The sequence below is a fragment of the Nocardiopsis sp. NPDC058631 genome (assembly GCF_042716955.1).
Lineage (GTDB): Bacteria > Actinomycetota > Actinomycetes > Streptosporangiales > Streptosporangiaceae > Nocardiopsis.
In genome coordinates this window covers 56,245-105,776 of record NZ_JBHXQY010000006.1, presented here as the reverse complement: position 1 = coordinate 105,776, position 49,532 = coordinate 56,245, and the positions used below count along the sequence as shown (strand labels likewise).

Below are 49,532 nucleotides of genomic sequence, written 5' to 3'. Positions count from 1 at the left end.
GGCCGCGACATCGACCACCGCACCCACAGAACAGTCGTCCACATCACGATCGAAGCCTTGCCAAGCCCACCAGACGGCTAACCGAACGGCATTGGCCCTAGGCGGTCCTGACCGACAGGTTGACCTCGATGTTGCCGCGCGTGGCACGGGAGTAGGGGCACATCTGGTGAGCGGCCTCGACCAGCTCCTCGGCCTTGGCCTGCTCCAGGCCGGGGATGGTGACGGTGAGGTCCACGGCGATGTCCAGGCCCTCCTCGGACTTGCCGAGTGTGACCTGGGCGTCGACCGACGAACCCTCGACGTCGGCCTTGGCCTGCCGTGCGACGCCCTTGAGCGCGCCGTGGAAGCAGGCGCCGTAACCGATGGCGAAGAGCTGCTCGGGGTTGGTGCCGAGTCCGTCGTCGCCGCCCACGCCCTTGGGCACGGACAGGTCGACCGCGAGGCGGCCGTCGTCGGTCTTGCCACTGCCCTTGCGGCCCTCGCCGGTGACGGTGGCCTTGGTCGTGTACATGGCCTTGTATGCCATTGATGCCTCTCTCTCGGCTCCGCTCGCGCGGAGCCCGTGGTGGGGTTCTACCGGTGCGGGGGTCGGGTTCCGGTCGCGTCGGCGGTGTCGCACGGGGCACGCCTGCGCGCGGCGGTCTCCACCGAGAGCGTGAGCCGCCCGAGTGCGTCCCGCAGGTCCCGTGCCGCGGTGGCGGTCAGGTCCGTGGCGCAGACCAGCTGGCCGGGGATGTCCGTCGCCCGCTCCCGCAGGTCCAGGCCCGCGGCGGTGGCGGTGACGCGGACGACGCGCTCGTCGCTGGTGCTGCGCTCCCGGATCACGAGGCCCGAGGCCTCCAGTCGGCGCAGCAGAGGGGAGAGCGTGCCCGAGTCCAGGTGCAGGGCGCGGCTGAGCTCCTTGACCGTGAGCGTTCCGCGTTCCCACAGGACGAGCATCACCAGGTACTGGGGGTAGGTGAGTCCCAGCTCCCCCAGCAGCTCCCGGTACAGCCCGGTCAGGGCCCGGGAGGCGGTGTAGAGGGAGAAGCACAGCTGGTTGTCCAACGTGAGGGGGTCGCCCTCGTCGGGATCTGCCACGGTGTTTCCCTCCTGCCTCGCGGAAGACCCGCCTTCGCGAGCTCCGGTGGCACTACCGTAACAGGATTCAGTTGTGCGCAACATGGTTGCATGCAATTTTTTGGGCGGAAGAGTGCCCGCGCCCCTGCCCGGGCGCGGGCACCACCGTGTCACAGGAAGCGGACCCCCTGGGCCAGAGGCAGCTCACCGCCGTGGTTCACGGTGTTGGTCGCCCTGCGCATGTACGCCTTCCAGGAGTCCGACCCCGACTCGCGCCCGCCGCCCGTGTCCTTCTCGCCGCCGAAGGCGCCGCCGATCTCCGCGCCCGAGGTGCCGATGTTGACGTTGACGATCCCGCAGTCCGAGCCCCCCGCTGCCAGGAACCGCTCGGCCTCGGCCTGGTCCTGGGTGAAGATCGCCGAGGACAGCCCCTGGGGCACCCCGTTGTGCAGCTCCACCGCCTCCTCCAGCGTGCGGTAGGTCAGCACGTACAGGATCGGTGCGAAGGTCTCCTCCCGCACCACCTCGGTCTGTCCCGGCATACGGACCACCGCGGGCTCCACGTAGTAGGCGTCCGCGGCCGCCTCCTCCCACCTGCGGGCACCGCCCACCAGTACGTCACCGCCGTCGGCCCGCGCCCGCTCCAGCGCGGCCAGCATCGCCGCGTGTGCGCGCTCGCCGACCAGCGGGCCCACCAGGGTCGACTCCCCGAACGGGTCCCCGATCCGGTCGCGCAGCTGCTTGTAGGCGTCCACGATCCGCCGGGCGACCTCGTCGGCCACGTCCTCATGCACGATGAGCCGGCGCAGGCTCGTGCAGCGCTGCCCCGCCGTCCCTGCTGCGGCGAACACGCTCCCGCGCACCACCAGGTCCAGGTCCGCGGACGGGGCGACCACGGCCGCGTTGTTGCCTCCCAGCTCCAGGAGGTAGCGGCCCATCCGGGCGGCCACACGCGGAGCGACGGCACGACCCATCTGCGTCGAACCGGTCGCCGACAGCAGTGCCACCCTGCGGTCCTCCACCAGGGCCCCGCCGACCTCGCGGCCCCCCAGGACCAGCCGGTGGACGTCGGCGGGAGCTCCGACGTCCTGCGCCGCCCGCATGAGGAGCCCGTGGCAGGCGAGCGCGGTGAGGGAGGTCAGCTCCGAGGGCTTCCACACCACCGTGTCCCCGCACACCAGCGCCACACACGTGTTCCACGACCACACGGCCACCGGGAAGTTGAACGCCGTGATCACGCCGACCACGCCCAGGGGGTGCCAGGTCTCCATGAGCCGGTGACCGGGCCGCTCGGAGGGCATGGTGCGGCCGTACAGCTGCCGGGACAGGCCCACCGCCAGGTCGCAGATGTCGATCATCTCCTGGACCTCGCCCAAGGCCTCGGAGTGGATCTTGCCCGCCTCGATGGTCACCAGCGCCGCCAGGTCCTCCTTGTGCTCGCGCAGGAGCTCACCGAACCGGTGGACGAGCCGCCCCCGCACGGGCGCGGGGGTGTCCCGCCATGCGGAGGTGAAGGTGTCGTGGGCGGCGGTGACGGCACGCTCGGCGGAGGCGGCGGTATCGAACTCGACGGGGAAGAGGATCTGCCCGGTGATCGGCGTCCTCGCCACCCCGGCGGCCCCGATCGGCTCGCGCAGCCGACCGACGCCGCACCGTCCCAGAGCGGTCCTCGCGCGCTCGGCGAGGTGCTCGGTGTCGGGGAGGGCGGAAGTGTCCATGTGTTTCTCTCTCCGTTGAGAGGGGCCTGCGGTCACTACACACCCTGCCAAGTCCGAGCCGCCCGGTCCAGCCCCCGCGTCTCGTTCCGGGACGCGCCGCACTCCCTTGCCACAGCGGGGTTTGGGCGACGTTAGACTCGGCTGGCTCCACCACCACGATCCCCACGGACGACAGTCCGACCTATCGACAGACAGCGACTCCGTGTACCACGACACCACGCCCGAAGAGGACCGCGCCGGACTCCCCGTTCCCCGCCGCATCCTCGCCCGTTCCGGTTTCGGCGCCGCCGAACCCCTGTTCAGCGCGGACCTGCGCGCGGCCACCAGCCTCACGCAGGTCCGCGAGACGGTCTCCGCACACGCCTCACGGCTGTGGACCGAAGCCACCCGCACCGACGTCGACGGCCCCGACGACCGCCCCCCGTACTGGGCCCGCCTGGTCCTCGCCGCCCGTCTGCGCACCTGGAAGCCGCAGTTCGCGCTGTCCGGCGCCGAGCGCGCGGACCTGCTGCACCTGTTGGAGACCGGTTCGCGCGGGATCACCGACCTCGACTTCCCCCCGGGTGACCGGTGGATCCGGATCGTGGCGACCGGCTTCGACCCCTTCCGGCTGGACGAGGACCCCGGATGCTCCAACCCGTCCGGGGCCGCGGCCCTGGACCTCAACGGGTGGACCTTCCCCGTGGGCGAGCGCACCGCCGTGGTGCGCACAGCCGTGTTCCCTGTGCGGTGGGCGGACTTCGACGCCGGACTGGTGGAGGAGGCCCTGGCCCCCCAGCACGGGCGCGCCGACGCGGTGGTCACCCTCAGCCGGGGTCGACCGGGACGGTTCGACCTGGAGGAGTGGAACGGGGTCTGGCGCGGAGGCGGTCCGGACAACGTCCACGAGGTCCGTACCGGCCGGGCGCCGGTCCCCGGTACCGACGCCCCGGAGTGGACGCGCTCGTCGCTCCCCGGCGCACGGATCATCGAGGCGACCGCGGGGAGCCCCTACCCGGTGGTCGTGAACACCGGGGTGACAGAGGTCCCCGCCGGAGACGACGAGCAGAGGGAGCGGCGGGACGGCCCCAGCGCGGGGTCCTCGGCACGGCGCGGCGGCGGTGGGAACTACCTGTCCAACGAGATCGCCTACCGCAACGCCCTGCTCCGGGACCGCTCCGGCTGGGATGTTCCGGCAGGGCACGTCCACCTGCCCAAGGTGGCCGGCCCCGAGGAGAACGCCGCGGTCCTGGCCCAGGTCCGCGCGATCGTGCGGGCTGTGGCCGAGGCCGCGGGGACGCCTCCCCCGGTGGCCTGAGGGACTCGGGTGGCCGGTCGGCGGGACCACGGGATCCCGTTTCCCCGCGCCGGGCCCCGAAAGTGCATCGAAAAGGCCAAGGAACTACCCAGAGTATCCAAGTAATCGCTCTGAGTTCCCATCTTGGTCGGACGCTCCGATATGGTCCCCTCGTGGCTGTCACCTCACTGCGACGAAATCTCTCTGTCAGCGCCGCCCTGGGCCTACTTCTGGTGCCGGGCTGCCAAGCCGCGGACCAGCAACTCCCGTACGCGGAGGCGGTCCGCACCCCGGTCGACGAGATGCCCGGTCTGGAGGCGGAGACCCTGTCGGTGACCACTGACCACAGCGTGGTGAGTTACCGGTATCCGCTGATGGGCGGCGCGCCCGCTCTCATGACCGAACTCCGCACCTCCATGGCCGAGCGCCAGACCGCCTTCCTGGAGGACCTTCCCGAGAGGGGGACCCCGGAGCTGCACCAGGACGTGGCAGTCCTGGCCGCCTCCCCCGACGTCCTCGGGGTACGGCTCACCGCTGCCACCTCGGCGGGGACACGCGACACCTTCGACGCGCGAAGCCTGTGGTACGACGTGGCCGGGAAGAGCGTTCTTCCCTGGACCTCGCTCTTCCGTGACGAGGCCTCCATCGAACAGGCGCACCTGGAGGTCGCCGGGATCCTGGAGGACGAGTACCACCTCCCGGTCCAGGAGATGCCGGGCCTGGTCGGCGAGGTCGCCGCCCGGGCGCGGGCGGCGGAGGACGGGGGGGACGGAACCGACACCGACACCGCCGCCGCCGCCGACGGCGCCGCGTCCTCCGGAGCCGGGGAGACCCGGGCTGAACCGCACGGCGGTCGGGACGGCGCCGGCGGGCCGCTGGACCTGACCGACCCGGACCAGGCGCTGGAGGCGGCCGAGCGTTGGGCGGGCTCCCCGCTCGAGGACCTGGCGTTCAGCACCGCGGGAGGCCTGGCCGTCCGTATGGAGGCGGCCGACGTGCCGAGCGCGGGCCGCGTCGACGAGGTGATGCTACCGGTCGAGCCGGAGAACTCCGAGAACCTGCTGTCCGAGCTGGGCTTCCACGCCCGCGAGGCCGCTCTGGGCGCCCACGCCGCCGACGAGGAGTTCCCGTTGGGCGGCGGGTTGAGCGACGACGCCGGCGCCCTGGACTGCGAACGGCTCAAGTGTGTGGCCCTGACCTTCGACGACGGTCCGGGCGAGCACACCGACGAGCTCCTGGACATGCTGGCCGAGTACGACGCCAGCGCCACCTTCTACGTCCTGGGCTCCCTGGTCGACGAGTTCCCCGAACCCGTGGCGCGCATGGCCGCGGAGGGGCACGAACTCGGCAACCACACCTGGAAGCACGACGACCTCGCGGGCCTGTCGGCCGAGGCGGTCAAGAGCGACATCGAGCGGACCAACCAGGCCGTGCACGACGTGATCGGCTCGGACCCGCCGACCATCCGGCCGCCCTACGGTTCGCTCAACGGGAGGGTGCGCGAGACGGTCGAGCAGCCGCTCATCCTGTGGGACGTGGACACCCTGGACTGGCAGAGCCGCGACACCGACGCGATCAGCGAGCACGCCCTGACCAACGCCGTGCCCGGCAGCGTCGTTCTGTTCCACGACATCCACCGGACGTCGGTGCAGGCCATCCCCGACGTACTGGCGGGGCTGCACCGGGAGGGCTACCACTTCGTGACGGTCACCGACATCTTCGGCGACGAGGAGCTCGCCCCGGGCAGGGTGTACACCGACGCCCAGCCCATCGGCCCCAACGGCGAGGGCGGGGACGGCGACGAGGACCGGGAGGAGTGACCTCGCAGTTCACGGCACCGGTGCCGGCGTGGCGCCCCGGCCCCGACGGGGAGGGAAGCCCACGGTTCCATTCCCGCGAGGGGAGGACGAGCGCTTTCTCACTCTGAGCGGATTCGGTTTTCTTTCGGCTAAACCTCTGGATACCTTTCAATGTGTGAACGTAACGCGATTGATACAAACCGTTTCCGCTGGCGCTGTTTCCGGCCTGCTGCTCGTCTCCGTGCTTCCGTCCACGGCGGCCGCGGCCGCCGCGCCCGCCACGGGAGCGGCCCCGACGACCGTGGAGAGGGACGACACCGCGGCCAAGCTCCGGGGTGAGGCCAGGGCGCAGGGCTGCGAAGAGGTCAAGTGCATCGCCCTGACCTTCGACGACGGTCCGGGCGAGTACACCGACGAGCTCCTGGACACCCTGGAGGAGAAGGACGCCCTCGCCACCTTCTACGTCCTCGGTTCCAAGGTGGAGGGCAACCCCGAGGCACTGGAGCGGATGCGCGACGGGGGCCACGAGATCGGCAACCACTCCTGGAAGCACGACGACCTCGCCGGACTGTCCGCCGGTGAGATCGAGAAGGACATGGACCGCACCGACGACGCCGTCCGTGAGGTGACCGGCGAGGACCCGCAGAGCATGCGTCCCCCCTACGGGTCGCTCGACGACACCGTGCGCGACACGGTCGACCAGCCCATGGTCCTGTGGGACGTGGACACCCTGGACTGGCAGAGCCGCGACTCCGACGCAGTCACCGAGAAGACCCTCGACAACGCCGCCCCCGGCAGCGTGGTCCTGTTCCACGACATCCACGAGAGCACCGTGGACGCCATCCCCGACGTCCTGGAGGGGCTCGCGGAGGACGGCTACCACTTCGTCACGGTCAACGACCTGTTCGGCGAGGACGAGATGGAACCGGGCAACGCCTACAGCGACGCCCGGTCCCGCTGAGCCTGCGGGCTCGGTTCACAGGAGCCTGCGGAGCAGCTTCTCCTTGGCCTCCGTGATGGGCGCGTAGGCGACCTTCATGGTGTCCATGAACAGCGACTTGTCGAGCACCGACTTGGTGTGCGAGAACGTGTCGAGGGACGCCGTCGAGTGGTAGGCGCCCATACCGCTGTCCCCCACACCGCCGAAGGGCAGGCCGGGGACGGCCAGGTGCGCGATGGGCAGGCCGAAGGCCAGGCCGCCCGAGGAGGTCTCGGTGGTCAGGCGGCGCTTGGTCTGGTCCGACGCCGTGAACCCGTACAGCGCCAGCGGTTTGTCCCGTTCGTTGACGAAGGCGATCGCGGCGTCCAGGTCCGGTACCCGGATGACCGGCAGGATCGGCCCGAAGATCTCCTCCGCCATCACCGGGTCCTCCGGGGAGACGTCACCCAGCACCGTGGGCGCGATGTAGAGCCGGCCCCGGTCGCGGCCTCCCCCGGCCGTCACCGTCCCGCTCTCCACCAGGGCTGACAACCGGTCGAAGTGGCGCTCGTTGACGATGCGCCCGTAGTCGGCGCTCTGAGCGGGGTCGTCGCCGAACATCTCCGTGATGGCGGCCGCCAGCTCCCTCTGCAGCGGTTCGGCGGTGTCCCCGATGGCGAGCACGTAGTCGGGGGCCACGCAGGTCTGGCCCGCGTTGGTGAACTTGCCCCACACCAGGCGCCGGGCCGTCACCGCCAGGTCCACGCCGGGCTCGACCACGGCCGGGCTCTTACCGCCCAGTTCCAGGGTGACGGGGGTCAGGTACTTGACGGCCGCCGCCAGGACGATGCGGGCCACCGCGCCGTTGCCCGTGTAGAAGATGTGCTCGAAGCGCTCCTCCAGCAGAGCGGTGCTCTCGGGGATACCGCCCTCCACCACCGCGATCGCCTCGCTGTCCAGATAGCGGGGCACCAGGTCCGCCAGGGCCGCCGAGGTGGCCGGGGAGAGTTCACTGGGCTTGACCAGCGCCGCGTTGCCCGCCGCGATCGCACCGACCAGCGGCGCCAGTGACAGGTTCACCGGGTAGTTCCACGGCGACACGATCAGCACGGTACCGAGCGGCTCGCGGACCTTCCGCGCCTTCGCCGGGGCCAGCGCCACCGGTACCGGCACGCGCTGCGGGCGCAGCCACGAGGCCAGGTGCCTGAGCGTGTGGTCGATCTCGTTGACCACGAAGCTGATCTCGGTGGTGTACGCCTCCACCGGGCTCTTGCCGAGGTCGGTGTGGAGGGCCTTCTCCAGGGTGGGGCGCTCCTCGGTGAGCATGCGCCGCAGCGCGCGCAGCTGGGCGCGCCGCCACGCGATCGGCTTGGTGCGCCCCGAGGCGAAGGCCGAGCGCAGCCCGGCCACGATCGGCGGGATGTCGGTGGTCAGGGTGAACGGTTCGCTGGGGGGATCGGTTCTCGTCATGAACCGATGGTAAACGAAAGTGTTTCGTTTCCAACAGTGTCCTCGCGTAGGATTCCGGTATGAGCACCGACCATCTGCCCGACGCCTCCCGCTCCCCCCACCGGGGACGACCGCGGGACGCCACCCGGGACCGCGCGCTGATGGACGCCACCCTCGCCGAACTCCAGGCCAACGGCTACGGCGGACTCACCACGGCCGCCGTCGCCAAACGCGCCGGCGTCTCCACCGCCACCCTCTACCGGCGCTGGCGGTCCAAGGAGGACCTGGTCGTCGGCGCCGCCCGCGCCTGGGCCGAGGAACTGGGCCCCGACCGCGACACGGGCAGCCTGCGCTCGGACCTGGGCGCCCTCCTCCACGACAAGGCCGCCGCCCTGGACGGGCCCTCAGGCCGTCTCCTGCGCGCGGTCCTGGGCGAGGCCGCCCACAACCAGGCCCTGGCCGACGTGCTCATGGACCAGTTCGTCATGCCCCTCCAGCACCGCGTCGGCGCGGTACTGGACCGGGCAGCCGAACGCGGGGAGATTCCCCCGGTGGAGGACGCCCTCGTGGTGGGGGAGATGGTCATCGGGCCGATGGTCAGCCACACCTTCCTCATCCCCCACACTCCCGGCTCCCGCCCCGGTGCGGACATGGCGGAGCGGCTGCTCCCCTACCTGTTGAGGGCCCTGGGGGCGACCGCCGCACCCGTGGAGGCCGCCACCCGACACCGGTGAGGGGAGCCCCGGTACCGCAGGCCCCTGCCGACCGCCCGCGTTCTCGGCCCGGCCCGCGCGCTCAGAAGGGGTAGCGTGCCGGGTCGGCCTGCATCGTCACCCACTGCGTCTCGGTGAACGCCTCCAGGTTGGCGCGGGTGCCGCCGAAGCGGGAGCCCGTACCCGAGTCCCCCACCCCGCCGAACGGGGCGACGGCCTCGTCGTCCACGGTCTGGTCGTTGATGTGCACGATGCCGCTGGGCACCCGGTCGGCGATCTCCATACCGCGCATCGGGTTGCTGGTCAGCACACCCAGGGACAGGCCGTACGCGGTCGAGTTGGCGAGCTCCACCAGTTCGTCGACCGAGGAGAAGCGCACGACCGGGGCGACCGGTCCGAACACCTCCTGCGCGTAGGCGGGGGTGTGCGCCTCCACCCGGTCCAGGACGGTGGGCCGGTAGAACAGCCCCTCGTAGGTGCCGCCCGCGCGCAGTTCGGCGCCCGAGTCCACGCTGCCCGTGACGAGCGCGTGGATCTTGTCGCGCTGCCCGGCGTCGATGACCGGGCCGAGCGCGGAACCGTCGGCCTCGGCGTTGCCGACGGTCAGCGCGTCGGCCCTGGCCGCCAACCGGTCCACGTAGGCGTCGGCGACGGACTCGTGCACCAGGTGGCGGCCGGTGGTCATACAGATCTGCCCCTGGTGGAGGAACGAACCCCAGGCCCCGATCGAGGCGGCCGCGTCCACGTCCACGTCGTCCAGGACCACCAGCGGCGAGTTCCCTCCCAGCTCCAGGTGGGCGCGCTTGAGGTGGCGCCCGGCCGCCTCGCCGACCCTGCGGCCGGCGGCGGTGGAGCCGGTGAAGGAGATGACGCGCACGTGCGGGTCGGCGACCAGGGCCTCCCCCGCGGCGACCCCGCCGGGCAGCACCTGGAACACGCCCTCGGGGACGCCCGCCCTGCGAAAGACCTCGGCCATGACGGCGCCTCCGCAGATCGCGGTGCGGGGGTCGGGCTTGAGGATGACCGCGTTGCCCACGGCCAGGGCCGGGGCGACCGAGCGGATGCCCAGGATCAGGGGCACGTTGAACGGTGCGATCACGCCGACCACCCCGACCGGGACCTGGCGGGAGAAGCTCAGCCGCGGCTTGCCGGTGCGCAGGATCTCGCCGTGCGGTTGGGAGGCCAGTGCGGCGGCCTCGAAGCACTCCCCCGCCGCCACGTGCACCTGGAAACCCGCCATCCCGGCCGCCGCCCCGCCCTCGCGGCGCAGCCAGCCCATGATCTCCTCGGCTTCGGCCTCCAGCAGGTCACCGGCTCGGCGCAGGACGGCGGCCCGCTCCTCGAAGGACGCGGCGGCCCACCCCCTCTGGGCGCGGGCCGCACGCGCGGCGGCGTCGTGGACGTCGTCGGCGTCGGCGATGCCGGTGCGTCCCAGCACGTCCCCGGTGGACGGAGAGACCACGGGGGCGTCACCGCCTCTGGCGGGTGTCCACGCCCCGGTGAAGATGGCGGAGGTGTAGTCCTCGGAGGCGATCAGGGTCACGGTGTGTCTCCTTCGACGGTTGCGACGGTTGCGACGGTGTGGGCGGGCTTTCGCGTGTGCGACGCGGATCGGTTGCGGTACTCGGGTCAGCGCGCGGCGGCCCGGCTGCCGGCCGGGGCGTCCGTGCGGCCGGCACCCCTCTTGGCCTGCTGGATCTCGGCGTAGACGCGAGCGCGCAGTTCGGTGAAGCGCTCGTCCTGGCGGGTGGTGAGCTGGTCGCGCTCGGCCGGGAGGTCGACGGTGATGTCGTCCTGCACCACGGTCGGCGAGGAGGAGAGCACCAGGACCCGTTCGCCCAGGTAGACGGCTTCGTCGATGTCGTGGGTGACGAAGAGGACGGTGACGCCCAGGCGCTTCCAGATCTCGCGGATGAGGTCTTCCAGGTCCGCGCGGGTCTGCGCGTCGACGGCGGCGAACGGCTCGTCCATGAGCAGGACCTTGGGCTCGTAGGCGATGGCGCGGGCGATGGCCACGCGCTGCTGCATGCCGCCGGAGAGCTGCCAGGGGTAGGCGTCGGCGAAGTCCGTCAGCCCCACCGCCTCCAGGGACTCGCGGACGAGTTCGGCGCGCCTCTCCTTGGAGAGCTTCTTCTCCTTCAGGGGCAGTTCGACGTTGGCTCGCACGTTCATCCACGCGAAGAGGCTGCGCCCGTACTCCTGGAAGACCACGGCCATGTCGGGCGGCGGGGCGGTGACGGGCCGGTCGTCGAGCTCGACGGTGCCGCTGGTGGGCGGCATGAGCCCGGCGATGCACTTGAGCAGGGTGGTCTTGCCGCACCCGGAGGGGCCGACGAGGCAGACCAGTTCGCCCTCGCCGAGTTCGAAGGTGAGGTCGCGGACGGCCTCGACGGCGCCGGCACCCCCGTTGTAGATCTTCTGGAGGCCGGTGACCTTGAGCATGGTGGGACGTTCTCCCTCGTGGTTCGTCGTGGTCGTGGTCGGGTGCGCCGCGCTGCCCATGGGCTCACTCTCCCCTGTTCGCGGCGCGCAGACCCCGGTACCAGCCCAGGACACGGCCCTCGGCGAGCTCGAACAGGGCCGACAGGGCGAAACCGATCAGACCGAGCAGGACCATGCCCGCCCACATCTCGGGGATGGCGAAGGTCCGCTGGAACTGGACGATGGCGAAGCCCAGCCCGCTGGAGCTGGCGAACATCTCGCTGATGACCATGAGGATGATCGCCAGGGCCAGGGCCAGACGCAGCCCGGCCATGATCTGCGGGCTGGCCGAGCGCAGGACCAGGACCCGCAGCCGGGTGGTGCCGGTGATGCCGTAGCAGCGGGCGGTGTCGGCCAGGACCGGGTCGACGGCGCGGACGCCCTCCACGGTGTTGAGCAGGACGGGCCACACGCAACCGGAGATGATCACCATGACCTTCATGGAGTCGTCGATACCGGCGAGCAGGATCATCAGCGGCACCAGGACGGGCGGCGGGATGGCGCGCAGGAACTCCAGGACGGGTTCGAGGAGGGCCCGGGTACGTGAGGACAGGCCCAGCAGGACACCCAGGCCGACACCGATGACCGCCGCGACGGTGAAACCGGTGAGCAGGCGGGCGATGCTCGGGAGCACGTCGACGAAGAAGCGCTCGGAGAACCACAGCTCGACGAAGGCGGCGGCGATGAGGTCGGGGGTGGGCGTGTAGTAGCTGTCCGAGGTGGCGCTGGCGTAGGCGTAGACCCCGATGAGCAGGACGGGGAGGAGGAGCACGTGCAGGGTGCGCACGCTCAGCCGTCCCAGGGTGGCGCCGGCCGCACCGCGGCGGCGCGGTCGCGCGCTCGGGGCGGGGGCCTGGGCCCCTGCGGCGGTGCCGTTGTCGTCGGACCCTACGGTCCGGGTGTGCCGGCTCATGCGGTGGTCTCCCCGCGGACGGACGTATGCCAGCGCAGGACACGGCGCTCCAGTGCGCGCACCCCGGTGTTGATCAGGACTCCGAGGCCGCCGGTGGCGACGATCAGAGCGTAGACCGAGGCGACGGCGCCACTGGACTGGGCGACGGCGATCTCGCGGCCGATGCCCGGGGAGCCGATGATGAGCTGGGCGGTGATGGACAGGATGAGTGCGACGGCGGCGGCGAGGCGCAGACCCGTCATCAGGTAGGGAAGCGTGGTCGGCCACACGACGTGGCGGACGCGGGCCAGGCGGCCGAGCCCGTAGGAGCGCGCGGTCTGTTCCGCGACGGGGTCGACGTCGGCCACTCCGTACAGCACCTGGATGTAGATGAGCCAGAAGCAGGCGTAGACGACCAGGAGCAGGGTGGAGCGGATGTCGGTGCCGTACATGAGTACGGCGAGCGGGATGAGCGCGACCGAGGGGATGGGGCGCAGGAAGTCCACCGTGGAGTTGGTGAAGGCGCGCACCCGGGGCAGTGCTCCCAGGGTGAAGCCGAGTACGACGGCTGCGACGAAGGCGATGGCCAGCCCCAGGGCCCACCCGGCGAGCGTGTCGCCGACGGCCGTCCAGAAGGCGGGCGTGGTGGCGCGTTCGGCCAGGGCGACGAGGACTTCGGAGGCGGGAGGCAGGTAGCGGTCGGAGACCACTCCCAGGCGTGGCACGGCCTCCCACAGGGCGAGGAACGCCACGATGCCCAAGGCGCCGAGGAGTGGTGTGCCTGGGACCGTGCGGGCGGTCCCGCGCGGGCGTGTGCCCCCGCCCGCGGGGGCCGCGGGCGTGTGGTGCGCCGGGCTTGCGGTGGTGTCGGTCATCTGATGAACGTGTCCAGGTCGGGTGCGGAGTCGATCAGGCCGTCGGTGACCATGAGGTCGGCGATGGTGTCCAGGGCGCCGCGGTCGATCTCGGGGCGAAAGCGCGGCCAGCGCAGTTCGTCGACGACGGCCGCGTCGATCTCGGTGAACTCGGTGAGGATGCCGGCGGTCTCCTCGGGGTTGTCCTGGGCGTGGACCAGGGAGGCGTTCATGGCCTCGGTGAAGGCGTCGACCGTCTCGGGGTCGGAGGCGATGAGTTCGTCGCTGGTGAAGTAGGTGGCGATGGACAGCTCGGGGTCGAGTTCGACGAAGTTGGCGGCGATGGGGGTGGCCCCCTGCCGCATGGCGATGGTGAGGAAGGGCTCGACGACCCATGCGGCGTCGATCTGCTCGGTCTCCATGGCGCCGACCATGTCGGGGAAGGCGAGTTCGACGAAGTCGACGCCGGTGGGGTCGCCGCCGTCGAGGCGGACGGAGTGGCGTACGGAGGTGTCGCCGATGTTTTGGAGGTTGTCGATGGCGACGGTGGCGTCCTCCAGGTCGGCGGGGCTCTCGATGGCGCTGCCGGCGGGGACGACCAGGGCGCTGTAGTCGGTGTCGGCGTCCCCGGTGGTGGTCATGCCGTTGGCGACCACGGTCAGCGGCAGGCCCTGCTCACGGGCGATGATGAGGGAGACGACGTTGCCGAAGGCGAAGTCGAGTTCGCCGCTGACGACGCGGGGGACGGTGGTGGCGCCTCCTCCCCCGGTCTCGATGGTGACGTCCAGGCCCTGTTCCTCGAACAGGCCCTGCTCGACGCCGAGGTAGAGGGGCGCGACCGCGGTGATGGGCAGGACCCCGACGCTGACGGGCGTGAGTCCGCCCTCGTCGGCCGCCTCGCCCTCACCGGTGCCGCAGGCGGTGGCGGTGAGGGCGAGCGCGGCGCCGGCGGCGAGGAGCCCGTAGGTGGTGGAGCGCCGGGAGCGGGTGCCGGAGGTGGTTCTTGTCGCGGTCATGGTGCGGTGGCTCCTGAAGGGGCGGTGGGGGGCGGTGTCGGACACGCCGGGGGGGCGGTGGGCGTGTCCGGCGCCGCGGGCGTGGACCCCGGGGCTGAGGGGATCCCGTGTGCCGGGTACGGGCCCGGGGTCAGGGGTAGAGCGCGTCGAGGTCGGGCTCGGCGTCGAGGAGTCCGTCCTCGACCATGAGGTCGGCGAGGACCTGCACGGAATCGCGGTTGGTCTCGGCGGGGAAACGGGGCAGGACCATCTGGTCGATGACGGCCTGGTCGATCTCCGTGTAGGTGGAGATGATCCGGCGGACCTCGTCGGGGTTGTCCTCGGCGTAGGCGAAGGACTCCTCCAGGGCCGAGGTGATGTCCCCGAAGAGCTCGGGCTCCTCGGCCATGCGCTGTTCGGAGGCGAAGTAGGCGGCGACCGACAGCTCGGGGTGCGTGTCCACGAAGTTGGAGGCGATCTCACGGTGTCCGGCCTCGCGGATGATCGAGGCGAAGGGTTCCACGGCCCAGACCGCGTCGATCTGGCCGGTCTCCAGGGCTGCGGGCATGTCGGGGAAGGGGAGTTCGACGAACTCGACCTCGGCGGGGTCTCCCCCGGCCTCGCGTACGGACTGGCGGACGGTGGTGTCGCCGATGTTGTTGAGGTTGTTGGCGGCGACCGTGAGCCCTTCCAGGTCGGCGACGTCCTCGACGGGGCTGTCGTCGAGGACGAAGACGCCACCGAAGTCCGCGCCCTGTTCACCGGTGGTGGTGACCCCGTTGGTGAGGACGACCAGGGGCAGGCCCTGGTCGCGGGCGACGATGAGGGAGACGGTGTTGCTGAAGGCGAGGTCGAACTCGCCGCTGATGACGCCGGGCACGATGGCGGCGCCACCGGACCCGGACTCCAGCCGCAGGTCGATGCCGCGCTCCTCGAAGAACCCCTGGTCGACGCCCAGGTAGACGGGGGCCACGTCGACGATGGGGATGACCCCGGCCGTGAGGGTGGTGAGGCCCCCGGAGTCGGCGTCGGTACCGCCGCACGCGGTGGCGGCCAGTAGTGCGGCTCCTGCGATGAGGACGGCCGGCTTACGGCGCATCGGTGCTCCAACCGCGTCGGGGTGGGCGCCGACGCCCACCGTTGTACGTTTTGCGAACACTTGTTCTTTCTGCGAACTTAGGTGATTCAGCCCACTGGGTCAAGATGTGATGCGAGCACATTTCGACACCATGAACGCCGGGTGATGGGATGACCATGCCTGGTCAGGGCATCCCAGGGCCCGCATCGCCGACTGGACGTGGCCTCGCTAAGCTCGTTTAATGTTCGTCATGTGAATGAACGTCCGCATTGAGAACATCCAAGCCGCCTGGGTGGGACGCCCACCGGACGAGGGGACACCTGCATGCGCACACGCGTCGGCATCATCGGAGCGGGGCCCTCCGGCCTCCTGCTCTCCCACCTGCTGCACCTGTCCGGTATCGAGTCGGTGGTGCTGGAGACCCGGGACCGCGACTACGTCGAGGCACGCCAGCGCGCGGGCGTGGTGGAGCACGGCGTCGCCCAGCTCCTGCGCCGCAACGGCCTCGGCGACCGCATGGACCGTGAGGGCATCACCCACCACGGCATCGAACTGCGCTTCGACGGCCGCTCCCACCGCGTGGACTTCTCCGACCTGTGCGGGCGCACCGTGGAGATCTGGGCACAGACCGAGATCGTCAAGGACCTGACCGCCAGGCGCCTGGCGGACGGGGGCCGGATCCTCTTCGGCGCCCGGGCCACCGCGATCGAGGGGATCGAGACCGACAGCCCCCGCGTGCGCTTCACCCACGACGGCGAGGAGCAGCTGCTGGAGTGCGACTACGTGGCGGCCTGCGACGGTTTCCACGGGATCGGGCGGCGCAGCCTGCCCGAGGACGTCGTCCGTACCTTCGACCGGCTCTACCCCTTCAGCTGGCTGGGTGTGCTGGCCGACGTGCCGCCCTCGTGCGAGGAACTGGTCTACGCCCGCCACGAGCGGGGCTTCGCCCTGCACAGCATGCGCTCGGAGGAGGTGAGCCGCCTCTACCTCCAGGTACCCAACGGCACCGACCCCGACGACTGGTCGCAGGAGCGGGTGTGGGAGGAACTGTCCGAGCGCATGGCCGTCCCCGGCTGGGAACTGCGGCGCGGGCCGCTCACCTCCAAGAGCCTGACCCCCATGCGCAGCTTCGTCACCGAGCCGATGAGCCACGGGCGCCTCTACCTGGCCGGGGACTCGGCGCACATCGTGCCGCCCACCGGGGCCAAGGGCCTGAACCTGGCCCTGAACGACGTGGCACTGCTGGCGGAGGCCCTGCGCACCTGGTACACGCGCGGCGAGGCGGGGGCCCTGGCGGACTACTCGGCCACGGCCCTGCGCCGGGTGTGGCGGGCCGAGCACTTCTCCTACTGGATGACCACGCTGCTGCACACCTCGGGCGACGCCTTCGACCACCGCCTCCAGCTCTCCCACCTGGAGTACCTGGCGTCCTCACGGGCCGCCTCGACCCAGCTGGCGGAGAACTACACCGGCATCCCCCGCGTGTGAGGCCGGACGGGCGGTCTCCCGGCCCGGATCCCGTGGTCCGGATCAGGACGGGATCCGGACCACGGAGACCGTGGCACCCGGAATGACCGGGTGACTCATCCTCCGACAGGGGTTGTCCGGATGTCAACATCCCGCCATCGGGGTCGGCCCGTGCCCCGCGCAGGCCCCGCCCCGGCGGACATACCCGTACACTCGACGCGGCGTCAGGGGCGAGTCCGAGGGCGGATCCGGGAGGAAACGGCATGCGCAGGGCGCAGCGGCGCGGTTTGGCCCACGAGGCGGCCGACCGCATCCGCGAATCCATCTTCGAGGGCCAGGTCCCACCCGGCGCGGCCCTGCGCGAGGTCGAGCTGGCCTCCTCGCTGGACGTGAGCCGGGGGTCGGTCCGCGAGGGCCTGGCCATCCTGGAACGGGAGGGCCTGGTCCACAGCGAGTGGCACCGCGGCGCCCGGGTGATCGAGCTGAGCCCCGACGACGTGGACGAGGTCTACACGGTCCGCGCGGCGCTGGAACGCCTGGCCACCCGCACGGCGGCCACCCGCGCCACCCCCGAACGCCTCGCGGAGCTCTCGGGCGTGGTGGGTGCGATGGAGCGGGCCCTGGCCGCCGGCGCGGAGGGCCCCGCCCTGCTCTCCCTGGACATGGCCTTCCACGACCGTGTCTACGACACCGCCGGGAACAGCCGGCTGACCAAGGCCTGGCACGGGGTGCGATCGCAGGTGTTCCTGTTCCAGCTGACCCGCATACGGCTGGGCCACGCCCAGTACCGCTCGGCGGTGGTCGACGAGCACCGCGACCTGGTGCGGATGCTCGCGGGCGGGGACACTCCGGCGCTGGGCGACGCGGCCGCAGAACACGTGGACTCGGCGCGCCGGGCGCTCGCGCACATGCTGGGCGGCCCCCTTCCGGCGACGGGCGCCGTGCGGACGACTCCGCGGGCCTCCACCGCGCCCGCAACCCCTTCCGAGGGCCCGGACCGGGCCACGGGTAGGCCGACCGCGCACTGACACGCGGTCCCCTCCTACCCGGGGCGGTCGCCTGTTCGGCGCTCTCCCCGCGCCTGGCGGCCCACCCCCGGGTGGCGAAGATCCGCAGGAGCCGATCCACCGCGGCCTCCCCCGGCTCAGGGCGCCCCGGGCACGCCCGCCGGGAGGCGGCGGCCCGGGGCGGGGACGCACCGGCCGCGCCGTCCCCTCGCGCACGGCGGCGCGGCCGGTGACCGGATCAGCCGAAGACGACGTCGGAGCAGTTGTAGAACGCTTCGGGGCTGTCCGAGCGCTCCCACACCACGTACACGATGTGCTGCCCCTGCCGCTCGGGCAGGTCGACGTCCCAGTAGTACTCAGCGCCCTGGACCCCGCCCTGGCGCAGCGGCGGGTCGGTCACCTCGTCGACGAGTTCCAGATCCGCCCAGGTGAGCGCGGAGCCGGGGTCCCAGCCCGCCTCGGTGACGTAGGTGAAGAAGGTGCCGGGGTGCTGGGCCCACGCGTTGTGGTGGAACTCGACCGTCCCACCGGAGGGCAGGCCGGTGGTCGGCCAGTCGGTGCGGGCGGCGTTGAACGCCGAGAAGGCGGGTGTGGGCCCGCACAGCTCGCCGTCGGCCACGACCTCCTGGTGGCGACCGTCCGCGTCGCTGATGAGGTTGCCGAACCAGTTCCAGAACGGGTACGAGCCGCCCTCGGCCAGGGCGTCGGCACAGGCGGGGTTGGTGGGCTCGACGTTGCCGCCCGCGCCGCCCTCCAGGCCGTCGACGTAGCACGCGTAGGTGCGGCTGGCGGGGTAGGTGAACGCGCCGTGGGCGGCGGCGGGCTGCGGGGCGAGCGACACGGCCAGCGCACCGGCGAGGGTGCCGGCCGCGGCGATCGCGCCCACCTTGGTCACAGTCTTCACGGGGGGTCTTCCTTTCCGTCTGCGGGCCTGTCCGTCCGATGGTGCGGCGGTTCCCCGCCCTGCCCGTTCCGGGTGGGCCGGCGGGGCTCCGGCAGGGCGATCACGTCCATCCCTTTTCGTGGTTTCGAGGTAGTACATGCCAAGGAATCGGTTGTGTCGCCGTATCCGGTCGGGGACAGTTCGGGATTTTTGTGAGCCCCATGGGTGATCCCTCGTTTTGGGAACGCTCCCATGGCCTCGCACGGTGCAAGTTAACAGGAACGACACAGGCTCACAACGGGTCCCGGCGAAGAATTTTCGCCGTCCGGATCGGATCGAACACGGTGAGCGATCGGCCTGCGGGCGCCCCCGCGCGCTCTTCCCGCTCCCGACATGCGAAGATCTCCGCATCGCCCCGCGGAGCCGGCTCGACTCGGGGACGACGGCGTGTGCCCTCAAGGCGCAAAGGACAGTGTGTTCGCACCTTCAGGACAGTATTCGGAACCGCGTCCCATGGCGTCCCACCGGTCCGGGAGCCAGCGGCCTCGACCCGGGGCGGGCCGCGGGGACCCCGGAGGGCACGGCCTAGGATCCGCCCCGGGACAGCTCGGCGGTGGCCGCCGTCTGCGCCTCCGCCGCCGCCGACAGGTATCCGGCGATGAGGGCGAGCTGTTCGGTGTCGTAGCGGGCGTTGACCTCGCCGAGGCCGCGCAGCAGCCCGGCGAAAGCCTCGGCCATGCGCGCGGGCAGGTCGGGGGCCACGGTGACGACCACGCGGCGCCGGTCCTGTTCGTCCCTGGTGCGCCGCACGAACCCGTGGCGCTCCAGCCGGTCCACGACCCCGGTCACGGAAGCGGGCGCCAGACCGGAGTGGCGCACGAGCTCACCCGCCGTACAGGGACCGTGGCGGTCGAGCAGGTCCAGGGTCTTCCAGTCGCTGGGGCCGATACCCAGCCTCTCCCCCACGGCCGTGTGGAACATGACCGCCGCGGCGCTGAGCCTTCGCCCGGCGTCGGACACCTCCCGCAGCGCCTGTTCCCTGTCCTGTCCCATGCCGCCTCCGCCTCACTCGTCGCGACTCCGCGGCAGCGCCCTTGACGCGGCCCGGAAGTCCACATATATTTCGTTCGACCGAAAGAAATAACTTGGACACGCTACCACCAGGAGTCCATCATGCGCGTTCTCATCAGCGGCGGGGGGATCGGAGGCCCGGCCCTGGCCGTCGCACTGCACCGGGCCGGCATCGAGGCCCAGGTCTTCGAGGCCCACACCGGACCGGCCACCGCCCTGGGCAGCCACCTGAGCCTGGCACCCAACGGCCTCTCCGTCCTGGACACCCTCGGCCTGCTCGATACCGTCACAGCCGCCGCAGCCTTCCACAGCGACCGCATCGAGTTCCGCAACGGAACCGGACGCCTGCTGGGCGCGCTCGACGACCGCTCCGCACACCAGGGAGAGGACCTGCGCACCATCACGATCACCCGCGGCCTCCTCCAGAAGGCACTCGCCGACGGGGCCGCGGACCACGCAGTCCCCGTCACCTACGGCAAGAGGCTCGTGTCCCACACCGACACCGGCCACGGCGTACGCGTGACCTTCGCAGACGGCAGCACCGCCGAGGGCGACGTCCTCGTCGGCGCCGACGGCATCCACTCCCCCGTGCGGCGCTCCATGGACCCCGCAGCACCCGAACCCGCCTACACCGGGCTCCTCAACCTGGGCGGCCGACTCCCCCCGGGCGCCCTGCCCGCCACCCCGGAGGGCACCACGCGCATGGTGTTCGGCCGCCGGGCCTTCCTCGGCTACCAGACCGGCGCCGAGGGCACCCTCTGGTTCGTCAACCTGCCCCACCCCGAACCGACCGCGGCCGACACCGCACCCGCGCAAGGGTGGAAGGAGCACGTGAAGGGACTGTTCACCGACGAGCAGCCCCACATCGCCGCAGCCCTGGACCAGGCCGAGGAGTCCGCCTTCACCCCGTTGGGCGTGTACGACATCGCCTCGCTGGCGCACTGGACCCGGGGGCGCGTCGCCCTGCTCGGCGACGCCGCCCACGCGATGTCCTCCTCCAGCGGCCAGGGCGCCTCCCAGGCCCTGGAGGACGCACTCGTCCTGGCCATGTGCCTGCGTGACGTGCCCGACCCCGCCGCGGCACTGCGGACCTACGAGCGGCTGCGCCGCGACCGGGTCGAGCGGGTGGTCGCCGAGGGCCGCAGACGCGGCGCGAGCAAGCTCGCGACCAACCGCGTCCAGGTACTCCTGCGCGACCTGTTCCTACCCGTGGTCTTCCGGGTGATCTCCCGGTTCGACCAGCACGCGTGGGTGTTCGAACACCGCATCGACTTCACCGACACCGTGCGCATCCCCGCGGAGCACTGAGGCCCCGCGGGACCACGCCCCGGATCAGCCCCAGAAACCGAAGCTGTACAGCAGACCGTTGGTCGCCGCGACGACGCCCAGGGCCAGCACCGCACCCGTGACGAACGAGGTGCGCAGCGAACGCACCAGGAACTCCAACGACACCAGGTTGTTGAGGATGAAGTAGCCCAGCATCGTCGCGTGCCAGAACGCGTCCATCGTCAACGGCTCGAAGTAGTAGGCGGACCCGGTCCACACGTCCGTCTCGGTGGTGAACCACGCCCACGCCAGCGCCGCGCCGTACCCCAGCGGGATCTGGATCAGCGGCAGGATCAGCAGCGGCAGGAGCTTGACGAATCCCCACAGCCCCGGCTGGTCGGCCCGGCGCGCCTCGGACTGCGCCCTGCGTGCCGCGTCCTGCTCCGCGCGCAGACGGTCGCGGTGCACGCGCTCGGCCTCCTGTTGGCGGCGCTGCTCGGCCCTCTGCTCCTCCATACGGCGCCGCTGGTCCTCCTGCTGGCGCTGCTGCTCCACCGCCAGCCGGCGCTGCTCCTCCTGCTGCCTGCGGCCCTCCTCCTGCCGGCGCTGGTGGGAGCCCGCGTCGGACCGCCGGCCGCGCGGATCACCGTACAGGTCGGCGTAGGGGTCGTCCCCGTCCTGGCGGCCCTGCCCCTGCTGCTGGTACTGGGAGGTGGCCCCCTGCCCGTACTGGGAGGTCGGCTGCCCCGGCTGCTGCTGGGTGGACGGGAACTGCGCCGTGGGCTGGTACCCCTGCTGGCCCGCCCCGGAGGCGGCACCGTGGTCGGCGGCCTGGGTCCCACCCGCCACACGGGTGGCCTGGTCGTCGCCGAACGCCCCCGCGGCGGCGGCCCCGCCCAGAGCCCCGGCCGCACCGCCCAGTGCCGCCGCACCACCCGCCCCGAGCACCTCGGTGCGCTGGTGGCCGCCGGTGACCTGCGGATCCCCCGCCGAGGTGGCGAGCGCCTGGTTGACCTTGGCGACCTGCTCGCGCACACCCGCCATCACCGCGGGCGGCAACCAGGACGCCCCCGGGTGCACGTCACCCAGGTAGTCGAGGATCTCGCCGGGCCCCGGCCGCCCCTGCGGGTCCTTGGACAGGCAGGCCGCGACCAGGTGGCGCAGGCTCTCGGGCACGGCGGACAGGTCGGGTTCACGGCTGATGATGCGCATGACCATGGTGGGCATGTTGCCCTCACCGAAGGGCCCGGTACCCGACGCCGCGAAGGCCAGGACCGCGCCGTAGGCGAACAGGTCACTGGCGGGCGTGAGGTTCTCCCCCTGCACCTGCTCGGGGCTCATGAACCCCGGAGTCCCGATGATCGACTGGGTCGCCGCCGTCCCGTCCGTGGCACGGGCGATACCGAAGTCGATCACCCGGGGCCCGTCCTCGGACAGCAGCACGTTGCCCGGCTTGAAGTCACGATGGATCAGACCGACCCGGTGGATCTCCACGAGCGCCTCGGCCAGACCCGCGGCGAGTACCCGCACACTCGCCTCCGGGAGCGGCCCGTGCGCCTGCACGGCCTCGTCCAGTGGCAGCGAGGGAACATAGGAGGTGACCAGCCACGGCACCTCGTCGTCGGGACCCGCGTCGATGACCGGCGCGGTGAACGCCCCGCTGACCTGGCGGGCCGCGGTCACCTCACGGGCGAAACGCTGGCGGAACGACACGTCCGCGGCCAGGTGCGGGTGGATGCGCTTGATCGCGACGGCCCGGCCGGCGGCCGAACGCCCGAAGAACACCTGCCCCATACCGCCGGCTCCCAGGCGCCCGATCAGCCGGTACCGGCCAACGCGTTCGGGGTCAGTGTTCTCTAGGGGACCCAACGTCCTCATCCTCCGACTCTGCCGCGACTGTCATCCCGCGACTGCGGTCCCGGGATCCCCGCGATCGTAGCCAACACCGAGCGGCGCGCCGACCACGGACCGGCTCCCGCGATCACGGGCACGAACCCCCGCCCACACACGGGAAGGGGCCCAGTCTAGGGGGTGCGACCGACGTGGCACCCCGCCTCGCACCGCCCCGCCCCCGAACCCGGAGCCGCGCTCCCGCCGACCGCGAAGCCCTGCCCCGACCCCGCAGAAAACGCCCCGGCGGACCCGCGAGTTCCCCCCTGGCCGCCACCGGCCAAGTTCCCACCCGGAGTGGCTGCGGCGATCTCCGCGCACCTAGTGTCGTCTACGTCACCCCGGATCAGTCGAAGAGCGTCCCGTGCCCCGGGGACGGGGACGGCCTCCCCCGCCTCCCGGAACGCGGCGGCCGCCACCCGCCCCTCCACCGGGACCCACGTGACCGGAACGGCCACAGGAGAGAATGGAGACCGGTGCGAACTCGCCGGATTCGCCCCTCACGGTCGGCCCGGCCCCGCTACGCTGCGGTCCCCGGTCCGCACGAGGACGAGCACGACACCCCCCACCGCGGCCCCGCCCGCATCCGCCCGCGCACTGCCCCTTTCGGACCGGCCGCTCCCGGACGCACCGCGAGGAAGGGGACGGCCGGCCGTGCCCGCCAGAGCCGCAAGGCCACAGCCGCCAGGAGAGGACCCCACAGCCATGCAGATTCTCGACGCCCTCCGCCTCGACGCCCGGCTGCGCACGGCCCGCAGCCTGTCATGGCTGGCCGCACAGGCAGGCGACCACCCCAGCCGCCTCCTGCACCACCCCTGGCGCGCCAACCCCTACCCCACCTACCGCCGCCTGCGCGCCCAGGGACCCTTCGCCACCAGCAGACTCGGCTTCCGCTCCGCCAACACCTACGAGGCCGTGAGCACGCTGCTGCGCGGCCGGGAGTTCGGGGTGCAGCCACCCGAGCGGATGGCACTGCCCGAGCAGTTCGACATCCTCGACCTGTCCTTCCTCATCCTCGACCCGCCCGACCACACCCGGCTGCGCGCCCTGGCCCGGCCGGCGTTCAGCCCGCGCCGCATGGCCGGGTACCGGGCCGAGATCGAGAAGATCACCCACGAACTCCTCGACACCGCTCTGGCCCGGCGCGACTTCGACCTCATGCGCGACCTCGCCCAACCCCTTCCCATCGCGGTCATCAGCCGCCTCCTGGGCGTCCCGGAGGCGGACGACGAGCAGTTCGTACGGATCGGCCGCGCCATCGGCGGCGCCCTGGACGGGGCCCGCTCAGCACGTCACCTGAGCCGGATCGACGGGGCCGCGGCAGAATTGGACGTGCTGTTCGGACGGCTCATGGCCGAACGGCGCGCCGCCCCCCGCGAAGACGTGATCTCCGCCCTGGTGACCGCGTCCGACGGCGGCGCGCTCACCCCCACCGAACTGCGCACGATGTGCCGGCTGCTGCTGGTCGCCGGGTTCGAGACCACCGTCAACCTGATCGGGAACGGGGTGATGGCCCTGCTGCGCCACCGCGAACAGTGGGAACGCCTGGTGGACGACCCCGGGCTGGCGCCCGGAGCGGTGGAGGAGGTCCTGCGCTTCGACTCACCGGTGCAGATGACCACCAGATGGTCGCACGCCGACACCACCGTGCAGGGACGGCCGATGCGCCCGGGTGACTACGCGATGTGCCTGATCGGCTCGGCCAACCGCGACCCGGAACGGTTCACCGACCCCGACCGGTTCGACATCACCCGCGAGGACGCCTCCGACCACCTGTCCTTCTCCAGCGGCGTCCACTACTGCCTGGGAGCCCCGCTGGCCCGTCTGGAGGGGGAGGTCGCCCTGCGCGCCCTCGCCGAACGGCTCCCGCGCCTGCGGCCCACCGCGCAACCCACCCGCCGCGGCACCACGGTCGTGCGCTCCCTGTCCGGGTTCCCCGTCACCACCGGCTCCTTCTAGGGGTGGGAATGGACGGAATGCACAACGCGACCTCCGGTGGTCGGCGGGCACCCGCCCGGGGCAGGGGAGGGCTGCTGGCCGCCGGGGCCCTGGGCGCGGTGGCCGTCGCGGTCACCGCCGTCCTGGTCGTCGCCCTGCCGCGCGAGGACTCCACCGGTGGCGAACTGCCGGCACTCGCCGACGCGCACGGCATCGGCCTGGGGGTGGCCGTGGCCGTGAACCCCCTGGTCCACGACGACGACTACCAGGACGTGGTCACCGGCAACTACACCTCCGTCACCGCGGAGAACACCATGAAGTGGCAGTACGTGCAGCCGGAACGGTACGAGTTCGACTGGAGCGGGCCCGATGCGGTGGTCGGCTTCGCCGAGCACCACGGCCTCGACGTGCGCGGCCACACCCTGCTGTGGCACAACCAGCAGCCGGCCTGGCTCTCCGAGGGCTCCTGGACCGAAGCAGAGCTGCTCAAGGTGATGCGCGAGCACATGGACGCCCTCCTGGGCCGCTACCAGGGCAGGATCACCACCTGGGACGTCATCAACGAACCCCTCGTGGACGCAGGGCCCCGGCTGCGGGAGAACCTCTGGTACCAGGTCCTGGGCGAGGACTACATCGCCCAGGCCCTGACCATGGCGCACGAGGTGGACCCCGACGCCCGGCTCTACGTCAACGAGTTCGGCATCGAGGGCGCCGGGGACAAGGCCGACGCCCTGTACGACCTGGTGACCGACCTCCTGGACCGCGGCGTGCCCCTGCACGGCATCGGGTTCCAGGGACACTTCGTGCACGGCTCCGTACCCGAGGACATGGCCGACCAGATGCGCCGGTACAGCGACCTCGGCCTGGACGTCACCGTCAGCGAACTCGACGTGCGCCTACCCGAGCCGCCCGGACCCGAGCAGCTGGAGGCCCAGGCCCACGAGTACCAGCGGGTGGTCGAGGCCTGCCTGGACGTGCCCACCTGCGTGAACGTCACGGTGTGGGGCGTCAGCGACCACCACTCGTGGATCCCCGAGTGGTTCCCCGGCTACACCGCGGCCCTGCCCTTCGACGACTCCTACCGCCCCAAGCCCGCCCTCGCCGGCATGGTGCAGGCACTGGAACGGCGCCCGGCCCAACGGCGGCCCGGCCACCGGCCCTGATCCAGGCACCCGCCCGGCCCGGACACACAGGCGCGGCCCGCGAACACCCGCGGGCCGCACCAGAGGGCTCAAAAACTCAGGGGCGACAGGTACTCGGGGACCACGACCCGCGTCCGCGGAGCGACCCTTCGCACCTGCTCCGTGAACTCCTCCACGCTCATCCCCGACCCCGTGCCGTCCTCGGGCGGGTTCACGAGCTCCCGCTCGAAGTTGTCCCAGTGCACGGGCACGACCGTCGCGGGCTTGTCCAGCGCCTCGATGAGCCGGGGCACGTACTCGTGGGTACTGGAGGTCGAGGGCAGCGCGACCATCGCCACGTCCGGCGACAACCCCGCCACCTCCCGCTCCGCGAAGTCGCTGGCGCCCATCAGGAACACCGACGGCCCGGACCCCGGGGTCACCTGGAAGGCGAGGGTGTCGCCCTCGGGCAGGTCCGCGATCGTCGCCGGGGCGTCGGGGACACCGACGCGGATCCCGGGAAAGAGCACCGACCGGGAGGCGTTGCGGCTGTGCAGAGCGGACACGACCTCCACCACGCAGCCGCCGAAGTCCAGGACCTCCCCGCCGCGCACCGGTGACACCTGCCCCGCCGGCACCCCCATCGCCTGGGCGAGATGGTACGTCGTCAGGGTCCCCACGACCCGCGCCCCCGTGGTGGTCGCGATGTGGGGCACGTCGGCGAAGTGGTCCCAGTGGGTGTGTGTCACCAGGATGACCGCGTCCTCCCCGATGTCGGCCGTGTGCTCGTCCACTGTCGCGGGGTCCACCGTCAGCTCCGTCGCCGCGTCGAACTTGCGGTCCGGCGCGAACAGGCCCGTGGAGAACCTGGTGAGGAACGGGTCCACCAGGATCGGCGCCCGGTCCGGCACGTCGATGCGCCAGCCGCTGGTGCCCCACCACCGGAACGTCGCACCCGATCCACCGCCCGAGGGCTCCGCCGAGGCGACCGGGACCGCACCCGCCGCCCCCGACAACAGGGGCGTGATCGCCCCCGCCGCCACAGCGCCCCGCAGGAAACCCCGTCGTCCGATCGCCATGTCCCGGTCCTCTCGCCGTCCCGCTCGTGCGCCCGGCCCCGTTGGACCGAACGGCGCACAGCCAAACACGGGCTCCGAACAGGCGTCCAATAACCGAAGGACCTGCTCCCATAGGCGTTTGCCTATGGGAGCAGGTCCGTCCGCACCACCGGCCGCGCCCCGGCGGCCGATCGCAGCCGATCCACGGCCTCGCGCGCCGCCCGGCCCAACGCCAGGTCCGCCTCCAACCCCGTCCGCCCCGGATCCGGTCCCACCGCGCACACCGCCACGGCGTAGCGCGCACCGTCCGGATACTCCACCACCCCCGCCTCCAGCCGCAGGCCCGGCAACGTCCCGGACTTGGCGCTCACCCGCACCTGGGGCCCGAACCCCGAGGCGATACGGGTGCGCAGCAGCTGACGCGCCATGAGGTCGCGGACGAACGCGCACGCCTCCGGCTGGGCGGCCTCGTCGGTCCACACCCGTTGGAGGAGCAGGGTGAGGTCCGCCGGGGTGCCGGACGTGGCACGCCCCGGAACACCGGCGGGCAGCCCCCCGGGGCCGGCCCCACCGGACCAGCCCTCCTCCAACAGGACCCGCAGCAGGTCACGGGGCCCGCCCGTGAACCGGGTACCGTCCAGCCCCAGTTCGGCCGCGAGCAGATGCACGGGTTCGACGCCGACCCGGTCCACGAGCAGGTCGGCGGCCGTGTTGTCACTGATGGTCATGGCCAGGTGGGCGCAGTCGCGCAGGGACAGCTCGACGTCGTCGGCGAAGTCCGCGGTACCCGAACCGCCGAGGCGGTCCGCGCGCCGCGCCACGACCCGGTCGGTCGGGTCCAGGAGCCCCGCTCCGGCCTGACGGGCGAACTCCAAGACGATGAGGATCTTCGCGACGGAGGCCAGGACGACCGGATCGCCCGCGAGGTGCCCCCACTCGCGGGTTCCGTCGATCTCACGGGCGTGCACGCGCACGGCAGGGGTGTCGGTGGTGGTCACGGCGCCCACGCTAACGGCTTCCGCTAGTGTCTGGCCGTGGATCTCGGACGGCATCTGCGGTACTTCCTGGTGGTGGCACGCGAAGGGCACTTCGGCGAGGCCTCGGTCGAGCTGGGGATCGCCCAGCCGGCCCTGAGCCAGTCGGTACGCCGGCTGGAGGAGGAACTGGGGGTGACCCTCTTCGACCGGTCCCGCCGCCAGGTCGCGCTCACCCCCGCCGGGCGGCTCCTGGTCGCCCAGGCCCGCGACCTCGTCGCGGGCGAGGCCCGGCTCAGGGAGACCATGCGCCGCCTGCGCGACGGCGAACTCGGCACCCTGCGGGCGGCCGTGCGACCCGGCACCCCGGCGACCGCACTGCGCGGCCTGGTCGAGGGGATGGCCGAACACGCCCCCGGACTGGACGTCGACCTGTGCGAGATGTCCGGAACCGAACTGGTGCGCGCCCTGGGTGAGGGAACCGTGGACACCGGGCTCCTGACCGCGCCGTTCGAGGGGTCAGGTCTGGTCGGCGAACCGGTGTGCCAGGAGGAGCTGGGGGCGGCGCTCCCCCGCGGGGAGGCGCCGACACGCCCCGCGACCGTGGCGCTCGCCGACCTGGCGGGCCGCGAACTCGTCCTGTCCACACGCCGTTCGGACCCCGCCTGGTTCGAGCGGGTGCTCGCGGTGTGCCGCGAACACGGGTGGGTCCCCCCGAGAGTGCGGGAGGCCGGGGACACGGGATTCCTGCTGGGCCTGGTGCTGGCCGGCCTCGGAGTGGGGTTGGAGACCGCGGAGGCGACCGCCAGGGAGCCCCGCCTGGCCTGGCGGCGGCTGGAGGGCGCACCCCTGTCCCGGCGCACGGAGGCGGTACGCCCCGCCCGGGACGCCCATCCGGCCGCCCCGGTCTTCGCAGAGGTGGCGGCACGGGTCCTCTCCGGACCGTCCCGCCCGCACGGCCCCCTGGCCGACCGGGACGAGGAACGCCCCTGGTCCCTGGTCTACGGGGGCAGATCCCTCACCCGGCCCCGCTGACGGCCCCGGACACTCCGCCGAACACGCGGAACAGGAGGGGACGCCACACGGGCGGCAGCGACAGGGTCGTGCCGTCCATGATCCGGAGACGACCCCTCTCCATGAGATTGGAATGAAACATCCCTGTATGTCTGGTTAGACCGACAGGGTCTGGAGCAGTGGTGGGCCCCTATACCACCGAGCACCCCACCCGGGAGGGCGAGGCGCACTGCGCGGTGGTGCTGGACGTGTGCTCGCGGCGTGTGGTCGGGTGGGCGATCGATTCCCCGCCCACGCCGGCTCTGACCACGAACGCGCTGGGCATGACCGTCGAAAACCGCGAACCGGGGCCGGAGTTCGGGCCTCGACCTTCGCTCACCGGGCCGAGGAGCCGGGTCCGGTGCCCTCGATGGGGACGACCGGGGACCGCTACGACAACGCGGTCATCGAGTCGTTCCGGTCGCGCATGCAGGTCGAACCGCTGGATCGACCCAGGTGGCGGACCCGGTTGGAGTTGGCGAACGCGATCTTCGAGTACCTGGAGATCTTCCACAACCGTCAGCGCCGGTGCTCGGCGATCGGCTGGCTGACACCCGTAGAGTTCGAGAAGAGACAACCGAGCACCGTGGCCTGAGAACCCAGAAACACAGCTCCACCAAACTCAGTACATGCCAACCAGCCAAGCCGTCATTACTACGGCGCTCCACGATTCGTGGACGAACCACGGTGGGGCTGCCGACCCTTGCGCAGGCCGATCAGCCCCAAAAGGCCGAGCAACCCGAGCAGACCCCAAAGGCCCGAGGTCCCCTCCTCGTTGCTCTCGGTGGGGCTGGCGTCGGCGTTGGTGCCGCCGGCCAGCTCCGTGCCCGAGGCGACGACCGTCCGCTCCGCTACCGTCGTGGCAGCTGAGGCGGATTCGACGGCGAGTGGGGCCGTTACCAGTGCAACGACCAGACCAAATACGAGCAAAATATTTTTCATAACTCCCCCGAAGCCTCGGAAACAGTTTTCGGTTACACCCTTTGGCAGCTTGATCACGAAAGCTCCCTCCTTCCTGTTTCCCTCAAGAAAGAAAGATAAACCCGTTCTCGTGCTGATCAAATGAAAACCCGACGCAAGACATGATGCAACAGCGTACTGCAACGAATGGGTCGCCCGGCTTCATCCACCTTTGCCACTGTTGACTCCAAAGCTGCCAATTTTTTATGTCGGCCTTCTTGCGTGAAAATCGCCGGGATGAGAGCTCATCCCAAAAGCCATGAATGCAGGCGATGCCGAGCACGGCCGGGAAGGTGGTGTTTCGTGCCGGGTACGATGGAGGCTCTCAAACCCAAGAAGGACCCGCGAGGTGTTCGGTATGCGTTAGACCCGTGGTCCCCCACCCCTTCTTCGTCACCACGATCCGACGACGAAGAAGAGGAACCATGCACGAACCGACGTCCCCACCACCTCCGATCACCGTTCCCCGGGCACTGGCACCACTCCTGGACCACAACTTCGGCCCCGAGTGGACCTGTGCCCTGCCCGCGCTGACCGGCCTCCACCTCCGCCGGTGGAACCTGACCCCCACCGGCGCACCCATGCACGGCATGGTCGCCCTCGTGGTCCCGGTACGACGCGCCGACGGCTCCCCAGCAGTCCTCAAGATGCAACCCGTCGACGACGAGACCGAGGGCGAACCCGTGGCTCTGCGCGTCTGGGCGGGCGACGGAGCGGTCCGCCTGCTCGAACACGACCCCGCCACCGGAGCCCTGCTCCTCGAAGCACTCGACCCCGCCCGCACCCTGGAACACGAGCCCCTGGACCGGGCCCTGACCGTCATCGGCGAACTCCTCGCCCGGCTCAACGCACACCCGGGACCGGACGGGGTACGCGGGCTCGCAACCGTGACGCGGTCCCTGGTGCGACGCACCCAACCCTTCCTGGCCGACGAGCGGATCGACGGCCGCGCACGGCGCTCCCTGGCCCGCTGGACGGCGGTCGCCCGGGAGATGGCCTCCGAACCCGGCGACCGGCTCCTGCACTGGGACCTGCACTACGCGAACGTGCTCGCACCCCTGCCCGGCACACGCCCCGACCCCTGGGTGGCCATCGACCCCAAGCCGCTCGTCGGAGACCCCGGGTACGAACTGATGCCGGCCCTGCGCAACAGGTTCGCCGAGGAGGCCGCCCCCGGACGCGCCCCCGCCTCGGTGCGCCGCAGGTTCGACCTGCTGACCGAGGCCGCGGGGATCGACCGGGACCGCGCCCGGGCCTGGACGCTCGTCCGCGCCCTGGAGGACTGCCTGTGGCAGATGGAGGACGGCCGCCACGCGCGGTTCGGCGCCACCAGGGCCGTCGCCGACGCCCTGGCCGGGTGACACACCCGCCGGGTGGCGGGCGCCCGCCACCCGGCGCTGCCCTTCGAAGGCGGCGCACCACCGCACCGATGACGCGGAACACACCTCGTCCCGCTCCCCCGAGCGCCCCGTGGCAGCCGGGTCCGCGGACCGGGCGGGGCAGATCGCACGCTCAGGCGGCGGCGAGCGCCCTGCGGTACTCGGTGGGGCTCATCCCGCGCAGTCGCTTGAACGCCACACTCAGCGCGAACGTGTTCGCGTAGCCCACCCGGCGCGCGATCGAGGCGACCGTGCTGTCACCGCCGCGCAGCAGGTCGGCGGCCCGGGCGATGCGCCACCCGGTCAGGTACGCCATGGGGGGTTCGCCCACCAGCGCCGTGAACCGGCGGGCGAGCGCGGCCCGGGAGACCCCGCAGCCGTCCGCGAGAGCGGCGACCGTCCACGGGCGCTCCGGGGCGTCGTGGAGCAACCGCAGGGCCCTGCCCACCACCGGATCCCCCATGGCGGCGTACCAGGCGGGCGCGTGGGATCCGGGGCGGTCGAACCAGGCCCGCAGGGTGGAGATGAGCAGCAGGTCCAGCAGGCGGTCCAGGACCACCTGCTGCCCGGGTGCCTGGCAGACGACCTCCTCGGCGATCATCGCGGTGACGGGGGCGTGGCACTCGTGGGCGGGGACCACCAGTACGTCGGGAAGGGCGGACAGCAGGCGCCGGCTGACCTCTCCCCCGAGCTCGTAGGAGGCCCCGAGAAGACGGTCCGGCGCCTCGGGGCGGTCCCCGTAGGTGCGCGGACCGAGCAGGGCCCCCTCGTCGAACTCACCGCCGTCGGGGGTGGTGCAAACGTCTGCGGAGTGGACCACACAGGTCGGCCGGGTGCCCGGGTGGTCGGCCACCGTGCACGGCCCGGGGCCCCGCACGATCGCGACGTCCCCGGTGCCCAGCGCGACCGGGTCGCCGCGCTCGGGCACGATCCACCCGCGCCCGCGCACCATGGTGGCCACCCTCAGCGGCGACCTGTTCTGGAACCGCACCGCCCAGGGAGGGGTCATGAGCGACTGGCTGAACAGGGCACCCCGGGCCCGAACTCCGTCCAGCAGGTCAGCAAGAGCATCCATACCGAAACACTAGACGTTGAAACATCGGGATGAGCCTCACAACCATGGATCGTCTCACCCCGCTCCGGTTGACTCAGGGGCATGGCACACACACGGAACATCACGGACACCACCGACAACACGACGCGACGACCGATCCTGGTGGTCGGCGCCACGGGCAAGACCGGCCGGAGGGTGGTCGCCCGACTGCGCGCCGCCGGGCACGAGGTGCGCGCGGCGTCGCGCTCGGGCGAGTGGCCCTTCGACTGGAACGACCGCGCCACGTGGGGCCCCGCCCTGGAGGGTGTGGAAACGGCCTACGTGGTCCCCTTCGACCCCGCCCCGGTCGTGCGGCCGTTCGTCGAGCAGGCGGAGGCTGCGGGACTGCGCAGGATCGTCCTGCTCTCGGGCCGCGGAATCGACGACCCCGACTACCTGCCGGGCGCCGTCCTGACGGGGAACACGCTCGTGGACGCCGAGGACGCGGTCGTCGCCAGCGGCCTGGAGTGGACGCTCCTGCGCCCGGGGTGGTACTCCCAGAACTTCGACGAGGGCTTCCTCGCCGACCTGGTCCGCTCCGGCGAGATGCGCCTTCCCACCGGGGACGGCGCGGCGAGCTTCGTCGACGTCGAGGACATCGCGGAGGTGGCCGTCGCCGCCCTCACCGGGACCGGGCACGCGGGCAGGATCTACGAACTCTCGGGGCCGAGCGCCCTGACCATGGCGGAGGTGGCCGCGGAGATCTCCGCGGCCACCGGGCGGACCGTGGACTACGTCCCGCTGGCCACCGACGAGTTCGTCGCGGAGCTCGTCGGACAGGGTGTCTCCGCCGAGGACGCCGAGGCGTTCGCGATGACGCTCTCCCCCATCCCGCGCGGCAAGGACGCACACCTGTCGGACGGGGTCCGCAGCACCCTGGGGCGTGAGCCCCGCGCCTTCGGTGAGTTCGCAAGGAAGGCTGCTGAGGCAGGAGCCTGGTCGGATGTCGAAGGTGGGAAGGCAGGGGTGGTGAACTACGCGACTGCCACCTTTACGTCGTAGATTTACCATCCGGGGAGATGGAGAGCAGGGCTCCGTCCCCGGAGCCCCTTCCGGCCGATCGCTCCCTGCCCGGGCCCGCGAGCCGGCCCCGCCGGGCGGAGCGGGGGCGGACGGGCCTCAGGACCTCTTGTCGGCGAACGGGCCGCCCTCCCCGAAGGCGAGCGCGGCGAAGCGCTCCCCGACCAGCCGGTGCGTGGCGGCGTCCGGGTGGAGCTCGTCGGGCAGCGGCAGCTCGTCGTAGTCGGCCGCGCCGTAGAGGTCCCGACCGTCCAGGTGGTACAGGTTCGGGTCGTCGGCAGCCCGCTCCCGCACGATGCGGGACAGCTCCTCCCGGATGACGCTGAGCGTCAGCTTCCCGGCGGCGCGCTCCGCCGGGTCCCCGGTGGCCCTGAACCGCAGTTGGCCGCCGCTGAGGCCCTCGGGGTCGAAGGCGCAGGGCCCCGGCGTGTCCTCGTGGATGGGGCAGTAGAGGGCCGAGGCGACCAGGAGCGGCGCGGTCGGATGGCCCTCACGGATGGTGTCGAGGAAACCGTGCACCGCCGGACCGAAGGCGCGCAGGCGCATCAGATCGCTGTTGACCAGGTTGATGCCGATCTTGACGCTGATCAGGTCGGCGGCGGTGTCCCGCATGGCGCGGGCGGTGAACGGGTCGAGCAGGGCGCTGCCGGACAGGCCGAGGTTGACCAGGTCCACGGCGCCCAGGGAGGCGGCGAGGGCGGGCCAGGTGGTGGTCGGGCCGGCGGCATCGGAGCCGTGGCTGATCGAGCTGCCGTGGTGCAGCCACACTCTGCGGCCGCGGTCCGGCAGCGGCTCGACCCGGTCGTCCGCCCGCAGGGCCACCAGCTCGGTGGTCTCGTTGTGCGGAAGCCAGATCTCGACGTCCTTGAGCCGGTCGGGCAGGCCGTCGAAGCGGACGGTGCCGACCGGGCCGGGCCGGAGTTCGGCCGCGCCGGTCATCAGGTCGATGTGCAGGGCGTCACCGTCGGACACGACCGCCCGGTCGGTGAGGCGGCCGTCCACGAGCAGTTCGTACACTCCGTCCGGGCGGGGCGGGGCCCCCTTGTAGACGCGCTTGGTGGCCACGACGTCGAGTTCGACGGCGGTGGCGGCCGTACGCAGGGCCACCCGCACCCCGGAGGGCTGGGACTGCGCCATCAGCAGCTGCGGGTCGGCGCACTGGGCGCGGGCGCGGGCGGGCAGCCGGTGCGGCAGCACGCCGCGTGCGGTGCGCTCCAGGTCGAGGGCTCCCCTCAGGAGGTCGGGGGTGATGGTCGTGGTGGTCCAGGAGTCCTGGGTGTGTGTCATGTCAGCCTGCCGTGGTGTGGGATGTCGGTGGTGGGCCGGGCCCGGCGCGCGGCCCCCGGGAGCACACGCCCGCGAGGGGGCGCGCCCTCCGGGGGCGGCGCGGGTCCGCTGGGGTCCGGACCCGCCCGGCGCGCGGGCGAAGAGTCGGCGGGACGGGCGGCGGCCCGTGGTCAGGGGGCGGGCCAGTTGCGCAGCAGGGCGTCGAGGGCGTCCAGGGTCCGCGTCCAGGTCTCCTGGGTATCGGGAGCGCTGTGGCTGAACCCTCCCCCCATCTCCAGGGTCACGTAGCCGTGGAAGACGCTGCCCAGCAGCCGGACCGCATGGGTCTGGTCCGGTTCGGCCAGGTCGTAGCCGCGCAGGATCGCCCGTGTCATCCGGGCGTGTCTGACGCCGGCGCTGGCGGCCGCCGTCTCCGGGTCGAGTCTGAACTGGGCCGCCTCGTAGCGGCCGGGGTGCTCGCGGGCGTAGTCGCGGTAGACGTTGGCGAGGGCGCTCAGGGCGTCCTTGCCGGCCCGCCCCGCCACGGCCTCGGAGGCCCGGTCGGCGAGTTCCTCCAGGGCGAGCAGGGCGATCCGGGTCCTGAGGTCCTGGGAGTTGCGCACGTGCGAGTACAGGCTCGCGACCTTGACGTCGAACCGCCTGGCCAGCGCCGAGGCGGTCACGTGGTCGAAACCGACCTCGTCGGCCAGATCGGCCCCCGCCCGGGTGAGGCGCTCGGGGGTGAGTCCCGCGCGTGCCATCATGTTTCCTCCGTTCGCCTACGGCAACCTTACTCTTGCCTAAAGCCTTTAGGCAAGTCTCGGTACTCCGAAGGCGGGCAGAAGCGCCTCCGGGGTGATCCGCGCGCGGATCACCCCGGAGGTGGCGCCGTCCCGGACCTGCCCTAGGTCGTGTTTTTTGGATCCTTCCGGGCTCGCGTCCACCAGGCTTCCTCTCGCCGCGCCTCTGCGCTCGTGAAGCACAACCAGGCTGAACTTCGCACATCGTCTTGCGAGAGATCGCCTGGACTGCCGCTCGCCGACCCGAAAACCTCCAAAAAACACTCCCTAGTCGACCACGGTGATACCGAGGGCGCCGAGGATGGCACCCGCCTGGGAGGGGCTGATGGTGGCCCCCCGCAGGTAACCCGCCTGGTCCAGGCCGAGCTCCCCCAGGTCGGCCCCGCGCAGGTCCGCACCGACGAACGCGGCGTTGACCAGGTTGGCGCCGCGCAGGCGCGACTGCGCCCACACCGTCTCGCGCAGGTCGGCACCGGCCAGGTCCGCCTCGTCCAGGCGCAGCCCCTCCAGCGTCTGGCCGCGCAGCGAGATGCCCTTGCAGCGCGCCAGCATCATGTTGCACTGGGCGAAGGTGTAGCCGACACCCCGCAGCGAGGTCAGCCCCGCACCGGTCAGCCGGCACCCCGTGAAGACCGTGTCGGTGAGCAGGGCGCTCTGCCAGCGGGTGTTGGCCAGGTCCATCCGCTCGAAGCGGGTGTCGGCGCACTCCGCCCCGGAGAAGAGTGCGCCCGGAGCCCCTCCCCCCGTGAACCTGGCGCCGTCCAGGGCGGCGCGCTCGAACCGGGCGCCGTCCATCCGGCAGTCGGTGAAGACGGCGTCCACGAGGTCGACGTCCCGCAGGTCGGCGCCGGACAGGTCGCACCGGGTGAACACGCGTGGCGCGGCCGTGGCGTCGGCCAGGACGTCGCGCAGGTCGGACTCGGACAGGTCCGCGTCGGTGGTCTCGGGAGAGGAAGGGTCGGTACTCATCGCGAGGACCCTAGCGGTCGCGTGCGACGGTCCGCGGCCGCCCCGTCCCCCTTCAGTCGCGGAGTTTGAGGGCGAGGAAGAGGTCCACCCTGTGCTCCAGGCTGCTCAGGTCCCGCCCTGTCAGTTCCTCCACCCGCCCGATCCGGTACCGCAGCGTGTTGACGTGGACGTGCATGGCGGCCGCGCAGCGCTGCCAGGACCCCGAGTGGGCGAGGAACCGCTCCAGGGTGGCCACGAGCTCCGATCGGTGGTCGCGGTCATAGGCGATCAGCGGCCCCAGGAGCCGCTCCCGGTAGGAGGACTGGACCTCCTCGGGGACGGAGGCGAGCAGCAGCTCGTGCGAGTCGATCTCGGCGCCGGCGATCACCCTGGACCGGCCGCCCCGCAGCTCGGCCAGGCGGCGGGCGTGGCGTGCCTCCACGGCGGCGCCCCGCAGCTCGGGGATGCCGCGGGCGGCCGAACTCAGGCCGATGGCGAGCCGGTAGTCGAGCAGGCCGCCGTCCAGGACGCGGGCGCGGTGGACCAGCCGGGCGCGGATCTCCTCGGCCCGTGCGCGGGTGTCGGATCCTGCCCCCGTCACCGGGAGGACGGCGAGGGTGTCGGTGTCGCCGGTGACGACGGCCCCGGGGTGGTCGGCGACCAGTTCGGTGACCACCCTCCGGGCCAGGTCGGGAAGGCGGGGCTCGGGCAGCATCACGGCGCTCACGACGACGTGGCCGCCCTCCTCGGCGCCCCTGGCCGTCCCGGTTCCGCGCATCAGCTCGGTGACCTCGTCGAAGCGCTGGGCGGCCAGCAGCCGGGGCAGCCCCTCCAGGTGGCGCGCGTCGGCCAGTGTGCGCTCCTCGGCACGGCTGCGGGCGAGCACCGCGACGGAGACGAGTTCGGCGACCGCCTCGTGCTCCTCCTCTGTCCAGGTGGTGTGGTCGCCCCCGCAGACCATCAGCCACGTGGCGAGGGGGTGGGACTCCTTGGTCTGGACGGGGAGCACGGTCAGGGCCCGGCCCCCCTCCTCGGGCAGGCGGGTGGTGTGCGGAAAGGTCGGCCAGGTCAGCGCCCTGGCGGCGAGCCACTCACGGTCGGCCTCCGGCAGCGGCGCCCCGGATGCGGCGACGTGGCGCCCGGTGGAGGAGATCACCCAGGCGGTCTGCCCCGCCTGCGCGGTGGCCGCGGTGAACGCCTCGGGGAAATCGGCTCCGGCGGCGACCTCGGCCATGAGCCGGCGGTGGCGGTCGCGGGTCTCGGAGATGGTGGTGAAGCGGCGCTGGGTGAGGGAGCGCAGCACCTCCTCGGTGACCGCGCCGAAGGACGTCTGCGCCGGGATCTCCACCAGCGGCAGGTCGTGGGCGATGCAGGCCTCGACCAGGTCGGGAGGAATCTCGCCCAGGGCGGTGCCGGCGCCCAGGGCGACGGCTCCCGCGCTGACCACGGAGGACACGAAGGTCTCCGAGTCCTCGGGGCGGGTACGCCACATCATGCCGGTGAGGACGAACTCCCCGCCGCGCAGGTAGCGGGCCGGTTCGAGCAGATCGGTGGTGTACGCCCACCGCAGGGTGCGGGGCGCGTGCTCCGCACCCGACAGGAACCTCAGGTGCAGCCGCTTGATCGCGAGCAGCTCACTGATCTGCATGAACGTCCTTCTGTACTCGTGCTGGCGAGCCGCTGCCCGCAGTGCGTGGGCGACGGCTGGGAGGATTTCCGAGAACGTCGCTTGTAGGAAACGCCCAACCCTAACCGTTCGTTCCAGGATCACTTCATGTCATCACGTCCTGGTTGGACCCGTCCATCGGTGTTGTACTTCACAACAGCGATGGACCGACCAGGGGTTGCGCGCCCGCCGACGACCTGACGAACCCCGACGACGAGGACCAGCATGGAATTCCTGAGCCCCTCCACACTGGAGGAGGCGCTCGAAGCGAAGAGCGCCCACCCTGACGGGGTGCCCATCATGGGCGGCACCGACGTCATGGTGGAACTCAACTTCGACAAGCGGCGCCCGGCCGCCCTGATCGACCTGACCCGGATCCCCGAACTGTCCGAGTGGGGGGCCGAGGACGGCCGCACCCGTCTCGGGGCGGGTGTGCCCTACACACGGATCATCGAGAACCTGTCCGCTGCGGCACCGGCGCTGGCCAAGGCCTCCCGGTCGGTGGCCTCGCCCCAGATCCGCAACCGGGGGACCGTGGGCGGCAACCTGGGGGGCGCCTCCCCTGCCGGGGAGGCCCACCCGCCGCTGCTGGCCACGGACGCCGTGATCGAGCTGGCGTCGGTACGGGGAAGGCGCCGGGTGCCCGCCCGCGAGTTCTACCTGTCCTTCCGCACGACGGCCCGGCAGGACGACGAGCTGATCACAGCGGTCCTGCTGCCCGCGCCGTCCGGACCCCAGCAGTTCGCCAAGATCGGCACGCGCAACGCGATGGTCATCGCGGTGACCTCGTTCTCCCTGGCCCTGGACGCCGAGCACAGGTCCGTGGGCACCGGCCTGGGTTCGGCGGGCCCCACCCCCCTGCGCGCGGAGGCGGCCGAGGAGTTCCTGGCCGCGGAGTTCGACTGGGAGAACGGCGCACCGCTCCCCGAGGCGGCCGTGCGCCGCTTCGGCGAACTGGTGGCCGCCGCGGCCCGACCCATCGACGACCAGCGGGGCAGCGCGGAGTACCGCAGGCACGCGCTGTCGGTGATGGCGCGTCGCGCGCTGAGCTGGTCCGTCACCGACTACCGGAAGGGAGCCACGCGATGCGCGTGAGTTTCAACGTCAACGGCGAGGACGTGACCGCCGACAACGTGTGGCCGGGTGAGAGCCTGCTGTACGTGCTGCGTGAGCGGTTGGGCCTGCCGGGCAGCAAGAACGCGTGCGAGCAGGGCGAGTGCGGTTCGTGCACGGTCTACTTCGACGGCGTGACGGCGTGCTCGTGCATGATCGCCGCCGGTCAGGCGGAGGGGCGCCGGGTGCGCACCGTGGAGGGTCTGGCGGAGGGCTCCGGCAAGGGCACCGAACGTGAGCTGAACACTGTGCAGGACGCGTTCGTGGAGGCCGGCGCCGTCCAGTGCGGCTTCTGCACGCCGGGCCTGCTCGTGCAGACCGACGACCTGCTGGAGCGCACCGTGGGTGCGGGGCGGCCGGCGCCGGGCGACGCCGAGATCCGGGAGGCGCTGGCGGGCAACCTGTGCCGGTGCACCGGGTACGAGAAGATCATCGAGGCGGTGCACCTGGCGGCGCAGCGCCGGGTCGCGACCGCGGGTCCGGATGCCGGGGGCGGCGCATGAGCGGGACGGACGCGGCGACGGGGACCGGCCGGTCCGTGGTCATCGAGGGTGCGCACGTGGTCACCGTGGACGGGGCGGAGTACGCCGGCGGCCACGTGGTGGTGCGTGAGGGGCGGATCGCCGCCGTGGGCGCCGGTCCGGCGCCCGACGCGCCGGGCGCCGAGCGGGTGGACGGGCGCGGGTGCCTGGTCACGCCGGGCCTGGTGAACACCCACAACCACCTGTACCAGTGGGCGACACAGGGCCTGTTCGCCGACGGCACGCTCTTCGAGTGGCTGGTGGGGTCCTACGAGATCTGGGGCCGGTTGGACGCCGGTGTGGTGTCGGGGACGACCTCGGCCGGGCTCGCGCACCTGGCGCTGTCGGGGTGCACGACCGCCTCCGACCACCACTACATCCACCCGTCCGGGCGCGGCGACATCGTGGCCGCGGAGGTGGAGGCCGCTCGCGAGGTGGGCGTGCGGCTGGACCTGGCCCGGGGGTCGATGGACCGCGGCAAGAGCCAGGGCGGGTTGCCTCCGGACGGCGTCGTGGAGACGCTGGAGGGCGCCCTCGCCGGGACGGCCGCGGCGATCGACGCCTACCACGACCGGGCCGGCGACGCCATGACGCGGGTGGCGGTGGCCCCGTGCTCGCCGTTCTCGGTGTCGCGGGAGCTGATGGTGGAGGGCGCCGCGCTGGCCAGGGACAAGGGGGTGCGGATGCACACCCACCTGGCGGAGACCCTCGACGAGGAGGAGCAGTGCCTGGCCGAGTTCGGGTGCACCCCCGTGGAGTACGCGGAGAAGCTGGGCTGGCTGGGCCCGGACGTGTGGTTCGCGCACGCCGTGCACCTGTCGGACGCGGCGATCGGAAGGATCGCGGCGACAGGCACCGGCATCGCGCACTGCCCCACCTCCAACGCCCGCCTGGGCGCGGGTATCTGCCGTGTCACCGAACTGCTGGACGCGGGTGTCCCGGTCGGTCTGGGCGTGGACGGTCCCGCCTCCAGCGAGTTGACCCCGCTGGCCGGGGAGATGCACCAGGCGCTGCTGATGGCCCGTGCCCGCAGGGGGCCGCAGGCGCTCAGCGCCCGGCAGGCCCTGGAGATGGCCACCCTGGGCGGTGCCAGGGTGCTGGGCCGCGATGCGGAACTGGGCTCGCTGACGGTCGGCAAGCTCGCCGACATCGCCCTGTGGCGGGTGGACGGGTTCGGTTACGACGTCGTCGCCGATCCGGTGGTGGCGGCGGTCTTCGGTCCCACCCCGCCCCTGGAGCGGCTCTGGGTCGGCGGGAACACCGTCGTCGACCGCGGTGAGCTGCGCACCCTGTCCGCCGAGACGGCCGCCGCGCGCGGCCGGGCCGCGCACCGCGCCCTGACCCAGGAGGTGAACCGCTGATGGCGGCGACGACCCGTACAGTGACGGACCTGACCAGCACCACGAAGGACGGGGTGGGCGCGAGCCCGCGGCGCCCCGACGGGACTCTGAAGGTCACCGGCGAGTTCGCGTACTCCTCGGACATGTGGATGGAGGACATGTTGTGGGGGGCGACCCTGCGCAGCCCCCACCCGCACGCGCAGATCCGCGGCATCGACATCACCGAGGCGCTGAAGGTGCCGGGCGTGCACGCCGTGCTCACCCACGAGGACGTTCCCGGCCGGAAGCGCTACGGGCTGGAGTTCGAGGACCAGCCCGTGCTGGCCTTCGACAAGGTGCGCTACAAGGGCGAGCCGGTGGCGGTGGTGGCCGCCGACCACCCGGAGACGGCCCGGCGCGCGATGGAGCGCATCCGGGTGGACTACGCGGTGCTGGCGCCGGTCAGCGACTCCCGGCGCGCGGCGATGGACCCGGACTGCCCCCTGGTGCACGAGGCGGGTTCGCTGCCCGACCACCCCGAGTACAACCAGCGCGGCAACCGGCTGCGCCACCAGCCGATCCGCACGGGGGCGTTCGCGGAGGCGGCCGGGTCGGCCGGCCGCGAGGGCGCGGTGCTGGAGCGGTTGCGGGCCGAGGCCGCCGTGGTGGTGTCCACCGAGTACGAGGTGGGCATGCAGGACCAGGCCTTCCTGGGCCCGGAGTCGGGGATGGCGGTGCCGGCCGAGGACGGCGGGGTGGACCTGTACGTGGCCACCCAGTGGCTGCACGTGGACCAGCGGCAGATCGCCCCGGCCCTGGGGCTGGCGCAGGACAAGGTGCGGCTGACCCTGGCCGGTGTGGGCGGGGCGTTCGGCGCCCGCGAGGACCTGTCCATGCAGATCCACGCGTGCCTGCTGGCACTGCGCACCGGCAAGCCGGTCAAGTTCGTGTACAACCGCGAGGAGTCCTTCTACGGGCACGTGCACAGGCATCCCGCGAAGATGCGCTACGAGCACGGCGCCACGTCCGACGGAAGGCTGCTGTACGCGACGGCGGAGGTCGTCGTGGACGGCGGCGCCTACGCGTCGGCCACCCCCGCTGTGGTGGGTGTGGCCTCCTCGCTGGGCATCGGCCCCTACGAGGTGCCCAACGTGCTGGTGGACGCCTACGGCGTGTACACCAACAACCCGCCCTGCGGCGCGATGCGCGGGTTCGGCGCCGTGCAGGCGTGCTTCGCCTACGAGTCGCAGATGGACAAGCTGGCGGACGGGCTGGGTCTGCACCCGGTGGACCTGCGGATCCGGAACGCCATGTCGCAGGGCTCGCGGCTCATCACGGGCCAGGAGATCGACATGCCGCTGCCCATGGTGGAGATGCTGGAGCGCTGCCGCGACCTGCCGATGCCGCCCGGGCGGGAGGCACTGGCGGACCCCGGTGACCTGCGCACCCTGCCGGGCGGGGTGGCGGGCACCACGCGCGGCGAGGGCGTGGTGCGCGGTGTGGGCTACGGGGTGGGGTTGAAGAACCTGTGCTTCTCGGAGGGTTTCGACGACTACTCCACCGCCCGGGTGCGGCTGGAGGTCGTGGCCGGTGAGCCCGTGGTGATGGTGCACACCGCCGCGGCCGAGGTCGGCCAGGGGCTGGTGACGGTCAAGGGGCAGATCGCCCGGACCGAGCTGGGTGTGGAGAAGGTCGTCATCCATCCCTCCGACACCCAGGTGGGCTCGGCCGGGTCCTCCTCCGCCTCGCGCCAGTCGTACATGACGGGCGGCGCCGTCAAGACGGCCTGCGCGTCGGTGCGCGCCGCGGTGTTCGGGCTGGCCCGCGAGCGCGGGTTCGTGCCCGAGGGCCTGGCGGACACCGAGCTGGCCCTGTCCGGCGGCAAGGTGGTGTCGGCGACGGCCGGCGCGCTGGTGTCCCTGGCGGACCTGCTCGGCGAGGCCGGTCAGGGCGGTGCGGTGGTCGAGGAGACCCGCGAGTTCCACCACCGGCCCACCGAGATGCTCGACCCGCAGCTGGGGCAGGGGGACTCCCACACCCAGTTCGGGATGTGCGTCCACCGCGCCGTGGTGGACGTGGACGTGGACCTTGGCCTGGTGAAGGTGGTGGCCCTGGACGCGGTGCAGGACGTCGGCAGGGCGATGCATCCGCAGCAGCTGGTCGGTCAGATCCAGGGCGGGTCCGCCCAGGGCCTCGGTCTGGCGCTGATGGAGGAGATCCTGGTCGAGGACGGCGTGATCCGCAATCCGTCGTTCACCGACTACCTGATCCCGACGATCCTGGACACGCCGCCGATGCGGATCGAGGTCCTGGAGCACCCGGACCCGCACGCGCCGTACGGGCTGCGTGGCGCGGGTGAGCCGCCGACCCTGTCGTCGACCCCGGCGGTCGTGGCGGCGGTGCGCGCCGCCACGGGCCGCCCGCTGACGCACGCGCCGGTGCGCCCGGAGGACATCGTGGGCATCGACCTGTAGCCCGCCGGGGCGCGGTGGGCGGGGAGCCCCGCCGCGCCCCCGTGGTCCCTGTTCCCGCTCCCCGTTCCTTCCGGGTTGCGCGGCGCGGAGGCCGCGGCCGGTCGACGCCCAGGACACCGCCGTCCTGGAGCCGACCCTCAAGTGACTACTACGAGTAGCACCCCCCTCACCCAAGGTGGCTCCAGGTCACCCCGTTTCCCTCCAGGAGGGGACATGCCCCGAAGTGAGCGCGCCCAGAAGCGTGAACAGCCCGCATCCGCCACAGGTCGATCCTGGCTCGACCGCTTCTTCTTCGTCAGTGAGCGCGGCTCCAGCATCGCCCGCGAGGTCCGGGGCGGTCTCACCACGTTCATGGCGATGGCGTACATCATCGTCCTGAACCCGATCATTTTGAGCGGCGTCGCCGACGTGAACGGGGACACCCTCTCCGCCGCGCAGCTGACCACCGTGACCGCCCTGGCCGCGGGCCTCGTCACGATCATGATGGGGGTGGTCGGACGCGCCCCGATCGCCTGCGCCGCCGCCCTGGGGGTGATGGCGGTCGTCGCCTACCAGGCCGCCCCGGTCATGTCCTGGCCCGAGGTGATGGGCCTGGTCGTGTGGCAGGGCATCGCCATCATCGCGATGGTCGTCACCGGTGTGCGCACCGCCGTGATGAACGCGCTGCCGCACAACCTCAAGCTGGCGATCGGCGTGGGCATCGGCCTCTTCGTCTCGCTGATCGGCCTGTCCAACGCCGGCTTCGTCAGCAGGGGCGACGGTGACAGCCTGCTCCAGATCGGCGCCTCCGGAGACGGCGGCCACCTCCTCGGCTGGCCGCTGCTGGTGTTCGTGTGCGGCCTGGTCCTGGCCGGTGTGCTGCTGGCGCGCGGGGTCTCCGGCGCGATCTTCTACGGGATCGTGGGGGCCACGCTGATGGCCGTCGTGGTCCACCACTCCCTGGGCCTGACCCCGCAGGACTGGGGCGGCGGGGCTCCCCAGCTGCCCGCGAGCCCGGTGGCGGTGCCCGACTTCGGGCTGCTGTTCCAGGTGGACATGTTCGGGGCCTGGGCGACGGCCGGGCCCACCGCCGCGGGGGTCATCCTGTTCACCCTCGTCCTGGCCGGGTTCTTCGACGCCGTCGGCACCATCCTGGCCATCGGCGCCAAGGCCGAGATCTCCGACGCCTCCGGGAACATGCCGCGGGTCAACCAGATCCTGGCCACGGACGGTACCGGGGCCGTGGTCGGCGGCCTGACCAGCTCCTCGGCCACCCTGGTGTTCGTGGAGTCGACGGCGGGGGTGAGCGAGGGCGCCAGGACCGGGCTGGCCAGCGTGGTCACGGGCCTGCTCTTCCTCACCGCGATCGTGTTCGCGCCGGTGTTCGCGATCGTCCCGGCCCAGGCCGCGTCGGTGGCCATGGTGCTGGTGGGCGCCCTGATGATGACGCAGATCCGCGACATCGACTGGGACGACATGTCCGTGGCGATTCCGGCGTTCCTGACGATCGCGATCATGCCGTTCGCCTACAACATCGCGAGCGGTATCGGGATCGGGATCATCGCCTACACCGTCCTCAGGTCGGCGCGGGGCCGGTTCCGCGAGGTGGGGTGGCTGATGTGGGCGCTGAGCGCCGTGTTCGTGTTCCACTTCTCGATGCACGCGCTGGGCCTGTGACCCGTTCCCGGGGCTCCTCCGGCGGGGTCGGCGCGCACGGGGGTGCGCACCGGCCCCGCCGCCGTCGGCGAAGACACAGGGGCGGCCCGCGCCCGCCGGCGTCCGGATTTCGTTGACAGTGCGCTGGAGCCACCCCTAAGTTGACATTGACAACTTTCATGCGCACCAGGGACGGACACCCATGGACGACGTCACGGTCAACGGCGCACGGCACCCCGCACCCCGCGATCCCGACACCACCTCCGCCGAACACGTACGCGACGGCCTCGGCCTCACCGGCACCAAGATCGCCTGCGGCAGCGGCGTCTGCGGCGCCTGCACGATCCTCGTCGACGGCTCCCCCACCGTCTCCTGCCTCCTGCCCTCCGACCGCCTGGCGGGCCGCACCGTCACCACGGTGGAGGGGCTGGGCGGAACCCACCCCGTCCAGTACGCCTTCGCGGCCCACGACGCGCTCCAGTGCGGTTACTGCACTCCGGGGCTGGTCGTCTCCTCCTCCGTCTTCGTCGACACCTGGCGTGCCGACCACGGCGACAGCCGCCCCGACCGCGACACGATCGCCGACGCGCTGTCGGGCCACCTGTGCCGGTGCGGCGCCTACGAGGGAATCTTCGCCGCCGTGGCCGCCGCCTGCGCCGGGGAGTTCGACGCCGTGCCCGACCGGGAGCCTCCCCGCCGCGACGCCCTCGACAAGGTCACCGGCCGGGCCCGGTTCAGCGCCGACCTGGCACCGCACGGGCACTGGGAGGGGGTGATCGTCCGCTCGACACACGCCCACGCCCGCGTGCGCGCCGTCCACCCGGGAACCGCGCGCTCCGGCGTCCCGGCGCCCGGGGGCCCCGCGGACGGCACGGCGGGGGCCGCCGCGACCGCCCCGGAGGACACACCCGTGTTCACGGACCTGCTCGGCGACGACCGCACCGTCCGCTACGTCGGCCAGCCGATCGCCGCCGTCGCCGCGCCGACCTCCGGCGGGGCCCGTGCGGCCGCGGCCGCCGTCCGGGTCGACTACGACCCGCTGCCCGCCGTGCTCGACGCCGGGGCCGCACGCACACCCGGCGCCCCGGTCCTCTACACGACCAAGGAGGAGCGGGCATCCGCGCCCAGCTACGGCGAGGCCCCCACTCCCCCGGCCCCCTGGACGGGCAACGTGCGCGGCCCCGGCACCCTGAGCTGGCGCGGCCCCACCGCCGTGCGCCGCCTGCGCCGCGCCGCCCGGTCCGGTGACCCGCTGCTGGTCTCCGGGGAGTTCACGACCGCCTCGCAGGCGCACAACCCCCTGGAACCGCACGTGTGCGTGGCCTTCTGGGAGCCCGGTGGCGACCTGTACCTGCGCGTGTCCACCCAGGCCGTGGCCAAGACCGCGGAGCGGGCCGCGCGGCGCTGGGGGCTGCCGCTGGACCGGGTGCACGTGGTCAGTGAGTTCGTCGGCGGCGGGTTCGGGGCCAAGAACGCCCTGTCCGCCGACATCGTGGCGTCGGTGGAGCTGGCCAGGGTCGCCCGCGCACCCGTGCGGGTCGTGTTCGACCGCTCCGAGGAGCTGACCGACGCGGGGCACCGGCCCGGTGCCAGGACCCGTGTGGCGCTGCTCGCCGACCGGAGCGGGAACCTGTCCGCGATGAGCGTGGACTCCGTCGGTGAGGGCGGTGTGTCGGTCGGCTCCTCGACGGCCGCGCTCGCGTTCCTGATGTACGGGCGCGCGCCCCGCCGGGTCCGCGACTTCGACGTGGTCACCAACCTGCCCCCCGGGATGCCCATGCGCGGCCCGGGCGGACCGCCCATGGCGTGGGCGCTGGAGCAGGCCGTCGACACGATGGCGCACCGGCTGGGCGAGGACCCGCTGGCCCTACGGGCCCGCTGGGACGGCAACCCCAAGCGGCGCGCCCTCTACCGGCGTGCGGCGCGGCTCGACCTGTGGCGGAACCGGCCGCGCGGACCGCGCACGGGCCGCTTCCGGCGCGGGGTGGGCGTGGCCGCCGCGAACTGGATGTACCTCATCGCACCGCAGGCCCAGGTCGAACTGTCGGTGGAGGGGGGCACGGTGGTGGTGCGCTCGTCCACCCAGGACATCGGCACCGGAATCCGCACGGTGCTCGCCGAGTCGGTCGCCGAGCGGCTGGGGATTCCCTCCCCGGGGCTGCGGGTGGAGATCGGGCGCAGCGGGCCGGTGCACGGCACCGGGTCGTACGGCTCGCGCACGACCACCTCGATGGGGCCCGCCGCGGTGCAGGCCGCCGACCGGCTGCGCAGCGCGCTGAGGGAGCGTTCCCCGTCCGTGCCCGCCGTCGGTCCGATACCCGAGCACGCGTTCAAGGAGGCCCTCGTCCACGCCGAGGGCGTGCGGGTGACGGGCGGGCGCGGCCGGGACCGCTGGGGCCGGCTCACCCCGGACATGGGCGGCGACCTGGCCCTGGGCCGGGGCCTCAGCGGCGCCGTCCACGTGATGGAGGTGGAGGTGGACACCCTTCTGGGCGGGGTGCGGCCGACCCGGTGCTGGGCGGGGATCGCCGCGGGCCGCGTGTACGCCGAACGGCTGGCCCGCAACCAGTGCGAGGGGGCGGTCGTCCAGGGTGTGGGGTACGCGCTGTTCGAGGAGCGGCGCCACGACCCGGCCACGGGGGTACTGCTCACCGACAACATGGAGGACTACCGGATTCCGGGGATGGGCGACGTGCCCGAGACCGAGGTGTACTTCCACGAGGGCGGGTTCGAGCACGTCGCGGGCGGCGGGGTCGGCCTCGGGGAGGTGTCGGTCGTCGGTGTGGCGGCCGCCCTGGCCAACGCCGTGCACGACGCCACCGGCTGGCGGCCGCACGAGCTGCCGATCCGACCCGACCGACTGATCGGAGGACTGCGATGACCGCCGTCACACGGCCCGGAACACTGGGCGAGGCGCTGGAGGGGCTGGACGGGACGGGTGCGCTCCCGCGCGCCGGGGGCACCGACCTGACCGCCTGCCTGGGCACGGGCGTCCTCGGCCCCGCCCCGGTGGTGGACCTGACCGGGGTGGGTGAGCTGCGCGGTGTGGACTGGCGCCCCGACGGCTCAGCCAGGTTGGGCGCGCTGACGGGTGTCGGCGAGCTGGCCACGAACCCGGGGCTGGTGGAGGCCTACCCCGCGCTGGCCGCCACGGCCCGGGTCCTGGCCACACCGCAGGTACGCGACGCCGCGACCCTGGGCGGGAACCTGTTGCAGCGCAACCGGTGCTGGTACCTGCGCAACCCGGCCTTCGACTGCTTCCAGACGGGAGGGCACTCCTGCCCCGCGCGCGCGGGCGACCACCTGTACGGGGTGGTCGTGGACCAGGGCCCGTGCGCGGCCCCGCACCCGTCGTCGCTGGCGGCGGCCCTGCTGGCCTACGACGCGTCGGTTCTGGTCGCCGGGGCCGGCGGAACCGGTCCGGAGATGCCCCTCGCCGACCTGTACGACGGGTCGGATCCCACCCGCGACCACGTGCTGGCGCCCGGCCGGGTGCTGGTGGCGGTGACGCTCCCGGTTCCCGTGCGGGGCGAGCGCGCCGCGTACCGGCGGGCGACCGGGCGGTCCCGGGCGGAGTGGCCGCTGGTGGAGGCCGTGGTCCGCCTGGAGTGCGGCGGGGACGGCACGGGGCCGGTGTCCCGGGCAGCGGTGGCGGTCGGCGGTGTGGCCCGGACCCCGCTGAGGCTGCCCGGGGTGGAGTCGGCCCTGGTCGGGTCGCTCCCCGGCCGGGCACCGGGTCCGGAGGTGGCGGACGCCCTGGCCGGTCTGGCCGAGCTGTGCTCCCCGCTCCCCTCCACGGGGTACAAGGTTGACCTGTTGCGTGCCACCGTGCTCGACGTGCTCGAACGGGCGCTGGGAGTCCCCTCGTCCTGAGTCCTCGGGCCCTCGTCGGGCCCTTGCCAGGGCGAATCCGTCCGGGTGGCGCGGGCGTCCTGGCCCGCGGCCGCGCGCACGGCGGGCCCCGCCGATCGGCGGGGCCCGTGGCCGGGTGGCCGGGGATCAGCCGCGCATCAGCGCCTGATGGGCGAGTTCGCGGCACACGACCGCGAAGTCCAGGCCGGCGGCGGCCGCCGCCATCGGGAACGTGGAGGTCTCGGTCAGCCCCGGCGCGACGTTGGTCTCCAGGAACGTGGCCCGGCCGTCCGCGCGGACGATGAGGTCGGTGCGGGAGAAGTCCCGCAGTCCCAGGACACGGTGCGCGGTCAGCGCCACCTCCTTGGCCGCGGCGACGGCGTCCGCGTCCAGGCGGGCCGGGCAGAAGAACTCGGTGCGACCGGCGGTGTAGCGGGCGGCGTAGTCGTACACGCCCCCGTCCGGCACGATCTCGACCGGTGGCAGGGCCACCGGGCCGTCGCCGGTGTCCAGGACCCCCACGGC

General features: G+C 72.4%; 42 protein-coding genes (1 of these 42 running past the window's edge). 20 read left to right on the top strand and 22 right to left on the bottom strand.

Annotated features, from left to right (window positions below):
• Positions 1-97: 97 nt before the first annotated feature.
• From ACFWTE_RS04320 to ACFWTE_RS04310, 3 genes are all read right to left on the bottom strand, one after another.
• Complete coding sequence (locus tag ACFWTE_RS04320) at positions 98-526, bottom strand: organic hydroperoxide resistance protein (RefSeq protein ID WP_378777889.1); 429 nt, start codon at positions 524-526, stop codon at positions 98-100.
• A 47-nt stretch (positions 527-573) separates the two neighbouring features.
• The gene (locus ACFWTE_RS04315; protein ID WP_378777888.1) at positions 574-1,080 is read right to left on the bottom strand and encodes a MarR family winged helix-turn-helix transcriptional regulator; all 507 of its coding nucleotides are present in this window, start codon (positions 1,078-1,080) and stop codon (positions 574-576) included.
• Positions 1,081-1,229: 149 nt separating this feature from the next.
• Positions 1,230-2,777 (bottom strand): aldehyde dehydrogenase family protein, encoded by a 1,548-nt coding sequence (locus ACFWTE_RS04310; protein WP_378777887.1) that lies wholly within the window; start codon positions 2,775-2,777, stop codon positions 1,230-1,232.
• Positions 2,778-2,979: 202 nt separating this feature from the next.
• Between ACFWTE_RS04310 and ACFWTE_RS04305 the strand changes: the two genes are divergently transcribed.
• From ACFWTE_RS04305 to ACFWTE_RS04295, 3 genes are all read left to right on the top strand, one after another.
• Complete coding sequence (locus tag ACFWTE_RS04305) at positions 2,980-4,074, top strand: pyroglutamyl peptidase (protein WP_378777886.1); 1,095 nt, start codon at positions 2,980-2,982, stop codon at positions 4,072-4,074.
• A gap of 152 nt (positions 4,075-4,226) precedes the next feature.
• Positions 4,227-5,873 carry a polysaccharide deacetylase family protein gene (locus ACFWTE_RS04300; protein WP_378777885.1) on the top strand — a complete coding sequence of 549 codons (1,647 nt, stop codon included), beginning with the start codon at positions 4,227-4,229 and terminating at the stop codon, positions 5,871-5,873.
• A gap of 154 nt (positions 5,874-6,027) precedes the next feature.
• Positions 6,028-6,813: a polysaccharide deacetylase family protein gene (locus ACFWTE_RS04295; protein WP_378777884.1), complete on the top strand. Its 786-nt coding sequence runs from the start codon at positions 6,028-6,030 to the stop codon at positions 6,811-6,813.
• A 15-nt stretch (positions 6,814-6,828) separates the two neighbouring features.
• Here ACFWTE_RS04295 and ACFWTE_RS04290 read toward each other — a convergent pair whose 3' ends face one another.
• On the bottom strand, positions 6,829-8,241 hold the full coding sequence (locus ACFWTE_RS04290; protein WP_378777883.1) for an aldehyde dehydrogenase family protein: 1,413 nt from the start codon (positions 8,239-8,241) through the stop codon (positions 6,829-6,831).
• 59 nt (positions 8,242-8,300) lie between these two features.
• On the opposite strand from ACFWTE_RS04290, the gene ACFWTE_RS04285 reads away from it, so the two are divergent.
• Positions 8,301-8,954, top strand: coding sequence for a TetR/AcrR family transcriptional regulator (locus ACFWTE_RS04285; protein WP_378777882.1), 654 nt, complete (start codon positions 8,301-8,303; stop codon positions 8,952-8,954).
• Between the two features lie 61 nt (positions 8,955-9,015).
• On the opposite strand, the gene ACFWTE_RS04280 is transcribed toward ACFWTE_RS04285, so the two are convergent.
• From ACFWTE_RS04280 to ACFWTE_RS04255, 6 genes are all read right to left on the bottom strand, one after another.
• Positions 9,016-10,476 (bottom strand): aldehyde dehydrogenase family protein, encoded by a 1,461-nt coding sequence (locus ACFWTE_RS04280; protein ID WP_378777881.1) that lies wholly within the window; start codon positions 10,474-10,476, stop codon positions 9,016-9,018.
• An 86-nt stretch (positions 10,477-10,562) separates the two neighbouring features.
• Positions 10,563-11,375, bottom strand: a complete 813-nt coding sequence (locus ACFWTE_RS04275; RefSeq protein ID WP_378777895.1) for an ABC transporter ATP-binding protein — start codon at positions 11,373-11,375, stop codon at positions 10,563-10,565.
• A gap of 64 nt (positions 11,376-11,439) precedes the next feature.
• Positions 11,440-12,327: an ABC transporter permease gene (locus ACFWTE_RS04270; protein WP_378777880.1), complete on the bottom strand. Its 888-nt coding sequence runs from the start codon at positions 12,325-12,327 to the stop codon at positions 11,440-11,442.
• On the bottom strand, positions 12,324-13,181 hold the full coding sequence (locus tag ACFWTE_RS04265) for an ABC transporter permease (protein ID WP_378777879.1): 858 nt from the start codon (positions 13,179-13,181) through the stop codon (positions 12,324-12,326). Before ACFWTE_RS04265 ends, ACFWTE_RS04270 begins: the two co-directional genes overlap by 4 nt.
• Entirely contained in the window at positions 13,178-14,176 is a 999-nt protein-coding gene (locus tag ACFWTE_RS04260; protein WP_378777878.1) for an ABC transporter substrate-binding protein, read from the bottom strand. The genes ACFWTE_RS04265 and ACFWTE_RS04260 overlap by 4 nt, the downstream gene beginning before the upstream one ends.
• Positions 14,177-14,306: 130 nt before the next feature.
• Positions 14,307-15,254 (bottom strand): ABC transporter substrate-binding protein, encoded by a 948-nt coding sequence (locus ACFWTE_RS04255; protein ID WP_378777877.1) that lies wholly within the window; start codon positions 15,252-15,254, stop codon positions 14,307-14,309.
• A 303-nt stretch (positions 15,255-15,557) separates the two neighbouring features.
• Here ACFWTE_RS04255 and ACFWTE_RS04250 point away from each other — a divergent pair, with 303 nt between their 5' ends.
• Positions 15,558-16,721, top strand: coding sequence for a 4-hydroxybenzoate 3-monooxygenase (locus ACFWTE_RS04250; RefSeq protein WP_378777876.1), 1,164 nt, complete (start codon positions 15,558-15,560; stop codon positions 16,719-16,721).
• A gap of 242 nt (positions 16,722-16,963) precedes the next feature.
• The gene (locus tag ACFWTE_RS04245) at positions 16,964-17,728 is read left to right on the top strand and encodes a GntR family transcriptional regulator (RefSeq protein ID WP_378777875.1); all 765 of its coding nucleotides are present in this window, start codon (positions 16,964-16,966) and stop codon (positions 17,726-17,728) included.
• Between the two features lie 217 nt (positions 17,729-17,945).
• Here ACFWTE_RS04245 and ACFWTE_RS04240 read toward each other — a convergent pair whose 3' ends face one another.
• Both ACFWTE_RS04240 and ACFWTE_RS04235 read right to left on the bottom strand, forming a co-directional pair.
• On the bottom strand, positions 17,946-18,611 hold the full coding sequence (locus tag ACFWTE_RS04240; RefSeq protein ID WP_378777874.1) for a lytic polysaccharide monooxygenase: 666 nt from the start codon (positions 18,609-18,611) through the stop codon (positions 17,946-17,948).
• Positions 18,612-19,175: 564 nt separating this feature from the next.
• Complete coding sequence (locus ACFWTE_RS04235) at positions 19,176-19,643, bottom strand: MarR family winged helix-turn-helix transcriptional regulator (protein WP_378777873.1); 468 nt, start codon at positions 19,641-19,643, stop codon at positions 19,176-19,178.
• A 120-nt stretch (positions 19,644-19,763) separates the two neighbouring features.
• On the opposite strand from ACFWTE_RS04235, the gene ACFWTE_RS04230 reads away from it, so the two are divergent.
• Positions 19,764-20,969, top strand: coding sequence for an FAD-dependent oxidoreductase (locus ACFWTE_RS04230; protein ID WP_378777872.1), 1,206 nt, complete (start codon positions 19,764-19,766; stop codon positions 20,967-20,969).
• A gap of 24 nt (positions 20,970-20,993) precedes the next feature.
• On the opposite strand, the gene ACFWTE_RS04225 is transcribed toward ACFWTE_RS04230, so the two are convergent.
• A complete protein-coding gene (locus ACFWTE_RS04225) occupies positions 20,994-22,805 on the bottom strand; it encodes a serine/threonine protein kinase (protein WP_378777871.1) in 1,812 nt (603 codons plus the stop codon).
• A gap of 717 nt (positions 22,806-23,522) precedes the next feature.
• Here ACFWTE_RS04225 and ACFWTE_RS04220 point away from each other — a divergent pair.
• Both ACFWTE_RS04220 and ACFWTE_RS04215 read left to right on the top strand, forming a co-directional pair.
• A complete protein-coding gene (locus ACFWTE_RS04220; RefSeq protein ID WP_378777870.1) occupies positions 23,523-24,776 on the top strand; it encodes a cytochrome P450 in 1,254 nt (417 codons plus the stop codon).
• Between the two features lie 17 nt (positions 24,777-24,793).
• A complete protein-coding gene (locus tag ACFWTE_RS04215) occupies positions 24,794-25,918 on the top strand; it encodes an endo-1,4-beta-xylanase (RefSeq protein ID WP_378777894.1) in 1,125 nt (374 codons plus the stop codon).
• A gap of 68 nt (positions 25,919-25,986) precedes the next feature.
• Here the strand turns inward: ACFWTE_RS04215 and ACFWTE_RS04210 are convergent, their stop codons facing one another.
• Positions 25,987-26,955, bottom strand: a complete 969-nt coding sequence (locus tag ACFWTE_RS04210; protein ID WP_378777869.1) for an MBL fold metallo-hydrolase — start codon at positions 26,953-26,955, stop codon at positions 25,987-25,989.
• Between the two features lie 122 nt (positions 26,956-27,077).
• The gene (locus tag ACFWTE_RS04205) at positions 27,078-27,932 is read right to left on the bottom strand and encodes a serine hydrolase (RefSeq protein ID WP_378777867.1); all 855 of its coding nucleotides are present in this window, start codon (positions 27,930-27,932) and stop codon (positions 27,078-27,080) included.
• A 36-nt stretch (positions 27,933-27,968) separates the two neighbouring features.
• On the opposite strand from ACFWTE_RS04205, the gene ACFWTE_RS04200 reads away from it, so the two are divergent.
• Entirely contained in the window at positions 27,969-28,943 is a 975-nt protein-coding gene (locus ACFWTE_RS04200; RefSeq protein WP_378777865.1) for a LysR family transcriptional regulator, read from the top strand.
• Positions 28,944-29,331: 388 nt separating this feature from the next.
• Positions 29,332-29,556, top strand: a complete 225-nt coding sequence (locus ACFWTE_RS04195; protein WP_378777893.1) for an integrase core domain-containing protein — start codon at positions 29,332-29,334, stop codon at positions 29,554-29,556.
• A 59-nt stretch (positions 29,557-29,615) separates the two neighbouring features.
• On the opposite strand, the gene ACFWTE_RS04190 is transcribed toward ACFWTE_RS04195, so the two are convergent.
• Positions 29,616-29,960, bottom strand: coding sequence for a WGxxGxxG family protein (locus tag ACFWTE_RS04190; protein WP_378777863.1), 345 nt, complete (start codon positions 29,958-29,960; stop codon positions 29,616-29,618).
• A gap of 386 nt (positions 29,961-30,346) precedes the next feature.
• Between ACFWTE_RS04190 and ACFWTE_RS04185 the strand changes: the two genes are divergently transcribed.
• Positions 30,347-31,282, top strand: coding sequence for an aminoglycoside phosphotransferase family protein (locus tag ACFWTE_RS04185; RefSeq protein ID WP_378777861.1), 936 nt, complete (start codon positions 30,347-30,349; stop codon positions 31,280-31,282).
• 151 nt (positions 31,283-31,433) lie between these two features.
• On the opposite strand, the gene ACFWTE_RS04180 is transcribed toward ACFWTE_RS04185, so the two are convergent.
• Positions 31,434-32,375, bottom strand: coding sequence for an AraC family transcriptional regulator (locus tag ACFWTE_RS04180; RefSeq protein ID WP_378777859.1), 942 nt, complete (start codon positions 32,373-32,375; stop codon positions 31,434-31,436).
• Positions 32,376-32,456: 81 nt separating this feature from the next.
• Here ACFWTE_RS04180 and ACFWTE_RS04175 point away from each other — a divergent pair, with 81 nt between their 5' ends.
• Positions 32,457-33,395 carry an NAD(P)H-binding protein gene (locus tag ACFWTE_RS04175; RefSeq protein WP_378777857.1) on the top strand — a complete coding sequence of 313 codons (939 nt, stop codon included), beginning with the start codon at positions 32,457-32,459 and terminating at the stop codon, positions 33,393-33,395.
• 117 nt (positions 33,396-33,512) lie between these two features.
• On the opposite strand, the gene ACFWTE_RS04170 is transcribed toward ACFWTE_RS04175, so the two are convergent.
• The 4 genes from ACFWTE_RS04170 to ACFWTE_RS04155 all read right to left on the bottom strand — a co-directional run bounded on the left by ACFWTE_RS04170 (position 33,513) and on the right by ACFWTE_RS04155 (position 38,075).
• Positions 33,513-34,700 carry a GDSL-type esterase/lipase family protein gene (locus tag ACFWTE_RS04170; RefSeq protein WP_378777855.1) on the bottom strand — a complete coding sequence of 396 codons (1,188 nt, stop codon included), beginning with the start codon at positions 34,698-34,700 and terminating at the stop codon, positions 33,513-33,515.
• A gap of 170 nt (positions 34,701-34,870) precedes the next feature.
• Entirely contained in the window at positions 34,871-35,440 is a 570-nt protein-coding gene (locus ACFWTE_RS04165) for a TetR/AcrR family transcriptional regulator (protein WP_378777853.1), read from the bottom strand.
• Positions 35,441-35,746: 306 nt separating this feature from the next.
• Positions 35,747-36,448 carry a pentapeptide repeat-containing protein gene (locus ACFWTE_RS04160; protein WP_378777851.1) on the bottom strand — a complete coding sequence of 234 codons (702 nt, stop codon included), beginning with the start codon at positions 36,446-36,448 and terminating at the stop codon, positions 35,747-35,749.
• A 52-nt stretch (positions 36,449-36,500) separates the two neighbouring features.
• Complete coding sequence (locus ACFWTE_RS04155; RefSeq protein WP_378777849.1) at positions 36,501-38,075, bottom strand: PucR family transcriptional regulator; 1,575 nt, start codon at positions 38,073-38,075, stop codon at positions 36,501-36,503.
• Positions 38,076-38,318: 243 nt separating this feature from the next.
• Between ACFWTE_RS04155 and ACFWTE_RS04150 the strand changes: the two genes are divergently transcribed.
• The 7 genes from ACFWTE_RS04150 (at position 38,319) to ACFWTE_RS04120 (ending at position 49,028) form a co-directional block, all read left to right on the top strand.
• Complete coding sequence (locus ACFWTE_RS04150) at positions 38,319-39,188, top strand: FAD binding domain-containing protein (protein ID WP_378777847.1); 870 nt, start codon at positions 38,319-38,321, stop codon at positions 39,186-39,188.
• Positions 39,179-39,709 carry a (2Fe-2S)-binding protein gene (locus tag ACFWTE_RS04145; RefSeq protein ID WP_378777845.1) on the top strand — a complete coding sequence of 177 codons (531 nt, stop codon included), beginning with the start codon at positions 39,179-39,181 and terminating at the stop codon, positions 39,707-39,709. The genes ACFWTE_RS04150 and ACFWTE_RS04145 overlap by 10 nt, the downstream gene beginning before the upstream one ends.
• Positions 39,706-41,088, top strand: coding sequence for an 8-oxoguanine deaminase (locus tag ACFWTE_RS04140; RefSeq protein ID WP_378777843.1), 1,383 nt, complete (start codon positions 39,706-39,708; stop codon positions 41,086-41,088). Before ACFWTE_RS04145 ends, ACFWTE_RS04140 begins: the two co-directional genes overlap by 4 nt.
• A complete protein-coding gene (locus tag ACFWTE_RS04135; RefSeq protein ID WP_378777840.1) occupies positions 41,088-43,520 on the top strand; it encodes a molybdopterin cofactor-binding domain-containing protein in 2,433 nt (810 codons plus the stop codon). The genes ACFWTE_RS04140 and ACFWTE_RS04135 overlap by 1 nt, the downstream gene beginning before the upstream one ends.
• Before the next feature lie 213 nt (positions 43,521-43,733).
• Entirely contained in the window at positions 43,734-45,176 is a 1,443-nt protein-coding gene (locus tag ACFWTE_RS04130; RefSeq protein ID WP_378777839.1) for an NCS2 family permease, read from the top strand.
• Positions 45,177-45,357: 181 nt separating this feature from the next.
• Entirely contained in the window at positions 45,358-48,036 is a 2,679-nt protein-coding gene (locus ACFWTE_RS04125; RefSeq protein WP_378777837.1) for a molybdopterin-dependent oxidoreductase, read from the top strand.
• Positions 48,033-49,028, top strand: a complete 996-nt coding sequence (locus ACFWTE_RS04120) for an FAD binding domain-containing protein (protein ID WP_378777835.1) — start codon at positions 48,033-48,035, stop codon at positions 49,026-49,028. The genes ACFWTE_RS04125 and ACFWTE_RS04120 overlap by 4 nt, the downstream gene beginning before the upstream one ends.
• 126 nt (positions 49,029-49,154) lie before the next feature.
• Here ACFWTE_RS04120 and ACFWTE_RS04115 read toward each other — a convergent pair whose 3' ends face one another.
• Positions 49,155-49,532 carry the 3' portion of a D-alanine--D-alanine ligase gene (locus tag ACFWTE_RS04115; protein WP_378777833.1) on the bottom strand. It continues 603 nt past the right edge of the window, so the window shows 378 of its 981 coding nt (coding positions 604-981); its start codon lies beyond the right edge, outside the window; its stop codon occupies positions 49,155-49,157.

What these genes read in the sequence shown, in the direction of transcription:
- ACFWTE_RS04320 (WP_378777889.1), bottom strand. Translation starts at nt 526, where the DNA reads ATGGCATACAAGGCCATGTACACGACCAAGGCCACCGTCACCGGCGAG.
- ACFWTE_RS04310 (WP_378777887.1), bottom strand. Translation starts at nt 2,777, where the DNA reads ATGGACACTTCCGCCCTCCCCGACACCGAGCACCTCGCCGAGCGCGCG.
- ACFWTE_RS04290 (WP_378777883.1), bottom strand. Translation starts at nt 8,241, where the DNA reads ATGACGAGAACCGATCCCCCCAGCGAACCGTTCACCCTGACCACCGAC.
- ACFWTE_RS04285 (WP_378777882.1), top strand. Translation starts at nt 8,301, where the DNA reads ATGAGCACCGACCATCTGCCCGACGCCTCCCGCTCCCCCCACCGGGGA.
- ACFWTE_RS04275 (WP_378777895.1), bottom strand. Translation starts at nt 11,375, where the DNA reads ATGCTCAAGGTCACCGGCCTCCAGAAGATCTACAACGGGGGTGCCGGC.
- ACFWTE_RS04270 (WP_378777880.1), bottom strand. Translation starts at nt 12,327, where the DNA reads ATGAGCCGGCACACCCGGACCGTAGGGTCCGACGACAACGGCACCGCC.
- ACFWTE_RS04265 (WP_378777879.1), bottom strand. Translation starts at nt 13,181, where the DNA reads ATGACCGACACCACCGCAAGCCCGGCGCACCACACGCCCGCGGCCCCC.
- ACFWTE_RS04260 (WP_378777878.1), bottom strand. Translation starts at nt 14,176, where the DNA reads ATGACCGCGACAAGAACCACCTCCGGCACCCGCTCCCGGCGCTCCACC.
- ACFWTE_RS04255 (WP_378777877.1), bottom strand. Translation starts at nt 15,254, where the DNA reads ATGCGCCGTAAGCCGGCCGTCCTCATCGCAGGAGCCGCACTACTGGCC.
- ACFWTE_RS04250 (WP_378777876.1), top strand. Translation starts at nt 15,558, where the DNA reads ATGCGCACACGCGTCGGCATCATCGGAGCGGGGCCCTCCGGCCTCCTG.
- ACFWTE_RS04245 (WP_378777875.1), top strand. Translation starts at nt 16,964, where the DNA reads ATGCGCAGGGCGCAGCGGCGCGGTTTGGCCCACGAGGCGGCCGACCGC.
- ACFWTE_RS04235 (WP_378777873.1), bottom strand. Translation starts at nt 19,643, where the DNA reads ATGGGACAGGACAGGGAACAGGCGCTGCGGGAGGTGTCCGACGCCGGG.
- ACFWTE_RS04230 (WP_378777872.1), top strand. Translation starts at nt 19,764, where the DNA reads ATGCGCGTTCTCATCAGCGGCGGGGGGATCGGAGGCCCGGCCCTGGCC.
- ACFWTE_RS04225 (WP_378777871.1), bottom strand. Translation starts at nt 22,805, where the DNA reads ATGAGGACGTTGGGTCCCCTAGAGAACACTGACCCCGAACGCGTTGGC.
- ACFWTE_RS04220 (WP_378777870.1), top strand. Translation starts at nt 23,523, where the DNA reads ATGCAGATTCTCGACGCCCTCCGCCTCGACGCCCGGCTGCGCACGGCC.
- ACFWTE_RS04215 (WP_378777894.1), top strand. Translation starts at nt 24,794, where the DNA reads ATGCACAACGCGACCTCCGGTGGTCGGCGGGCACCCGCCCGGGGCAGG.
- ACFWTE_RS04210 (WP_378777869.1), bottom strand. Translation starts at nt 26,955, where the DNA reads ATGGCGATCGGACGACGGGGTTTCCTGCGGGGCGCTGTGGCGGCGGGG.
- ACFWTE_RS04195 (WP_378777893.1), top strand. Translation starts at nt 29,332, where the DNA reads ATGGGGACGACCGGGGACCGCTACGACAACGCGGTCATCGAGTCGTTC.
- ACFWTE_RS04185 (WP_378777861.1), top strand. Translation starts at nt 30,347, where the DNA reads ATGCACGAACCGACGTCCCCACCACCTCCGATCACCGTTCCCCGGGCA.
- ACFWTE_RS04180 (WP_378777859.1), bottom strand. Translation starts at nt 32,375, where the DNA reads ATGGATGCTCTTGCTGACCTGCTGGACGGAGTTCGGGCCCGGGGTGCC.
- ACFWTE_RS04175 (WP_378777857.1), top strand. Translation starts at nt 32,457, where the DNA reads ATGGCACACACACGGAACATCACGGACACCACCGACAACACGACGCGA.
- ACFWTE_RS04170 (WP_378777855.1), bottom strand. Translation starts at nt 34,700, where the DNA reads ATGACACACACCCAGGACTCCTGGACCACCACGACCATCACCCCCGAC.
- ACFWTE_RS04165 (WP_378777853.1), bottom strand. Translation starts at nt 35,440, where the DNA reads ATGGCACGCGCGGGACTCACCCCCGAGCGCCTCACCCGGGCGGGGGCC.
- ACFWTE_RS04160 (WP_378777851.1), bottom strand. Translation starts at nt 36,448, where the DNA reads ATGAGTACCGACCCTTCCTCTCCCGAGACCACCGACGCGGACCTGTCC.
- ACFWTE_RS04155 (WP_378777849.1), bottom strand. Translation starts at nt 38,075, where the DNA reads ATGCAGATCAGTGAGCTGCTCGCGATCAAGCGGCTGCACCTGAGGTTC.
- ACFWTE_RS04150 (WP_378777847.1), top strand. Translation starts at nt 38,319, where the DNA reads ATGGAATTCCTGAGCCCCTCCACACTGGAGGAGGCGCTCGAAGCGAAG.
- ACFWTE_RS04145 (WP_378777845.1), top strand. Translation starts at nt 39,179, where the DNA reads ATGCGCGTGAGTTTCAACGTCAACGGCGAGGACGTGACCGCCGACAAC.
- ACFWTE_RS04140 (WP_378777843.1), top strand. Translation starts at nt 39,706, where the DNA reads ATGAGCGGGACGGACGCGGCGACGGGGACCGGCCGGTCCGTGGTCATC.
- ACFWTE_RS04135 (WP_378777840.1), top strand. Translation starts at nt 41,088, where the DNA reads ATGGCGGCGACGACCCGTACAGTGACGGACCTGACCAGCACCACGAAG.
- ACFWTE_RS04130 (WP_378777839.1), top strand. Translation starts at nt 43,734, where the DNA reads ATGCCCCGAAGTGAGCGCGCCCAGAAGCGTGAACAGCCCGCATCCGCC.
- ACFWTE_RS04125 (WP_378777837.1), top strand. Translation starts at nt 45,358, where the DNA reads ATGGACGACGTCACGGTCAACGGCGCACGGCACCCCGCACCCCGCGAT.
- ACFWTE_RS04120 (WP_378777835.1), top strand. Translation starts at nt 48,033, where the DNA reads ATGACCGCCGTCACACGGCCCGGAACACTGGGCGAGGCGCTGGAGGGG.